Genomic DNA, 45,775 nt, shown 5'->3' with positions numbered 1-45,775 from the left:
GGCTGGGGCGGGGTCGTCGCCGTGGGCGCCGGCGCCGCGGTCCTGTCGAGCCTGCTCACCGCGGGCATCGTCACCGCCACGGACGACTCCGGCGGCACCGTGACGACGACCTCCTCGAGCCCCGCCGCCGCGGGCACCGGCAAGGCACCGGTCGACAGCGGCAACGTGACGTCCCCGAACTGGGGCGACGTCGCGGCGGCCGTCGAGCCGAGCGTCGTGTCGGTCAAGGTGCGGGCCGGGCAGAGCTCCGGCGAGGGCTCCGGCGTCATCCTCGACACGAGCGGCCGCATCCTCACGAACAACCACGTCGTCTCTGACGCCGCGAACGGCGGGACGATCCAGGTCGTCCTCTCCGACGGGCGCACGTTCGACGCCTCGATCGTCGGCCGCGACCCCGCGACGGACCTCGCGGTCATCAAGCTCGACGCGGCACCGTCCGGGCTCAAGGCCGCCACCCTCGGCGACTCGTCCGCGGTCCGCGTCGGGGACGCCGTCATGGCGCTGGGCAACCCGCTGGGTCTGTCGGACACGGTGACGACCGGCATCGTGTCCGCCGTCGACCGGCCGGTGACGACGTCGGCGTCCGAGGGCCAGAACCCGCTCGGCAGCGGCGGCGAGGCGGTCGTGACGAACGCGATCCAGACCGACGCGGCCGTCAACCCCGGCAACAGCGGCGGTGCGCTCGTCGACAGCCGCGGCCGGGTCATCGGCATCACGTCGTCGATCGCCTCGCTCGGCGCGGTGGCCGGCAGCAGCCAGTCCGGCAGCATCGGCCTCGGCTTCGCGATCCCGATCAACGCCGCCAAGGACGTCGCCGACCAGCTCGTCAAGAGCGGCACCGCCCAGCACGCCTGGATGGGCGTCTCGTTGAGCGAGGGCACGGCGACGGCGGACGGCGCGCAGCGCCAGGCCGCGATCCTGCAGTCGGTGGCCGCCGACGGCCCGTCGGCGAAGGCCGGCCTGCGGACCGGCGACGCGGTCGTCGCCATCGACGGAGAGGCCGTCAGCGGCGCCGACTCGCTCGTCGCCCAGATCCGCGAGCGCAAGCCCGGTACGACCGTCTCGCTGACCGTCGTCCGCGACGGCTCGGCGCAGAAGGTGGACGTCACCCTCGGGACGCGCCCGACCTCCGGCCAGTAGGCCGCCCGGACCCGGGCGGCGTGGGGACCTCCCGGCCCCACGCCGCCCGAGAACCCGGCCGACGCGGACCTCCCGCCGCGACGGCCGACGCAGGACCGCAGGTGCTCTCCCCGGCACCTGCGGGCAGGACCCGCCGGTGATCCCGAGCCACCGGCGGCAGCCGGCCGCGGCTCCCCTCCGGCGGCCGGTGGTGAGGCACGGTCCTCACCGGGCGCGCAGACGTGCGCGCCGAGCACGGAGCACCGCCGCGACCGCTCCCCCTGACGGCCGCGGCGGTGCTCCGTCGCTGTGTGCGGCCGCACGCGCAAGGATGGCCCCGTGACGGACCTCCTCGACGCCTGGCGGGACGCCGTCCGGTCGGCGGGTGCCACGGCCGGCGCCGCCGCGGTCGACGCCGCGGGCGCCGATCTGCTGGCCCGCTGGGCGCAGCCGCACCGCCGCCACCACGACACCGAGCACCTCACCGAGGTGCTCGCCGCCATAGACCTGCTCGTGGCCGACGCCGCCGACCCGGCCGCCGTCCGGCTCGCCGCGTGGTTCCACGACGCGGTCTACGACGGCCGGCCCGGCGACGACGAGGAGGCGAGCGCCGTCCTCGCCGAGGAGGTGCTCACACGCCTCGGGGTGCCCGACGACCGGGTGGCGCGGGCGGCCCGGCTCGTCCGGATGACCGCGGCGCACGTGCCGTCGGACGGCGACCCGGACGAGGCGGTGCTCAGCGACGCCGACCTCGCGATCCTCGCGGCCCCGGCGCCGCGCTACGCCCGGTACGCGGCCGCCGTCCGGGCCGAGTACGCCCACGTGCCGGACGACGCCTTCCGGGCCGGGCGCAGCGCCGTCCTCGCCGGGCTCGTCGCGGCGGACCGGCTCTACCGGACGGCGCCGGGCCGGCAGCGCTGGGAGGCCGCCGCCCGGGCCAACGTCGCGGCGGAGCTCGAGGCGCTGCGCGGCTGAGCACCGCCCGCCGCGGACCTGCGCCGTCAGGGCAGCAGGTACGCGTGCGCCGCCGGCCCTCCCCCAGGCAGCAGGAGCGTGCCGTCGCCGGGGTCGCCCACCGGCTCGCCGACGAGGGTCGTCACGTCACGCGCTCGCGGCACGCCGAGCGCCCGCAGCGGCAGCCGGACCGGGTCGTGGTCGCCGCGTGCCACGTGGACGAGCACCCGTTCGTCGGGGTGCTCGCGCAGGTACGTCATCGAGTCGGTACCGGCGTGCACCCAGCGCAGCCCGCCACGACGCAGTGCGACCCGCGACCGGCGCAGCCCGGTCCACGTCTCGTAGGCGGCCAGCGTCGGGGTGTCCCACGCGTCGGACCGGTCCCAGGGGAACGGAGTCCGGGAGTGCTCCCCGTCCACACCCGTGAGCCCGATCTCGTCGCCCATGAAGACCGCCGGGACGCCGGGCATCGTCATCTGCAGGGCGAGCCCGGCGAGGTGCCGGTCGCGGCCACGGCCTGCGGCGTCGACCCACCCGGACGTCCCGCCGCCGGTGACGGTCCGGAACCGCGGGGTGTCGTGGCTGTCGAGATGCGTCGTCGACGCGGCCCAGGACCGCCACGGCATCGCGGCGTGCACCTCACGCATGGTCCGGACGACAGCCCCGCCGGGGAGCACCGGGACGCCGACCGGCAACCCGAGGAAGGGCAGCCCGTGCTCGAGCCCCGGGCCGCCCGGGGCACCGCCGTTGAGCCAGGCCCAGACCGGCCGGGTGAAGCCCGCGTAGTCCATCGTGCCGTGCCAGCCGTCACCGGCCAGGTCCCCCGAGGCGTCGTGCCCGTGCTCGGCGACGACCCATGCGTCCCCGCCCGCCTCGGCCGCGGTGCGGCGCAGCGCCCGGGCCACGTCGTGCGCGAGGTCGACGGCCCCGGCGCGCCCCGTCATGTTGGCGACGTCGACCCGCCAGCCGTCGAGCCCGGCCTTGAGCCAGCGGGCGGCCACGGACGCCGGCCCGTCGTAGAGCCGCCGGGCCAGCGCCGCGGAGGCGTGGTCGAGCTTGGGCAGCGTGGGGATGTCCCACCAGGAGGCGTAGTCGTCCGGGTGGGTCCGGAACGTGTAGAACCCCGCCTCCTCGCTGCTCGCGTCGGCCTGTGCGGCGAGGAACCACTCGTGCCCCGCGCCCGTGTGGTTCGTCGTGAGGTCGCCGATGACCCGCATCCCCAGCCGGTGGACGGCGCCCACGAGCCGCTCGAACGCGGCGTCGCCGCCGAGAAGGGGGTCGACGCGGTCGAACGAGACGGCGTCGTACCGGTGGTTGGAGCGGCCCTCGAAGAACGGGGTGAGGTAGAGCAGCGTCGCACCGACCCGGCTCAGGTGGGCGAGGTGCTGGGCGACGCCGTCGAGGTCCCCGCCGTAGACCTGCTGCGCGACGTCCGGGCCGCGGTGGGTCACCGGGGCGTCCCACCCGGCCGGGACGGCCCACGGCGGCAGGTCCGCCGCCGTGGGCCCGCCGCCGGCCCGGGAGTGCGCGGCGGCGCTGCGGGCGAACCGGTCGGGGAAGACCTGGTAGACGATCTGGTCGGCCACCCAGTCGGGTGCCGGTGGGTACGTCGGCAGCCTGAAGTCGGCGCCGTCCGTGACGTCGCGGTGGTGCAGCCCCGTGCCGTTGAGCCAGGCGTACCCGCCGCCCGGGCCCGCGAGCAGGAAGCGGTAGGACGCCACCGGGTTCCACGCCGTGAGGTCCGCGCGCCACCACGTCCCCGCGTCGTCGACGCCGTCGACCACCGCGGCGCTCAGCTGCGGCTCGCCGTCCCGGACGACCCGGAGCGCGACCTGCCCGGCACCGGGGGTGCCGTCCGGTCGGTGCGGGACGCGGACGCGGACGGGCACCGTCGCGCCGAGCGGCACCTCGCCGTCCGGGACGTGGAGCACGGACCCGTCGTGGTGCGGCTCGTGGAGCAGCACGGTCAGCCCTTGACGGCGCCGACGGTGATACCGCCGACGATGTAGCGCTGCGCGACCTGGAAGAGGACGACGACCGGGACCGCGGTGATGAGCGCCCCCGCGGCGAACAGGCCGAGGTTGTTCGACCGGTCGGCGTCGATGATCCCGTAGAGGCCGATGACGACGGTCTTGGCGCTGTCGTCCCGCAGGAAGATCGACGCCATGAGGAAGTCGTTGATGACGCCGATGAACGCAAGCAGGCCGGTGACCACGAGGATCGGGCGCAGCAGAGGGAGCAGGATCCGGAAGAAGATCGTCACGTGCCCCGCGCCGTCCACCGTGGCCGCCTCGTCGAGGTCCTTGGGGACGGCGTCGAAGAAGCCCTTGATGAGCCAGACCTGGCCGAGCGCGCCCGCGGAGAGCACGAGCATGTACCCGGCGATGGTGTTGAGCCCGATGCTCGGGACGACGTCCCCGATGGTCGTGAACATCTGGTAGATCGCGACCAGTGCGAGGAACTGCGGGAACATCTGGATGAGCAGCAGGGTGAGCAGGCCGCCCCGGCGGCCGCGGAACCGCAGGCGGGAGAACGCGTAGGCCGCGAGCGAGCTGCAGAAGACCTGGAACACCGTGACGACGGTCGCGACGAGCAGGCTGTTGAGCAGCCACCGCTCGAAGGACGTCGTGGAGAACAGCTTGTCGAAGTTCTCCAGGCTGAACGCCCGCGGGATGATGCCGGTGCTCACGACGCTGCCGAGCGGGTTGAACGCCGCGGAGATGATGTACAGCACCGGGAAGAGCGAGAAGACGAGCATCGCGACGCCGACGACGTGCCGCCATCCCACCTCCCGCCACCAGCGCGCGGCGCCCATCCGTGGCTGGGCGACCGGCGAGGGCCGGCGGGTGGTCGCGGCGGCGTCCGCGACCTTCGTCAGGGTCGGCCCGGCCGCCGGGGTGCTCGAGAGCTCGCTCATGTCAGGTCCTCCAGGCGACGGGTGAGGCGGAACTGGACGGCGGCGATGATGCCGGTGAGGACGAACAGCAGGACGGACACCGCCGACGCGAAGCCGAGCTGCGCGCCACCGGCACCGAACGCGAGCCGCACCGTGTAGCTGATGAGGATGTCCGTGCCGCCCGCCGACGGGTTGTCGGGCGAGAACGGGCCGCCCTCGGTGAGCAGCGCGATGATGTTGTAGTTGTTGAAGTTGAAGGCGAACGACGCGACGAGCAGCGGCGCGACGGTGACCAGGAGCAGCGGGAAGGTGATCCGGCGGAACGCGGTGAAGCCGCTGGCGCCGTCGATGTTCGCGGCTTCCTTGAGGTCCGCCGGGACGGACTGCAGGGCACCGGTGCAGACCAGGAACATGTACGGGAAGCCCATCCAGAGGTTCGTCAGGAGGACGGCGATCCGCGCGGTCGTCGTGTTGCCGAACCAGTTGACGTCGAGCCCGGTCAGGCTGTTCAGCAGGCCGAAGTCCTTGTTGAAGAAGCCGGCCCACACGAGGATCGCGATGAAGCCGGGGATCGCGTAGGGCAGCAGGAGCAGGGTGCGGTAGATCCGCTGCCCGCGGACCCGCTCGTCGTTGAGGGTCACGGCGAGGGCCAGACCCAGCCCGAAGGTCGTGGCGACGGTGATGGTCGCGAACGCGAGCGTCCAGCCGAAGATGCCGAGGAACGAGTCCCGGATGGTGGCGTCCGTGAAGACCCGGGTGTAGTTGTCGACCCCGACGTTCGCCTTCCAGGACTGGTCGGACACCCGCCGGCCGTCCGGGCCGACGAAGTACTCGCGGTCGCCCTGCTTCGCGACCGTGTAGACGGCGCCGGTCGCGGAGTCCGTGATCGTGTCGGACGCCTCGTCGTACCGCAGCGTCGTCTCGCCCTCGAACGCGGTGCGGATGCCGAGGACCTTGATGGCGCCGCCGGGGGTCGGGACCACGACCTTCTGGATCTCGGCGTTCGCGGCGTTGAGCTGCTGCGGGGTGAGGATCGTGTAGCCGGGCGCGGCGGTCACCCGGTTCGCCGTCACGGTGACGTCGCCGCTGCCGACGGGCTCGAGGCCGTCAGGCGTGCCGCGGGACACCGTGCCGCTCGTCGGGTCGACGAGGAAGAACGTGAACGGGCCGGTCGTCAGCGAGCCGGTCGTCGCCACGGTGAGGTTGTACCGCGGCGAGTCCGGGGTCTGGGTGACCGACTGGGAGACGATGGAGGTGACCGTCTCCTCCTTGGTCGTGCGGGTGCCGTCGCCGAAGTTCGTCGTCGACGTCTGCGCCGTGAGCAGGATCGGGAACACGAGGAAGAGGAAGAGCCCGATGCTGCCGGGCAGGAGGTACTTCGCCGGCAGGAAGCGGGTCGTCGTGTAGGAGAGCAGCGCGAGTCCGGCGATGCCCCAGACGACGAGGAGGAAGCCCCAGCGGGAGCCGCCGACGAGCGTCGGGGTCATCGAGACCGCGAGCGCGAGGACGAGCCCGCGCCCTCGGCCTCGGGNACCGCGAGCGCGAGGACGAGCCCGAGGCCGAGGGCGCGGGCCAGCAGCACACCGGCCTTCGTCGTCCGGTCCCGGCTGCCGCGCGGGGGCGGGGAGGCGTCCCGGGTGCGGGACGACGGGGAGAGGGTCTGTGCCACCAGGACTCCTGATCGATCGACGTGCGACGGGAGGTGGTGTCCGTCCGGGGCGGTCACGGGCGGGCACGAGACGCGGGGAGCGCCGGAGGCCGCCGCCGCAGCGGCGGCCTCCGGTCGTGCAGTGGTGCGGTCGTGCAGTGGTGCGGTCCTGCAGTGGTGCGGTCGTGCAGTGGTGCAGTGGTGCGGATGCTCCCTGGTGCGGCGCCGGCGGAGGGTCAGCCGGCCTTGGCGATCGCGGCGTTGATCGTCTTGCCCGCGTTCGTGATCGTCTTCGTCGGGTCGGCACCGCCGACGATCGCGGCGTACGCCTTGCCGAGCGGCTCCCAGACGGCCTGCATCGCAGGGATCGCCGGCATCGGGTTGGCCGCCGCGGCGGCGTCGACGAAGGTCTTGACGTCGGGGTCGGAGCCGACCTTGGCCTGCAGGGACTTCAGCGCCGGCGGCAGCTTCGCGCCGTCGTACATCGCCTGCATGGCCTCCTCGGTGTTCGCGGCGTTGGCGACGAACTCCTGCGCGAACGCCTTGTTCTTGCCCTTGGAGGACACGAAGAAGGCCTGGACGCCGGCGAACGGCGCCGCCTTCTTCTCGCCGGCGAAGCCGGGGATCGGGGAGATCGCGTACTCGATGCCGCCCTTCTTGACGTCGGCGAGCGCCCAGGGGCCGGACACGAGGTAGGCGGCCTTGCCGCCCGCGAAGAGCGCGATGGAGTTGTCCCCGCTGATCGAGCGGCGCAGCACCTTGCTGCCCTTCTCGCCGAGCGCGCCGATCTTCTTCGCCGCCGCGATCGAGCCGGCCTTGCCGATGCCGAGGTCCTTCGGGTCGTAGTTGCCGTTGGCCTCGGTGCCGAACATGTAGCCGCCCATCGAGGTGAGCAGCGGCTCCATGTGGTACGCGTCGCCGTTGTCGCCGACCTGGAGGTTGAACGCGGACTCGACCTTCTTCGCCTTGACCGCCGCGGCCCCGGTCTTGAAAGCCTCGTCGAGGGTCTTCGGGGCGTCGGGGGCGACGGCCGTGTTGCGGTACAGGGCGAGCGCCTCGATGCCGTACGGCAGCGCGTACAGCTTGTCGTTGTAGGTCGTCGCCTCGACCGCGACGTCCGCGTAGCCCTGGACCTGCGCGGCGCTGAGCTGGAGCGGGTCGATCGTCCCGTTCTGGACGAGGTTGCCGATCCAGTCGTGGGCGCCGGTGAACACGTCCGGGCCGTTACCGGCGGCGTTGGCGGTGACGACGGCGGCCTGGAGATCGGACGAGACGACCTGGACGTCGACGGTGATGCCGTTGGCCGCCGCGAACGTGTCGGCGACGGTCTTCACGGCGGGGGCCTTGAGCTCGTCGGTCCAGATGACGAGGTCGGCGTTGCTCCGGACGGGCGGCCCGCTCGTGGTCGGCGATGCGTCGGGGGCGCTCGAGGTCGCGGCGGGCTCGCTCGAGGACGGCGCGGCGGACGATCCGGTGCTGCTGCCGCCACCGCACGCGGCGGTCAGCAGCGCGACGCCGGCCAGCGCGACGACCGCGCGGATGGGCTTGCGCATGGGGCTCCTCAAGGGTGGGATGCCGATGTCGGTAACGCCCGGTTCGCCGGAAAGGAGACGAACCGGTCGTGCAAGGAAAGGTACAAGTTGCATGCAAGTTGCGGAAGGCCCTTGCGTCGCAATTTCGTAACGTCCGCGCAACGGGGTCGACTACCCTTGCGTCATGAGAGTCCGCCTCGCCGACATCGCCTCGCGTGCAAAGGTCAGCGAGGCGACCGTGAGCCGCGTCCTCAACAACAAGCCCGGGGTCTCCGAGGCGAACCGCAAGGCGATCCTGCGGACGATGGAGATGCTCGGTTACGAGCGCCCCGAGCGAATGCGGCGGCGCAACACCGGCCTTGTCGGGCTCATCGTCCCGGAGCTGACGAACCCGATCTTCCCGCTCATCGCGCAGGTCATCGAGACCGCGCTGGCGGACAAAGGGTTCACCTCGGTGCTGTGCACCCAGACCCCGGGCGGCGTCCACGAGGACGAGTACGTGCGGATGCTCCTCGAGCGCAACGTCTCGGGGATCATCTTCGTCTCGGGGATCCACGCGAACACCGACACCGACCCGTCGCGCTACACGGCGCTGCGCGCCCGGGGGCTGCCGATCGTCCTCATCAACGGCTACCTGCCCGAGGTCGACGCCCCGTTCCTGTCGACGGACGACGCCGCCGGCATGGACCTCGCGGTCCGCCACCTCGCCGGTCTCGGCCACACCAGGATCGGCCTGACCACCGGCCCGGACCGTTACGTCCCCGTGCAGCGCAAGGTCGCCGGCTTCCAGGCCGCGTACCGCCGCCACGTCGACGCCGCCGCGACGCCCGAGCGCCTCGACGAGCTCGTCGCGACGACCGTGTTCACGGTGGAGGGCGGCGAAGAGGGCACCGACCTGCTCCTCGACCGCGGCGTCACCGCGGTCGTGTGCGGCTCGGACGTCATGGCCTTCGGCGCGATCCGCGCGGCCCGCAGGCGCGGCCTCCAGCTGCCCGCGGACCTGTCGATCGTCGGCAGCGACGGCATCCCGCTCGCGGAGTTCAGCGAACCGGCGCTCACAACGGTGCGCAGCCCGGCGGAGGACATCGCCGAGGCCGCGGCACGGGCCCTGCTCGACGAGATCGCCGGCAACCCGGCTCCCCGCGCGGAGTACATGTTCCGGCCCGAGCTCGTCGTCCGCTCCTCGACCTCGGCACCGCGCGGTGGCGCCCGGGCACCCCGCCCCACGGGCGCCACGGTGGTCGCCGTCTCCTAGTCGGCACGCAAGTCAGCGTAGTTCTTGCAGCTTCTTGCGGCCCGTCGTGACGCGGGCGTCCCTCAGCCCGTGGTGGCGGTGCCGGAGGCGAGGCCGCGGGCGCTGAACCAGTCGGCCATCGCCTGCTCGTAGCGGGCCGGGTCGACGTTCCAGCCCCGGGTGTGCTCGGCGCCCGGGACGTCGACGAAGGTCACGAGGTCGGGCCGGGCGCGGGCCAGCGCCCGGGACGGGCCGTCCGGCACGAAGGTGTCGTCCTCGCTGTGGAAGAGCAGGACGGGCACCTCGAGGTCGGCGGCCCGGGCCGGCCAGTCGAACCGGTCGAGGTCGACGTCCGCCCGGGCCTCGACGGCGCGGACGGCGACCGCGGTGACCCAGCGCGGCAGCCCGCGGTCCGACCCCTGGCGGGCGAAGGTGTCGCGCCAGTCGAGGACGGGCGAGTCGAGGACGAGACCGCGGACCGCCGGGGCGACGTCCGACCGGTCGGCGACCTGGAGCGCGATCGCACCGCCCATCGACCACCCGGCGAGGACGACGTCGCGGGCACCCCGGGCCTGCGCCCAACGGACCGCGGCGGCCGCGTCGCGCCACTCGGTGTCGCCGAGGTGGTAGCGGCCGTCGGGGCTCTCCGGGGCACCGACGTCGTTGCGGTACATCGGGACGACGACCGGCAGCCCCCTGGCGTTCCAGGCCCGCAGGTACCGCAGCGACTCCTCCCGGGTGCCGCCGCGACCGTGGACGAAGACGACCCAGGTCGTCGCCCCGGCGGCCCCCGGGACGTACCAGGTCGGCAGGTCGCCGCCGTCGCCGGGGACGGCGACCTCGCTGAACGCCAGGCCGAGCGCCGTCCTCGGGTCGCCGGTGTAGGCGAACGGGTCGACCCAGGCCGGCGTGCCGGCGCTCGGGGTCCCGGTGACGGGGGTGAAGGACCGGACGACGGAGCCGGGGTGCGCCCCGGGGGCCGCGGCCAGCACGTCGCCGACGGTCCCGTAGCCGCCGTCCCAGCGCAGCCCGTACCGGCCCGGGACCTGCGACCAGCGGTCCCGGTCGAGCTGGACGGTGCCGTCGACCGCCCGCTGGACGACGTACGGGTAGTACGGGCTGTGGTCGACCGCGAGCGCCACGCCCGAGAAGTACCAGGCGATCCCGGCGACGGCCGCGAGCAGGAGCACGACGAGCGCGGCGAGGGTCCGCACCGACCGCCGGAGGATGCGGCGTCCACGGCCGGGACGCTCGGCGGGATCGGTCACAGCGCGCATCCTGCCCTGCGCCGGGCCACCGGTCGAGAGGCACGTGCGGGACCGGGGCGGGACCGGGTGGTTCTGACCCGGTGCGTGCGGCCGGCTCCCGGGGAACGATGAGTCCGGAGCCCCGGAAGGGTCCACCCACCCAGGACCGCACGACGAGGAGCGAGACATGGGCCGCACCACGGACGGCACCGCCGGACGACCCGCACTGGACCTGCGCCAGGGCTCCCAGCGCGTGTTCGTCCATGTGCTGGCCGGCACCCTGCTCGTGTCCGTCGTGAACTTCACCCTGTGGTTCGCGGTGACCTTCTGGGTCTACCTCGAGACCCGGTCGGTCATGGCGACGGGTCTGATCGCCGGGATCTTCCTCGTGGCCACCGCCTCGACCGGGATCTGGTTCGGCAGCCTCGTGGACCACCACCGCAAGAAGCACGTCATGCAGGCGTCCGCGACCGCCTCGCTCGGGCTGTACCTCGCGAGCCTGGGGATGTACCTCAGCACACCGCAGGCCCAGTTCCGTGACCCCGCGAGCCCGGCGCTGTGGGGCTTCGTCGTCCTGCTCATGTCCGGCGTCATCGCCGGCAACCTGCGCTCGATCGCGGTGCCGACGCTCGTCACGCTGCTCGTCCCGGAACCGGTGCGGGACAGGGCCAACGGGCTCGTCGGGACGGCGTCCGGCGTCTCGTTCCTCGTGACGTCGGTGATCAGCGGGCTGCTCGTCGCCCACGACGGGATGCGTTCGGCGCTGCTGCTCGCCGTCGTCGTGACGACCGTGGCGATCGTGCACCTGGCGCGGCTGGAGGTGTCCGAGCCGCACGTCGTGCGCACCCGGGCCGGCGACGCGGGGCACGGCATCGACCTGGCCGGCACCGTGCGCCTGGTCCGCGGTGTCCCCGGCCTCCTCGCGCTCATCGGGTTCTCCTGCTTCAACAACTTCCTCGGCGGCACGTTCATGGCCCTCATGGACGCCTACGGCCTGTCCCTGGTCTCGGTGCAGGCCTGGGGGCTGCTGTGGGGCGTCCTCAGCACCGGGGTGATCGTCGGCGGTCTCGTCGTCGCGAGGGTCGGCCTGGGCAGCAGCCCGGTGCGCACCCTGCTGCTCGTCAACCTCGTGCTCTGGACGGTCACGGTGCTGTTCCCGCTCAGGTCGTCGATCGTCGTGCTGGCCGTGGCGATGATGGTCTACATGTTCCTCATGCCGTTCGCCGAGGCGGCGGAGCAGACCGTGCTGCAGCGGGTGGTGCCCTTCGAGCGCCAGGGCCGTGTGTTCGGCTTCGCCCAGAGCGTCGAGCAGGCCGCCTCCCCGCTCACCGCCTTCCTCGTCGCGCCCTTCACCGACCTCGTCGTCATCCCGTCGATGACGGACGGCGCTGCCGCACGGCTCGTCGGCGACTGGTTCGGCACCGGGGCCGACCGCGGCATCGCGCTCGTGTTCGTCGTCACCGGCGTCCTCGGCCTGGCCGTGACGCTGGCAGCCCTCGCCAGCCCTGCCTACCGCCGGCTCGCGGCGGCCTACGCCGTCTCGCACGACCGCGCGCCGCAGGACGGCGACGCCGGTCGGTTGAGCCCGACCCCGCGGGGCTGACGTCCGCGGGGCTGACGTCCGCAGGGCGCCGGGCCCGCTCGGGCCCGCTCGGCCCCCGCTCGGGTCCGTTCGGGTCCGCTCGGGTCCGGTCAGTCCGGCGCAGGGCCGGGAGGGCGTCCCGGGAGCCGGTACGCGCCGCCGGCGGCGAGGGCCGCGACCGGTCCGGCGAGCAGCGCGACCGCCTCCCGGGCAGGGACCCAGGTCGCACCTCCGGCGGGCTGCGGGGCCGGGGTGCCCAGGACGAACCGCAGGACCACCTCGTTCTCGACGACCGCGTCGGCGACCCGGGCGCCGGGCCCGACCCGGCGCAGGTAGCCGACCTGGGTGGCCGCCGTCAGCGGCGGGACGGCACCGCCGCCGACGAGGGCCACGACGAGGGCCACGACGAGGGACTGCGCCGAGGCGGTGGCGTCCTCGTCCGCGTCGTCCGGGCCCAGGGCGTGCGCCGGGAGCCGGTACCCGACGCCGTCCGGGCCGTCGGGCAGGACGAGCAGGTCGTGGCCGGCGACGACGACCGCGTGCACACCCGTGACCCGGCCGAGGGGGGGCAGGGCGGAGAGCATCGCGTCGACCCGGCCCGCGCCGTCCGGGGCGTGGCTGCTCGTGAGCACGCGCTCGCCGCGGCGCTTGGGCCGGCGCAGGCCGGAGCCCTGCAGCCGGCGCAGCAGCTCGCGGCTGCTCACCGGCAGGGCCCCGGCGGCGACCGTCACGGCGTAGCGCTCCTCGGGGACGTCGTAGTGGTCGCCCTCGAACCCGCGCTCGGGGATGCCGACGGCAGCGGCGAACTCGTGGAGCTCGCGCAGGGAGGCGTCACTGGCCAGGTGCGACCACCGGCGGCCGTGGGCGGGCCACAGCGGGGGGTCGATGAGCACGGCCATGCGGGCACTCTAGGTGCGCCGCGCGGTGCGGCCCGTGGACATCTGTCACCGCGACGCTGCGCCATCGGCTGACATCCGGTCAGGGTCGACCCGGAGCGCCCGCTGTGGACGACCGCCGCGGGGGCCGGGCCTGTGGATGACGGCGCGGGTCCGTCGCCGATCCGTGCCAGGGTCGTCGCCGGACGGCCGGGAAGCCCGGCCGCGGTCGGACGCCGCACGGCGGCGGAGGAGGAGGTCGGCGATGACGCAGTTCCAGGTGGACAGCGCCCAGGTGGCGCAGGCGAGCGCCGCGGTGCACGCGTCGGCGGCGCAGATCGGCACCGAGGTGGACCGGATGATGCGCAACCTGCTCGACCTGCAGGGCAGCTGGCGGGGCCAGGCCTCGTCGTCGTTCCAGCACGTGGTGAGCGACTGGCGGGCGACGCAGGAGCGGGTGCGGGCGGTGCTCGAGGAGATCCAGCAGGCGCTGTCGACGGCGGGGCGGCAGTACGCCGAGGCCGAGGAGTCGGCGGTGCGGATGTTCTCGCGCTGACGGCGGCCGGCGCGGGCCGGCCGCCGTCAGGTGTGGCGGGAAGAGAGCGACGGTCAGGCGACCGCGCTGTGCAGGTCCGCGGGCTGCGGGTCGGGCACGGACCAGACCATGACGAGCCGGGTGCGGCCGTCGGCGCCGGCCTGCGGCACCCAGCGGGCGACCGGACGCAGCGCCCGGGCGGTCCGTTCACTGACCGGAAGTTCCATGATGGCCATGGAGCCACCTCCTGTTCACCTGGCGTTCATCTTCGGCGACCGTAGCACGCGAAGGTGAACAGGCCGGGTGAGCCGGGCGGGTGACGTTCAGGCGACCCGGGCCGCGCGACGGTCGCGCGCCGACTCCGCGAGGGCGGCCGCACCGGCGGCGAGGGCGCCCGCGGTCACGACGAGGGAGGCGACGACGAAGGCGAGCGGGGCACCGACGCCGGTGAGCGCCTCGCCGGTCGACATCCCGCCGAGGCCGTCGTCCTGGACGGCGTCGAGGGTCCCGACCACCACGAAACCGCCGGCAGTCAGGCCCAGGAGCGTGACCGTGAGGGCCCAGTCGGTCGCGGCAGCACGGAACCCGCGGCGGTAGCCGTCCAGGGCGGCGCCCGCGACGACGGTGCCGAGCAGGACGGCGATCAGGGCGATCCCGCCGCCGATGTCGGCACCGGCGGGGCCGTCGTTGCCGCCGAGCCGCTCGAGACCGCGCAGCGCGGCGCCGAGGAGCAGGAAGAGGACGGCGACCGCACCGGCGCGCACGAGGACGCGTGCGGCGGTCGAGAGAACGGGGTGCGAGGTGCTGGGCTGCTGCGACACGTCGGGCTCCTCTCCGCGCCGGGCGCGGGGTCGACCGCCGGCCGGACGGCCGACGGTGGTGCCTCGACCTTCTCCCCGCGCGCCCGGGCGATCATGAGCACGCTTGCTCAGCCTCGCCACGGGCACCGCCCCCGGGAAATGCACGTGAGACCGGTCGGCGGTCGGGCGTAGGCTCGCTCTTTGTGCCTGGACAGCCTGACCGGTCCATATCCGCACCCGACTCCCTGACCACCACCGCGCCGGCGGGCCTCCTCGCCCCCGGTGCCGACTCCCCCGTTGCCGACTCCCACTTTGCCGACTCTCCTGCCGCCGATCCGCTGGTGTCCGATCCGCTGGTGTCCGAGCAGGCCTATCTCGCCCGTGCACGGGAGCACCTCGGCGAGATGCGCCGCCGGACGCTGTCGCTCGAGGTCCAGAGCGCCGACCGGCTCAACGGCGAGTTCCTCGCCGCCGCGCTGTGGCGCCGGGCCGCCTCCCTCGTCGACGACCCGACGACGACGCTCTTCTTCGGTCGCACCGACCACGACGACGGCGAACGCTGGTACGTCGGCCGCCGGCACGTCGCGGACCCGCACGGCGACCCGGTCGTCATCGACTGGCGCGCGGACGTCTCACGCGCCTTCTACCGCGCGAGCCGCACCGAACGCTTCGGTGTGGTCCGCCGGCGCCGGTTCGGCATCGAGGCCGGCCGGATCACCGCCTACGAGGACGAGCACCTCACCGACCCCGGCGAGCGCGAGCAGCGCAGCGAGATCCTCGCCCGCGAGATCGAGCGGCCGCGCGTCGGGCCGATGCGGGACATCGTCGCGACGATCCAGCCCGAGCAGGACGAGATCGTCCGGGCGGACGTCGGGACGACCGTGTGCGTCCAGGGCGCACCGGGCACCGGCAAGACCGCGGTCGGCCTGCACCGCGCGGCCTGGCTGCTCTACGCCTTCCGGGAGAAGCTCGGCCGGGCGGGCGTCCTCGTCGTCGGGCCGAACGCGTCGTTCCTCGACCACGTGAGCGCGGTCCTGCCCTCGCTCGGGGAGGTCGAGGTCCGGCACACCACGGTCGAGGCGATGACCGCCGTCCACGGCGCGGTCCGGGCCACGGACGAGGTCGCCGTCGCCACGCTCAAGGGCGACGCCCGGATGGCCGAGGTCGTCCGCCGGGCCGTCTGGTCGCACGTCGCGACCCCGACCGAGCCCCTCGTCCTGCCGCGCGGCTCCCGGCGCTGGCGGGTGCCGGCGTACGAGGCGGCGGAGATCGTCGCGGAGCTGACCGGCCGCGGGGTCCGGTACGCGGCGGCCCGGGACATGCTCCCCCAGCGGCTCTCGCACGCCCTGCTCCTGCAGTTCGAGGAGGCGGGCGACTCCCCCGACGACCGGGTCCAGGACGCGGTCGCCCGCAGCCGCGAGGTGAAGCGCTGGGTGGACGCGGTCTGGCCGGCGCTCACCCCGCCCCAGGTGCTGCACCGCCTGCTGTCGGACGCCGCGTTCCTCGCCGCGTGCGCGGACGGCGTCCTCGACACCGACGAGCAGGCCCTGCTCCTGCACCCGAAGCCGGCCAGGACGCCCGGGGCGTCCCGCTGGTCGCTGCAGGACGTCGTCCTGCTCGACGAGATCGCGGACGTCCTGCGCCGCACCCCCAGCCTCGGGCACGTCGTCCTCGACGAGGCGCAGGACAACTCCCCGATGCAGCTGCGCGCCGTCGGACGGCGCTGCTCGACGGGCTCGGCGACCGTCCTCGGGGACATCGCCCAGGGCACGACACCGTGGGCGACCCCGTCGTGGGACGCCTCCCTGGCCCACCTCGGCCGCACCGACGCCGTCCTGGAGATCCTCGACCGCGGCTTCCGGGTGCCCGCAGCCGTCATCGAGTACGCGGCGCGGCTGCTGCCGTTCATGGCCCCGGGGATGTCCGCACCGACGAGCGTCCGCGACGACCCCGGGAGCCTCGTCGTGACGCACGTGCCCGCGGCACGGCTGTGGCCGGCGACCGTCACGGCGGTCCGGCACGCTCTCGAGGCCGAGGGCAGCGTCGGTGTGATCGTCCCGGACGCGGCCGTCGCCCGGTGCGCGAAGACGTTGCTCGGGGCGGGGATCGAGCACCACGTCCTCGGCGACGAGGCACTGCCCGAGCCGGTCGACCTCGACGCGACGGACGGCTCCCGGGACGACGCGGACGACGGCGGGGCCGACCGCCCGCCGCCGCCCCCGCCGCGGGTCAGCGTCGTCCCCGCGACGACGGCGAAGGGCCTCGAGTACGACCGGGTCGTCGTCGTCGAGCCGACGGCGATGGCGGCCGCAGAGCCCGACGAGCGGACCGGCCTGCGCCGGCTGTACGTCGTCCTCACGCGGGCCGTCTCCGGCCTGGAGGTCGTGCACGCCGAGCCGCTCCCGGACCCCCTGGCCGTCTGACGCCCGCCGGTCCCGGGGCACGCCTCACATCCGGTCGGGCGCCTCGATCCCGAGCAGGTCGAGACCGGTCGCGAGCACCCGTCGTGTCGCGCGGCACAGCGCGAGCCGGCTCGTGCGGACGTCGTCCTCGGACCGCAGCACCGGGCAGCGCTCCCAGAACACCGACAGCGCGGTCGCGACCTCGTAGAGGTAGCCGCACAGCCGGTGCGGCTCGAGCGTCTGCGCGACCGCCTCGACGGCCGCCGGGAACCGGGTGAGCAGCAGCGCCAGCCGGACCTCCGCCGGCTCGGCGAGGAGCGTGACCCCGTGCGCGGCAAGGGCTCCGGGGTCCGCTCCCGACCGGTCGAGGACGGAGGCCGTCCGGGCGTGGGCGTACTGCAGGTAGGGGCCGGTGTCGCCGTCCGTGGCGACCAGCCGGTCGAGCGAGAAGGTGTAGTCCTTCCCGAGCCCGGACGACAGGTCGGCGTACTTCACCGCGCCGACGCCGACGGCCCGGGCCACGGCGGCCCGCTCGGCGCCGGCGAGCCGGGAGCCCTTGTCGTCCAGGAGCGCGGCGGCCGAGGCCTGCGCGGCGTCGAGCAGGTGCGTGAGCGGGACGGTCCCGCCGGCCCGCGTCCGGAACGGCGTCCCGTCCGGGCCGAGCACGGTGCCGAAGGCGAGGTGCCGGACCTCGACCCCGGCCGGCAGCCAGCCCGCCGCCCGGGCGAGCGCGAAGACGTGCGAGAAGTGAAGCCCCTGCCGGGCGTCGACCACGTAGACCAGCCGGTCGGCGCCGAGCGCCCCGACCCGGTGCCGGACCGCCGCGAGATCCGTTGCCGCGTAGCCGAACCCGCCGTCGGCCTTGCGGACGATGAGCGGCGCGAGGTCCGGCGTCCGCGGGTCGGCCCAGCACAGTGCGCCGTCGGACGCGGTGAGCAGGCCGGCGGCGTCGAGGTCGGCGACGACGCCGGGGAGCGCCTCGTTGTAGGTGCTCTCCCCCGCGACGTCGGCCCGGGTCAGCGCCGCGCCGAGCCGGGCGTACGTGGCGTCGAACGCCTCGAGGGAGACCTGGACGAGCCGCCGCCACACCGCGACCGACGCCGGGTCGCCCGACTGGAGCGCGACGACCCGGCGGCGCGCGGCGTCCGCGAAGCCCGGGTCGGCGTCGAACCGGGCCCTCGCGGCCCGGTAGAGCGCGTCGAGGCCGTCGAGGTCCGACGGGGCGTCCGGGCCGGCGGGGTCGCCGAGGACCGCCTCGAGGAGCATCCCGAACTGGGTCCCCCAGTCACCGACGTGGTTGACCCGCACGACGTCGTGCCCGGCGAAGGCGAGGACCCGGGCGACGGCGTCCCCGATGACCGTCGACCGCAGGTGCCCGACGTGCATCTGCTTGGCGACGTTCGGGGACGACAGGTCGACGACGACGCGCTGCGGGGCGGCGGCCACCGGGACGCCGAGCCGCGGGTCGGCGAGGGCGGCGGTCACCGCCGCGGCGAGCACGTCCGCGCGGACCGTGAGGTTGACGAAGCCTGCCCCCGCGAGCGTCGGCGGCTCGCAGAGGTCGTCGACGTCGAGGGCCGCGAGCAGCCGGCCTCCGGCCTCGTGCGGGGTCAGCCCCAGCGGCCGGGCGAGCCGCAGCGGCAGGCTCGTCTGGAGGTGGCCGAACTCGGGCCGGGTGGCCGGCCGCAGCTGCGGGTCGAGGTCCGGCGAGACCTCGCCGCGCGCCGCGGCCGGTCCGGCGAAGGCGGCCCGGGCGGCCGCCTCGACCCGCGCGGCGACGGCCTGCTCGATCCGGGGCACGGCGCCGGACGGAGGCGCGACGCTCGTGGGATGGTCGGTGGTGGGCTGGTGGGTGCCGGGCTGGTCGGTGGAGGGCTGGTCGGTGGTGGGCTGGTCGGTGCCGGGCTGGTCGGTGCCGGGCTGGTCGGTGCCGGGCGGATCGGTGCTGGGCATGAGAGGTCCCTCGGCGGACGGGCCGGGCTCGGCCGGCGGCTGCGGCGGCGGGGCGCACGCACGACACCTCGGCACCGCCGCGGGCCCGGTCGATCACGGTCCCGGTGCGGTCAGGAGGTCGTCGCGCTGGTGCGCCGGCACGGGAGCGCCCAGGAGGCGTGCCCGGCGGGTGGCGACGGGCACGCTGACGGTCGGTGCGTCAGCGGCCGGGTCGTCGTCGCAGGGCACGTCGTCGCGACGTGCCCGGCACGGCCGGCACGCTGCGACGGGAAGCCCGGGGCTGCGACATGGCGCCAGTATGCCCGAGCGGCGCGGACGGGCCCGCGGATATCCGCGGGCGCAGCACCGGCCGCCGCCGTAGGGTCCCGGGCGTGACCGGAGCCGCCGTCCCCGACCCTGCACCCGACCTCGTGCCCGACCCCGTGCCCGACCGCGTGCCCGACCCCGTGACCGCCGTCGGGGCCGTGCCCGGCGACGTCCGCGTCGTCGTCGGCGAGGGCGACCCGGCGCTGGACCAGCGGCTCTCCGACGAGCTCGACGCCGTGAACGCCGCCGCCACCCCCGGCGTGGCCCCTGCCCGCGAGCTCACGGTGCAGGCGCTCGGCGCGGACGGCGACCTCGCCGGCGGGCTCAGCGGCTGGACGTGGGGCGTCGCGGCCGGGATCGCCCTGACCTGGGTCCGGGCGCAGGACCGCGGCACCGGCCTCGGCGGCCGGCTGCTCGCCGAGTTCGAGGCGCAGGCCCGCGAGCGCGGCTGCACCCACGTGTTCGTCACGTCGTTCACGTTCCAGGCGCCGGGGTTCTACACCCGGCACGGGTACCGCGAGATCTTCCGCTGGGACGGCGTCCCGACGCCGGGCGCGGCCGACGTCCACCTCCGCAAGGACCTCTGAGGGCCGCGCCCTCCCGGGCGCAAGGTCAGCGCCGGCGGCGCTGCACCAGCCGCCAGGTGACGAACGCCGCGACGAGGGCGACGACGACCTGCGGCGCGAACCGGCGCAGCAGCACGGGCAGCAGCGCCGTCCCGAGGTCCAGCTCGGCAGCGGCGGCGTCCGGGGTGCCCGAGGTCGTCGGGAGCGAACGGACCGGCTGCGGCCGCGGGGCCGGCGGACGGCGGCCCTGCGTCGGTGCGGTCGCCGCCGCGAGGGTCGGCGGGCCGGCCGGCGTGCCGGCGGCGTCCGGTGCCGGCGGTGCGGCCTGGTCCGCCTCGGACGGCGCTGCGCCGTCGGCGCCGTCCGTGAGGTCCGGCGCCGCGCCGTCGGCGGTCATCTTCGCCGCGAGGGAGTCGGCGAACTGGCCGATGATCCGGCCGCCGACGTCCTGGATGACGCCGCGGCCGAACTGGGCCGGACGCCCGGTGACCTTGAGGTCGGTCTCGACGACGACCCTGGTCGAGCTCTCGCCGTCCGCCTCCATCCGGGCGTGCACGGTGGCGCCCGCGGTGCCGTTGCCGTTCTTGTCCCGGCCGGTCGCGTCGAGCACGACGGTGTGCGCCTCGTCGTCCCGCTCGAGGAAGCGCCCCTTGCCCGAGTAGCTGAGCGACACCGGGCCGAGCTTGACCTTGACGAGCCCGGCGAACTCCTCGCCGTCCGTGCCGGTCAGGGTCGCCCCCGGGAAGCACGGTGCGACGCCCTCGATGTCGAGGAGGGTCGCCCACGCCTGGTCGACGGGCGCCGGGACGGTGAACGAGTGCTCGAGCTTCACAGGGAGGTCCTCCGGGGGAACGCGCCGGGCACCGCTGCCCGGCCTCCCGACAGCATGCCCCAGCCGCGTCACGGCGCATCACGAGGGACTGCCCCCGGCAGCCCTCCGAGGTCGATCCGCGTGCACGGCGAGGGCGAACCACCTCTGAGAGGTCGTCGTCGACGGGGTGTACGGCCGACGGGCCGGGCCTCGCGAGGAGGCCCGGCCCGCCGGGACGTTCGGTCGTGCAGCTGCTCGGCAGTGCAGACGTGCGGTGCGTCAGCCGACGGCTGCGAGCACCGCCCGGCCGGTGAGGACCTTGGCGAGGTGCCGCCGGTAGTGCTCGTCGGCGCTGGCGTCGCTCATGGGGTTGGTCCCCTGGTCGGCGTTCTGCGCCGCGGCCCGGATCGCGTCCGCCGTGGCGGGCTGGCCGACGAGGGCCTGCTCGACCGCGGTGGCGCGGATCGGGACGAGGCCCATGTTCGTCAGGCCGACCTTGGCCTCGGCGATCGTGCCGCCCTCGACGCGGACGGCCGCCGCGACGCCGACGATCGACCACGTGTGCGCGACGTGGTTGAACTTCTCGTAGTGGGCGCCCCAGCCGGTGTGCTTGGGGACCCGGACCTCCACGAGGAGCTCGCCCTCGCCGATCGCCGTCGTGAACAGGTCGGTGAAGAAGTCCGACGCGCCCACCGTGCGCCGGCCCGAGGGGCCGGCGATGACGAACTCGGCACCCAGCGCGAGCGCGGGGGCCGGCATGTCCGCCGCCGGGTCCGCGTGCGCGAGGGAGCCGCCGAAGGTGCCGCGGTGGCGGACCTGCGGGTCGGCGACCGTCTGCGCCGCGAGCGACAGCAGCAGGGCGTGCTGGCGGATGAGCGGCTCGCGGGTGACGTCGTCGTGCGTCGTCATCGCGCCGATGGCGATCGCGTCGCCGTCGTCCCGGACGCCGCGGAGCTCGGCGATGCGGCCGAGGTCCACGACGAGGTCGGGAGCGTTCATCCGCAGGCGCAGCACCGGGATGAGGCTCTGCCCGCCGGCGAGCACCTTGACCTCGCGGTCACCGGCGCCGGCGATGACCTGCAGGGCCTCGTCGATGCTGGCCGGCGACTCGTAGTCGAACGCCGCGGGGATCACTGGGCACCTCCACTCTCGTTGCCGCTCCACAGCGGCGCACCGTTGCCCGGCGCCGCCTCGTGGCTGCCGTCCCTGGTGTCCTTCGCGCCGACCGACGCGTCGAACTCCTTGCCCTGGATGGCCTTCCAGACCCGCTGCGCGGTCGTCGGCATCTGGATGTCGTCGACGCCCCACGGCCGCAGCGCGTCGACGACGGCGTTGATGACCGCCGGTGTCGAGGCGATGGTGCCGGCCTCGCCGACGCCCTTGACCCCGAGGGGGTTGGAGGTCGACGCGGTCTCGGTCATGTCCGTCGTGAAGAACGGCATGTCCGCGGCCGTCGGCAGGGTGTAGTCCACGAACGTCGCGGTCGTCAGCGTGCCCGACTCGTCGTGGCGCGCCTCCTCCCACAGCGCCTGGGCGATGCCCTGGGCGAGACCGCCGTGGACCTGGCCCTCGGCGATGAGCGGGTTGACGACCGTGCCGATGTCGTCGACGCAGACGTACTTGCGGATCGTGACCTTGCCCGTCTCGGTGTCGATCTCCGTCGCGCACAGGTGGGTGCCGTGCGGGTAGGAGAAGTTCTCCGGGTCGAACGTCGCGTCGGCGTCGATGCTCGGCTCGATGCCCTCGGGGTAGTTGTGCGCCGCGAAGGTGGCGAGCGCGACCTCCTGGATCGTCACGCCCTTGTCCGTGCCCGCGACCGAGAACTTGCCCGAGTCGAACTCGATGTCCGCCACGTTGGCCTCGAGCAGGTGGGCCGCGATGGGCTTCGCCTTCTCGATGACCTTCTCGGCCGCCTTGACGATGGCGATGCCGCCGACGACGAGGGAGCGCGAGCCGTAGGTGTCGAGGCCCTTGTGCGTGATCTGGGTGTCGCCGTGGAGGATCTCGACGTCCTCGAAGGGCACGCCGAGCTGGTCGGCGACGATCTGGCTGAACGCCGTCTCGTGACCCTGCCCGTGCGCGCTCGCCCCGGTGAGCACCTCGACCTTGCCGGTCGGGAGCATCCGGATCGCCGAGTACTCCCAGCCGCCGGCCCCGTAGTTCAGGGAGCCGAGGACACGGGACGGCGCGAGGCCGCACATCTCGGTGAACGTCGAGATGCCGATGCCGAGCTGGATCGGGTCCTTGCGGGCCCGGCGCTCGGCCTGCTCACGACGCAGACCCTCGTAGTCGAAGAGCTCGACGGCGCGGCTGGTGGCCGCCTCGTAGTTGCCCGAGTCGTACGTGAGGCCGCACACCGTGGTGAACGGGAACTCCTCGTGCTTGATCCAGTTCTTCTCGCGCAGGGCGAGCGGGTCGACCCCGAGCTCGTTGGCGAGCGTGTCCATCATCCGCTCGATGGCGTAGGTCGCCTCGGGGCGGCCGGCGCCGCGGTACGCGTCGGTGAGCACCTTGTTCGTGAACACGTTGGTGCACTTGAACTCGTACGCCGGGATCTTGTAGATCGCGTTGAACATGAACGCACCGAGGACCGGCACGCCCGGCGTGACCAGGCCCAGGTAGGCACCCATGTCGGCGAGCAGGTCGACCTTGAGACCGGTGACCGTGCCGTCCTTCTTCGCGGCCATCGTGATCCGCTGGATCTGGTCGCGACCGTGGTGCGCCGACTGGATCGACTCGCTGCGGGTCTCGGTGTACTTGACCGGCTTGCCGAGCTTGCGCGCGATGAGGACGGTCGCGACCTCCTCCGGCGACAGGTGGATCTTGCCGCCGAAGCCGCCGCCGACGTCCGGCGCGATGAACCGCACCTTCGACTCGGAGATGCCCAGGACGACCGCGAGCAGGAACCGCGCGATGTGCGGCACCTGCGTCGCCGACCAGACCGTGAGCTGCTCGCCCGTCGGGTCGACGACCGTGGAGCGGGGCTCCATGAACGCCGGGACGAGCCGCTGCTGCCGGAAGGTCCGCTCGAGGACGATGCTGTCGGCGTCCGCCCGCGCCGCCTCGATGGCCTCGTCGACGTTGCCGCCGGTGCCGGCCTCGCCGGAGTTGAACACCCAGACGGCGTTGACGTTGGTGCCGAGCTCCTCGTGGACGAGCGGGGTGCCCTCCTTGATGGCCTCGTTCATGTCGAGGACGACGGGCAGGTCGTCGTAGTCGACGAGCACCTTGTCCGCGGCGTCCCGGGCCTCGGCGGCCGAGCGCGCCGCGATGACCGCGACGATCTCGCCGGCGAACTTGACCCGGCCGGCCGCGACGGCGGGCCGCCGCGGGTGCTTCATGTCCGGCGTGATCGCCCACGCGCAGGGCAGGTCGCCCTGCTCGGCGTCCAGGTCGGCACCCGTCCAGACCCCGAGCACGCCCGGGGACGCCTTGGCGTCCGCGACGTCGATCGAGGCGATCGTCCCCGACGCGACGGGGCTGCGGACCATGGCCAGGTGCGCCATGCCGGGCAGGACGATGTTGTCGGTCCACTTCGTCCGGCCGGTGATGAGGCGCGCGTCCTCCTTGCGGCGGCGGGACTGGCCGAACTCCTTGGCCCCGGTGGTCTCGTCGACCGCGGTCACGCGGCACCTCCTGCGACACCGGCGGAGACGGAACCGGCACCGGCCGCCGCCTTCACCGACTTGACGATGTTCTGGTAGCCCGTGCAGCGGCAGAGGTTGCCCTCGAGACCCTCGCGGATCTCCGCGTCGCTCGGGTCGGGGTTGTCCTTGAGCAGATCGACCGCCTGCATGATCATGCCGGGCGTGCAGTAGCCGCACTGCAGGCCGTGGTTCTCGTGGAACGCCTGCTGCACCGGGTGCAGCTCACCGTTCTGGGCGAGGCCCTCGATGGTCGTGACGTCGCTCCCGTCGACCTGGACGGCCAGCACGGAGCAGGACTTCACGCTCCGGCCGTCGAGATGAACGGTGCACGCACCACAGTTGCTGGTGTCGCATCCGACCACCGTCCCCGTCTTGCCCAGGCGCTCACGCAGGTAGTGAACGAGCAGGGTGCGGGGTTCGACGTCGTCGCTGTACGCGACGCCGTCGACGGTGACGGAGATCCTCCTGGTGCCCATGCGGCCTCCACGCCTCTCACGTCATACATCTCATGCAGGAACGAGGCGGCCGCTCGAGCGGGCCACCTCGATGTGACTCACGACGCATCCAAGGTGAATGCGGCGTCGAACACAAGGGCTGGCGGGGAGTTGCCTCCCGGCGTGTCCTCGCAGGTCACCGGCCGTATACCCGCCCGGGGGCGGCCCTCCGGCCGGCGGTCCCCCGTGAGAGCAGGCATAACGGACAACGACTCCCACGAGTGAGCCACGCCACGCGCGCACCGGAGTGTCAAGAATGTGGACACCGGGCAGCACGACCCGCTCCGCAGCACCCTCTCGGCATCGCATTCAACCGAGGGGTTGAATATCCGGCCGTGACGGCCTACGGTGTGGTCAACCGATCGGTTGAAGACCCGGTCGGTGCCGGGAACATCACGGAGGAACTCATGCCCGCGGACGCGCTCTCGCAGGTGTTCGCCGCTCTCGCCGACCCGGTGCGGCGCGACATGGTCGCCCGGCTCGCCGTCGCGGACGCCACGGTCAACGAGCTCGCCGAGCCGTACGCCATGACCGTCCAGGCGGTCTCCAAGCACGTCAAGGTGCTCCAGACCGCGGGCCTCGTGAGCCGCTCGCGGGACGCCCAGCGCCGCCCTGTCCACCTCGAGGCGGAGGTGCTCGACCTCATGACCAAGTGGATCGAGCGCTACCGCGTGCTCGCCGAGGAGCGCCACCGGCGCCTGGACGACGTCCTCGCCGACCTGCCGGACGACGTCGCACCGATGCCGCCCGCCTGACCAGTACCTGTCGTACCGACCACGCACCCGGACCACCCACGAACCGGAGGACCACCATGCCCACGAGCACCCACGACACCCGCATCGAGGTCGCGCCCGACGTGCCCCTCGTCCGCATCACCCGGGTCTTCGACGCCCCGCCGCACAAGGTGTTCCGGGCGCACACCGACCCCGACCTGCTCGTCCGCTGGCTCGGTCCGCGCGACGTGTCGATGCGCGTCGAGCACTACGACTGCCGCACCGGCGGGTCCTACCGGTACGTGCACACGACGAGCACCGGCTTCGAGGCCTGGTTCCGCGGCACGTTCCACGAGGTGCGCCCGTCCGGCCTCATCGTGCAGACCTTCACGTTCGAGGGGATGCCGGACGGCGTCGCACTGGAGAAGCTCGTCTTCACCGACCTCGGCGACGGCCGCACCGAGCTCGCCGCGACGTCCCTCGTCGACAGCTTCGCCGACCGCGACGCGTTCGTCGCGAGCGGCATGGAGGGCGGCGTCCGCGAGGGCTACGACAAGCTCGACGAGCTGCTCGCGTGACCGGCGTGGGGCGCACCGCCCGCCGGGTGGCACCGGTCTGGCTCGCCGCGACCGTCGTCGCCGCGCTCGCGACGACCGCCACCGCGTGGCTCGCCGGCGCCGCGGGGACGACGTTCGCGGTCTCCGGGAAGCAGATCCCGCTCGGCGCGTTCTGGTTCTGGACCGTCGTCGGGGCGCTCCTCGGGCTCGCCGCGGCGCTCGTGCTGCGCGAGCGCCGGCGGTTCGTCCGGCTCGCGGTCGCCGGGACGGTGCTCTCGCTCGTGCCGGCGCTGCTCGCCCCGGACGACCTCGTGAGCCGGCTCGCACTCGTCGTCGCCCACCTGGTGGCGGCCGCCGTCCTCGTGCCGGCCGTCGCGTCCCGGCTCCCCGCGGGCGCGCGGGCGGCGGCACCGTCGGTCGCGCAGGCCGCCTGACGGCGCACCGAATCCGGTCGACCCGCCGGGGCGGGAGCCGCCAGAGTTGCGGCATGGACGTGTGGACCACCGACGACCCGCAGGCCTTCCTCGACCGGGCCGCCGAGCACCTCGCGGCCGAGCCCGTCCTGACGAACGTCCTCGCGGTCGTGGCGCAGCGGTTGACCCGCGGCACCTACACCGCGGACGACCCCTGGTTCGCGACGGTCCGGCAGGACGGCGCGGTGGTCGCCACCGGGATGCTCACCGCCCCGAACGCCTACGTCGGGCCGGGGCCGGACGCCGCCGGGGACCTCCTGGCGCAGGCCCTGCTCGACGCCGGCCGCACGCCCCTGGGCGTCGTCGGGATGCGCGGGCCGGCCGCCCGCTTCGCCGGGACATGGGCGACCGCCACCGGCGGCACGGCGCGGGTGACGACCGACGAGGGGGTCCACGTGCTCGGCACCCTGCTCCCGCCGACCGGTGTCCAGGGCACGGCGCGGGTGGCCGGCCACGCCGACGAGGACCTGCTCGCCGGCTGGCTCCTCGACTTCCGCACCGAGGCGTTCGCCGACCGGGAGCCCGACCCCCGGGAGGTCTTCGTGCGGATGGCCGCCGCCGGGGTGGCCGAGCGGCGCTTCGTGCTGTGGGAGGTCGACGGCGCACCGGTCAGCCTCGCGGGGCGGTCCGGGCCGACCTTCGGGGTGGGCCGGGTCGGCCCGGTCTGGACGCCGCCCGCGCAGCGCCGGCGCGGGTACGCGGCGATGGTCACCGCCGCGGTGAGCCGGGCCCTGCTCGACGACGGCGCGGAGCAGGTCATGCTCTTCACCGACCTGGCCAACCCGACGTCGAACGGGGTCTACGCCCGGCTCGGCTACGTGCAGGTCGACGAGGCCGTCGAGTACACGTTCGACCCGACGCCCTGACGGTCAGCGCGGCGCCGTGTGGTGGATCGGCCCCTCACGCTCGCCGAGCCGGCCGCCGTCCCCGCCCCAGCGCAGGGCGATGATCTCGGCGGCGATGCTCACGGCCGTCTCCTCCGGCGTGCGGGCCCCGAGGTCGAGGCCGATCGGCGAGGAGAGTCGACCGATCTCCTCGGGCGTGAGCCCGGCCTCGACGAGCCGCTTGAGCCGGTCGTCGTGGGTGCGTCGCGAGCCCATCGCGCCGATGTAGGCCACGTCGGGCAGCCGCAGCGCGACCTCGAGCAACGGCACGTCGAACTTCGGGTCGTGGGTGAGGACGGCGAGCACCGTGCGGGAGTCGACCCGGCCCGCCTCGACCTCGGCCGCGAGATAGCGGTGCGGCCACTCGACGACGACCTCGTCGGCGTCCTTGAACCGCGACTTCGTCGCGAACACCGGGCGCGCGTCGCAGACCGTCACGTAGTAGCCGAGGAACGCCCCGACCTTCGCCACGGCGGCGGCGAAGTCGATCGCACCGAAGACGAGCATCCGCGGCTTCGGGGCGTACGCCGAGACGAAGACGCGCATGCCCTCGCCGCGGCGTTCGCCGTCCGGCCCGTACGTGAGGGTCTCGGACCGCCCGGCCGCGAGCAGGCCGCGGGCGTCGTCCACGACCGCGTCGTCCGCCCGGGTCGAGCCGAGCGAGCCGACCGAGCCGGTGAGCCCGAAGGTGCCCGTCACCTCGTCGGGGCGCACGACGATCCGGCGGCCGAGGCGGGTCGGGTCCGGGTGCTCGATGACGGTGGCGACGGCGACCGGGCGGCCGGCCCTGACGTCCTCGGCGACCGCCTCGAGCTCGGGGAAGGTCTCGCGCGACACCTTCTCGACGAAGACGTCGAGGATGCCGCCGCACGTCAGGCCGACGGCGAAGGCGTCGTCGTCGCTGATCCCGTACCGCTCGAGCACCGGCTCGCCGGACGCGACGACCTCCTGGGAGAGCTCGTAGACGGCGCCCTCGACGCAGCCGCCGGACACGCTGCCGACGGCCTCGCCGCCGGGGCCGACGAGCATCGAGGCGCCCGCGGGGCGCGGCGCGGAACGCCACGTCGCGACGACGGTCGCGACGCCGACGGTCTGGCCGTCGCGCCACCAGTCGAGCAGCTCCGGCATGACCTCACGCACGGCGCACCACCTCCACGAGCTCGGAGAACGTCGCCAGCGAGTGACCGGCGACGAAGTCGTCGCAGTACGGCAGGGCGGCGGCGATCCCGCCCTGGACCGGACGGTAGCCCGCCTTGCCCCGGTGCGGGTTCGCCCAGACGACCCGGTGCGCCAGACGGTGCATCCGCTGCATCTGCTCGCCGAGCTGGGTCGGGTCGCCGCGCTCCCAGCCGTCGCTGAAGACGACGACGACGGCGCCGCGCGCGAGGCCGCGCTGGCCCCACCGGTCGAGGAAGGCCTGGAGCACCTCGCCGAGGCGGGTGCCGCCGGACCAGTCCGGCACCTGCTCGCCGGCCCCGCGCAGCGCCGCGTCGGCGTCCCGCTGGCGCAGCGCCCGGGTGACCCGGGTGAGCCGGGTGCCGATCGTGAACGCCTCGGTCGTCCGGGGCGCGCTGCGGACCCAGACGTGGGCGAGGCGCAGCAGCGCGTCGGCGTACGGCGACATCGAGCCGCTGACGTCGAGGAGCAGGACGACGCGGCGGGGCCGGGACACCCGGCGGCGCAGCTTGATCCCGCCGGGCTCCCCGCCGCGGCGCAGCTCGTCGCGCAGGGTGCGGCGCATGTCGAGCTCGCCGCGGTGCCACGGCCGGCGCCGGACGGCGCGGCGGCGCGGCGGGACGGGCCGGATCGCGGAGAACAGCTCGGCGAGCGCCGCCTTCTCGGACGGCGTGAGCGCGGCGATGTCCCGGTGCCGCAGCACCTCCGCGCCGCTGGCCCGGGCCCGGACGACGTCCGGGTCGTCGTCCCGCTCGTCGCTCTTGCCGGACGACGTCTCGTCCTCCGGGACCATCCCCGGCGTCGGGCGCGGCGGGGCCGCCTGGCGCTGGACGACGCGCGGCACCTTGCCCGCGAACCACGACTCGAAGACCTGGTCGAAGACCGGGAAGTGGTCCGGCTCCGCGGTGAGCGTGGAGCGGCCCGCCCAGTAGACCCCGCCCGGGTCGTCGTAGCCGACGGCGGCGACCGCCGTGAGGAAGGCCTGGGTGCGGTCCTGGCTCACCGGCAGGCCGGCCGCGCGCAGCGCCCGGGCGAAGCCGACGAGGGTCGTCTCGGCCGCCTCGCGCACGGCGTCACCGGCGCCGTCGAAGGCGCTCGCAGCCGTCGCGATGGTCACGCCGTCACGGTGTCATGCCGGAGGGTGGTTCGTCATCCGGGGGCGAACGGGCGGGGCGTCGGGCGGGCCGCGCCACCGTTACTGCAGCCCAGCCGCCAGGTTCTCAGCCAGCGTCGTGAGCACGGCCTCGTCCCCGGAGCGCACGACCGTGCCCAGCGGCGGCCGCCGCCACAGGTCGCAGAGCAGGTCCGCCGCGGTGCCGCTCACCAGGGCGCCGGCCGGGCGGGCGGCCGCCGGGTCGCCGTCGGGGACGACCCGCAGGACCGGGGCGCCGGAGTACACGGTGCCGTCGGAGGGATCGGTGCCCGACCATGTCGCGAGCCCGACGAGCCAGGTGCGGCCGACGTCGGTGGCGTCGAGGCGCACGGTGGCGCCGTCGGACTCACGAGCGAGCGTGCCCCACTCCGGGAGGCCGCCGTACATGACGTGCAGGACCTCGTCGACGCCGTCCGCGGCGAGCACGGGGTCGACCGCGGTGCGCCGCCCGGCGACGAGCTCGGCGTCCACCCGGTGGACGAGCGCCTCCTGCGCCTGGCGGCGCCGGACGAACCCGACGGTCCGGTCCGCGGCCCAGGTCCACACCGGCGCCGACGGCGGCGCTGCGGCGAGCACGCGGGCGAGCCGCTCCCCCGCGGCCCGGTAGACCTCGGCGAGACCCGCCCGGTCGGCCGGGCGCTGCGGGCGTTCGTAGCCCTCGGGACTGCTCGCGGCCCGCTCGACGAGGTCGCCCCAGAAGTGCTGGACGCACGCGAGGTGCCAGAGCAGGTCGTCCGCGGACCAGTCGGGGCACGTCGGGACGGTCGCCGCCGGGTCGGCCGCGAGCACCGCGTCGAGGAAGCGCGCGGACTCGCGCCGGACGTGCTCGACGTAGTCGCTGCCGTCACCGGGGCCGCTCGGGTCGGTCGTCATGCGCAGGACCGTAGCCGCGCCCACCGACGACGCAGCCCGGCCCGCACGGGGCCGGCGACGGGTCAGACCGTGGCGCCGGTGACGTCGTGCAGGTGGTGCACGGGGTCGTGGACGAAGTACCGCGCGAACGTCTCGACGGTGAACGCGGCGCCGTCCGAGCGCCGTCCGGTGCGCTGCCAGGCGTCGGCCGGCACGGCCTCGAAGTCGGCGGCGATCCACTCGGCGGCACCGGTGAGCTCGCCGAGGACGACGACCGGGTTGGCGAGGTCGTAGCGCTCGGCGACGGCCGTCGCGTCCTGGTCCCAGTTCTCGAAGAGCGGGTCGTCCTCGTCGAGCATGAGCCGCAGACGCTTGTCGAAGAGCCGGAAGACGTCGCGGACGTGGCAGGCGTACTCCAGGGGCGACCAGACGCCCTCGGCGGGCCGCTCGGCGGCCCCGTCGGCGAGCAGCACGGCGCGCCAGGCGGTGGCGTTCTCGCGGACCAGCCGTGGGACGTCGGTGACGTCCAGCGCGCCGGCGTCGAGGCCGCACTCCGGGCAGGGCTGGTCGAGGACCCAGGTCCAGTCCTTGGTGTCCGGGGTCACCGCGGGCGGCGGTGAGTCGATGGGCGCCATGCGCGGAGGGTCCCAGCCACGGCGGGGCGAGGCAAGGACGCGCGCCGCGATGATCACCGACCGGGTCATCACCGGTGTGTCGTGGATCACATTTTCTTCACCAATGAACATTGGCATGGTTCTCGCGGGTGATGACGTTGATCGTCGGCCCGACGACCCGGCACGAGCCCGGACGCAGCGCCACCACGGATGCAGTGCGAAGGAGCACACATGGACGACGCGGGTCGACAGGCCGGGCGGGGCCGGCTCGGGCGCACCTGGGCCCGGCGTGCCGGCACCCGGCGCACCGCGGCGGGCCTCGCGGTCGCCGCGCTCGCCGCCGGCGGCACCACCGCGGTCGCCTCCCCCGCCGCCGCGGCGACCGCGGCGACGACCTGCTCCGCGACGGCCGCCCAGGTCTACGCGCCACCGTCCGGCCCGCTGACCCTGGCCCCCGGCACCGTGCTCGCCTGCCGCAAGGTCCCCGACGGGACGACGTCCTGGCGCTCCGTCACGAGCTACCAGGTCCGCTACGTGACCACCGACCGCACGGGCGCGCGGATCCCGACGACCGGCATCCTCATGGTCCCGCGGACCGTGTGGGGCCCCGGCGCGCTGCCCGTCGTCGCCTACTCCTCGACGACCGTCGGTCTCGGGACTCAGTGCGCGGCGTCCAGGCAGTTCACCGGCGGTCTCCTCGGCGGGTACGTCGACGACATCGAGATCACCGCGGTGAGCGACCTGCTCAACGACGGGGCGATCGTCGCGCTCTCGGACGGCGTCGGCTACCTCGAGGGCCGGACCCACACGTACGTCACGGGTGTCAACAACGGCCACGCCCAGCTCGACATGGCCCGCGCGGCGAGCCGGGTGCCGGGGGCCGGGGTGGCGAAGGCCCCGCGGGTCGCGCTCGCCGGCTACTCCGAGGGCGGCCACTCGACGCTGTGGGCCGCCCAGCTCGCCCGGGGCTACGCGCCGGAGCTGGACATCCGGGGCGCCGCGGCCGGCGCCGCCCCCGTCGACCTCAAGGCCACTGCGACGAACCTCAACGGCGGGCTCTACGCGGGCTTCCTCGCCGACTCCGTCGTCGGCCTCTCGACCGCCTACCCGTCGATGCCGTTCCGCTCGCTGCTCAACCCGGCGGGTGTCGAGGCCACCGACGACGTCCGGACGCAGTGCCTGGTCGGCACCCTCGCCACGTGGGCCTTCCGCAGGATCGAGACCTACAGCACCGACCACCTCACCCTCGAGCAGATCTACGCGATCAAGGGCCCGGACGGCACGTGGGGCCAGGTCATCGACGCCCAGAAGGTCGGCGTCGGGGTCGGCCGGCCGGGCTCCGGTGCGAAGTACGAGATCGGCTTCCCGGTCCTCGACTACTGGGGCTCGATCGACGACGTCATCCCACCGGCGAGCCAGGCCGCGGGCGCGAAGCGGCTGTGCGCGGCGGGGATCGCCGTCCGGCGCAAGGAGTACGCGCTCGGCGTGCACGCGACGACGATCGTCGCCGCGAGCAGCGACGTCCGCAGCTGGCTCGGCGCGCGGCTCAACGGCCTCCCGGACGCCGGCAACTGCTGACACGGCAGCCGGACGGCACGCCACCACGAGACCGGGAGCCCGGTCGGTCGCCCGGGCGGGGGGACCGGCCGGGCTTCCTCACGCCCGGCGCCCGCACCCCGGGCGTCAGCCGCCGAGCACCCGGTCGATCGACTCCCGGACACGGTCCATGTCCTCGCGGTACTTGCACACCGCGCCGAGGGTCGCCGCGGCGGTCTCGACGTCCAGCTCGCGGCGGCCGAGCTCGAGCAGGCAGCGGGCCCAGTCGAGGCTCTCGGCGACACCCGGCGGCTTGAGCAGGTCGGCCCCGATCTGGCCGGCGGCGCCGTCACGCATCCGCTGGACCGCGCTCGCGACCTGGACGGCGAGCCGCTCGGGCACCTGCGGCAGCCGGGTCCGGATGATCTCGATCTCCCGTGCCAGGCCCGGGTGGTCGACCCAGTGGTAGAGGCAGCGCCGCTTGAGCGCGTCGTGCACCTCGCGCGTGCGGTTCGAGGTGAGGACGACGAGCGGCGGCGTCTTCGCGGTGATCGTGCCGAGCTCGGGGATCGTCACCGCGTTCGTCGAGAGCACCTCGAGGAGGAAGGCCTCGAACTCGTCGTCCGCGCGGTCGACCTCGTCGACGAGCAGGACGGCGTTCGGGCTGCGCAGCGCCTTGAGAATCGGCCGGGCGAGGAGGAACCGCTCGTCGAACAGCGAGTGCTCGACGCTCTCGACGTCGAGCCGCTCCTCCGCCACCCGGGTCGCCTCGACCGCGCGCAGGTGGAGCACCTGGCGCGGGAAGTCCCAGTCGTAGAGCGCCTGCGAGGCGTCGATCCCCTCGTAGCACTGCAGGCGCACGAGCTCGGCGCCCAGGCTCACGGCGAGCGCCTCGGCGAGGGCCGTCTTGCCGGTGCCGGGCTCGCCCTCGAGCATGAGCGGCCGGTCCATCGACAGCGCCAGCCAGGCCACGGTCGCCAGCCCCGGGTCGGCGAGGTAGCCGGTCGTCGCGAGCCGCGCCGCGAGGTCGGCCGGCGACGCCGGGCGGTCGGGACTGTGCTCGTGGACGGCCGCGTCGGCGGCCCCGGTCACCTCGGCGTGCACCATGCGCCCAGCATGGCCCATCGCGACGCCGGTCAGCGAGGGGAGCCCCCCGACCGGGCCCGGGCGGCCCGGCCGGGCCACGGGCCGGGAGTGGCAGAGTGGGCCCCGTGACCGACCACGTGCTGCGCGCCGGCGACGCGGCGCTGTCCCTGAGCCCGGCCAACGGCGGGCGGATCTCCTCGCTCGTCGTCGGCGGCGGGACCGGCCCGGCCGTCGAGGTCGTCGGCCGCGGCGGCCCCGGCCTCGTCGGCTGGGGCTGCTACGCGATGGCCCCGTGGGCGGGCCGGGTGCGGCGCGGCGTCCTGGAGTGGGACGGCGAGCGGCACCAGCTGCCGCTCCTCATGCCGCCGCACGCGATCCACGGGGTGACCCTCGACCGGGCGTGGGAGGTCGTCGCCGCGGACGCGACCTCGCTGACCCTGCGCTGCGGCTTCGACAGCCGCTGGCCGTGGGCCGGGCACGCCGTCCAGCACGTGGCGCTGCGCGCCGACGGCGGCGGCCTGACCGCCCGCATCGAGATCCGCTCCGAGCGCGACCCGTTCCCGGCGTGGACCGGGTTCCACCCCTGGTTCGCCCGGCACCTCGCGTGCGGCGACCCGGTCGCCATCGACCTGCCCGTCGGCGGGATGGTCCGGCGGGACGCCGAGGGGATGCCGACGGACGACGTGCTGCCGGTGCCGCCGGGCCCGTGGGACGACGTCTTCGTCGACGTCGCGTGGCCGGTGACGCTCACGTGGCCCGGCGCGCTCGCTCTCGAGGTCAGTTCGGACGCCGCGTACGCCGTCGTCTTCACCGAGCGCGAGGCGGCCGTCTGCGTCGAGCCGCAGTCCGCCCCGCCGAACGCCGCCGAGCTCGGCCGCGCCGCGACGGTGACGCCCGACGCACCGCTCGTGCTGACGATGGACTGGAGCTGGCGGCGACTCTGACGGCGGCGGAGCCGACGTTCACGCCTCCCGCTGCCAGGTCCCGGCCCCGAGGTCGACGGCGAGCAGGTCCGGCTGGCGCAGCGTCGACCAGAACTCCGCGGCGTCCGCGGCGGCGACGACCCCCCGGGCGACCAGCCAGCACGTGATCGCCATGCCGTGGCTCGCGACGACGACCCCCGGACCGCTCCCGTCCGCTGCGGCGAGCGCCGCGGCGACCCCGGCGTCGAACCGGGCCGCGACGTCCGCCTGCGGCTCCCAGCCCGGGTGCGGCGTGCCGGCGACGTACGCCTGCCGCTCGGCGCGCCAGCCGCCGGCCCAGGTGTCGGGCGGGCGACGCACCTCGCCGAACCGCGGGTCGTGGACGACGGGCCGCGGCACGGGCCCGGCGGCGGCCGGCTCGAGGGTCTGCCAGGCCTTCGGCTCCGGGCTCGAGAAGAGCAGGGCGCCCACGGGCAGCGCCGGCGCGAGCGCCGCGGCGAGGGCCCGGCCCTCTGGCGTGAGCGGCCAGGACGGCGCGGGCGCGTCGGGGGTGGCGGCGGGCGGCGCGTGCCGGACGAGACGGATCACCGGTCCAGCCTGGCATCCCGCGGCCGGTCACCGTCGCACCCGGGGCCCGGCGTGGACCCGGCGCCGGGGACGGCCCCGAGGACGGCGTGGACGACGTCGCCGTCCGCGCCCGGCGCGGGCGGCAGGGGCGCCGCGGCCGCCGCCCGGGACCCCAGGTCCGCGAGCCCGACCCGTTGCGAGACATAGGCGTCCAGCGCCCGCCGCCGGCGGTCCGCGGCCGCCGGGCCGACGTCCGCGTCGGTGGTGACATCCGGCGGCCCGAGCCGGACGCCGGTCCGCGCGAGCGCCGCGAGCCGCTGCCGGACGGGCGCCCACGCCCGGTAGGGCGCGTCGACGTGGACGGCCCACGGGGCGGGGCCCGCGCCCCCGGTGCGCAGGACGCGCAGCCAGGCGGCCGCCGTCCAGCGGTGGTCCCGGTGGAAGAGCCCGAGCGGCACGAGCACCCGCGCGGCCCGGACCTCGGCGACGACCCGGGCGAGCGCCGCCGCGACGTCGTCGACGGCCGGCGGCGGCCCGTACTGCGCGTCGACGAACCCCAGGCGGACCGGCCGGGCGGCCAGGACGGCGAGCGCCGCGTCGTCCTCGGCGTGCCGGGCACCCACGACGTCGTCCCCGGGCGCGAAACCGCAGCGCACGTCCCAGGCCGTCTCCCCCGGCCGCGCGGGCGCGTCCGGACCGGGCCGGCCCGCGAAGACGGTGCAGACGACCGATCCCGGCGCCGCGGCGAGCAACCGGCCGCACGACAGCACCGCGTCGTCGAGGTGGGCGCCGACGACGAGCAGCGGCACGGCGTCGCCGGTCATGCGCCGGCCTTCATGCGCCGTCCGCGGGGGCCCGCAGCCCGGCCGGCAGCGCGAGCCCGCGCAGGTGCCCGGAGAACCCCTCCGGGGCGCGGCCGCGCGCGCGGGCCGAGGTCCGGACCGCCGCGTGCCCGGTGGCGACGACGTGGGCACCACCCGCGACGAGCGCGTCGACGAGCACGACGTCCTCGTGGCAGGCGAGAGCGGGGAACCCGCCCGCAGCGAGGTACGCCGAGCCGCGGACGCCGAGGTTCGCGCCGTGCACGTGCGCGTGCACGTCGCCGCCCCGGTACCCGGCGGCGTAGCCGGCCCGGTAGGCGGCCGCGACCCCGGCCGGCCAGCCCGCCCAGCCGGTCACGGCGACGGTGCCCCGGACGGCGTCCGCGCCGCGGTCGGCGAGCCGCGCGTGGTGGGTCAGCCAGTCGAACGGGACGGCGCTGTCGGCGTCGGTGCACGCGAGCCAGACCTCGTCCGGCGGGACGGCGGCACGGCCGGCGAGGTCGAGGGCCCGCGCGCAACCGGCGGCCCGCGCGGCCCCGACGCGGCGCCAGTCGCCGCGGACGACGACCACCCCGGGGCGCCCGGCGCACAACGCCTGCGAGCCGTCCGTGCACGCGTCGAGGACGACGACCACCCCGGCGGCGATCCCGGCCGCCCGGGCCGTCGTGACCGCACGGTCGAGGGCGTCGAGGCAGCGGCCGAGCCGCTCGGCCTCGTCGTGCGCGGGGACCACTGCCCACATCTGCCGGAGGGGCCCGGTCACGCCACCGCCCCGGGCACACCGGTCCGGACGGCGACCGACAGGCCGCGGCTGCCGGCCGGCGCCCTGAGCAGGACGTCGAGCCGCAGGTCGTCCTCGACGAGCGCGCTGACGAGCGCGAGGTCGGGCCGCTCCCGCAGGACCGCGTGGACGGCGTCCCCGGACGTCACGTGGTCCGGGGCCGGGTGCCGCCAGTGCACGGCCGCGAGCGTGCCGCCCGGGGCGAGGCCGGCCACGGCCACGTCGAGCAGCGCGGACCAGCCGGCCGCGTCGGTGTAGTAGCCGACCTCGGACAGGACCGCGAGGTCGTACCCGCCGGCCGGCCACTCCTGCGGGACGACCCCGGTGCGGACCTCGACACCCGGCAGTCCCCGGGTCGCGGCCCGGGCGGCGTCCGCGGCGACGGTGCTGCGCTCGACGGCGACGACCTCGTCGCAGCGGGCGGCGAGCGCGACGGTGAGGGCACCGGACCCGCAGCCCGGCTCGACCGCACGCCGGTAGCGCGGCTCGGGCAGGGCCGCGAGGAGCAGGCCGCGCTTGCGGACCTCGTACCAGCGGCCGGCGGGCCACGGATCGGGACCGGCCGCGTAGACGGCCTCGAAGTACTCCGGGGGCGTCGCGCTCACGACGCCGGCCCGGTCGCACCGTCGGCGAGGAGGGTCCCGAGCACCTCGAGGTCCCGCTCGGCGTGGCTCTGGCGCAGGTAGACCGTGAGGTCCTCGACCCGGCGGGCGTGCCCTGCGTCCAGGCACAGCGGCGCGGCCCCGAGGGCCCGGCCCACCCGGTCGAGCACCGTCGTCGCTGCCTGCTCGACGACGGCCCGCGCACGCCGCGCGACGACCTCGGCCGTGGCCCGGTCGTGCGGGGCGGCGTCGACGTCGGCCGCCGCCGCCGCGAGCACCGCGCCCGCCGCGTGCACCGCCGCGGCCGCGGCCCCGAGGTGCGCCAGGCCGTGCGGGTCGAGCCGCCCGGACGCCGCCCGGGCCGCGAGCGGCGCGAGGACGGCGTCCGCCCCGCCGAGCCAGCACGCCGCGACCCCGACACCGCCGTGCCAGAAGCCCGCCCGGTCGAGGTAGGCGCGTGGCCCGCCGACGGGCACCGCGGGCGCCTCGTCGAGGTCCACGGACCAGGTCTGCGTCTGCACCATCCCGGCCGCGGCCCAGCCGCCGGGCACCGGGCGGGTCCGGTCGCGGTCGGCGAGCGGGACGGCGAACATCCGCCGGCCGTCGTCGGCGTTCGCCGTGACGAGCGCGTGCGTCGACGCGACCGCGCCCGAGCACCACGGCTTGCGTCCGCGCAGCGTCCAGCCCTCCGGGCCGGGGGTCGCGGTGACGCCCGGCCCCGGCGGCTCGGCGGCCCAGACCGCCCAGACCTGCCCCGGCAGCACCTCGCTGCCCCCGAGCTCCGCGAGGATCGCCGCTGCGTCGAGGTGCGCCTCGACGAGCCGGCCGGCGGCGACGTCCCAGCGGGCCAGCGCGCGCAGCAGCGCCCAGCGCGCGGCGGTGCGCCCCGAGGCGGGCAGCGGGACGTCGGCGAGCTCCGGCCGGGCGAGGACGGCCCGGACCGCGGCGGCGACCTCGGCGGGGTCGCGCCCCGGCGGGTCACCGAGCCCGGCCGTGAGCCCGGCGGGGCCGGACGCAGGGGCAGGCGGGACGTCGGCGAGGACGTCGGCAGGAACATCTGCAGGCACATCTGCAGGGACGTCTGCACGCAGGCTCATACCGGCATGTAATGCGCATTCCGCGGAGCACGCCTTTCCGGACGGCGCGGCCGTTGCGGCAGACCCGCAGTCCTGGCGGCTGTCAGCGCGCTCGCACCGCGCTCCCAGCGGTCTCCCAGGCAGCAGGCGTTGCGTCGGGCCCGAACCACCGAGGGTCCGAGGAGGCGCCATGCCCGTCGTCGAGAAGCCTGTGCCCGCCCGCACCGCCCACCCCGGTCCCGGGCCCGGGCGGGCGGCCGCACCCGCACGCACGGACGTGGCCGCCGACCTGCGCTGGCGGGTGGTCCTCGCCGACGACCACTCGATGGTCCGGGTCGGCCTGCGGGCGCTGCTCGAGGGCGACCCGCGCTGCGCGGTCGTCGGGGAGGCCGCGTCGGCGGCGGCCCTGCGGGCCCTCGTGGCGACCCAGGTCCCCGACCTCGTCGTCCTCGACCTCACGCTCGGCCGGGACAACGGCCTGGACTGCCTGCCGGACCTGCTCGCCGCGCCGGCGGCGCCGCGGGTCGTCGTCCTCACGATGCACGACGACCCTGCCGTGGCCCGCGCGGCGCTGCACGCGGGCGCCCAGGGCTACGTGCTCAAGGAGGCCGCGCCCGAGGAGCTCCTGCGGGCCGTCGAGACGGTGATGTCCGGGCGGACGTACCTGCTCCCCGAGCTCGGCGCCCGGATCGCCGGCGCCCGCCCGTCGGCCGCCGACCGGCTCAGCCCGCGCGAGCGCGACGTCCTGCGGCTGCTCGCGGCGGGGCACACGAACGGCGAGATCGCCGCCGAGCTCTACGTCAGCCTGCGGACCGTCGAGGCGCACCGGGCGAGCCTGCGGACCCGGCTCGACGCCCCGACCCGGGCCGGGCTCGTCGACGCCGCGCACCGGCTCGGCCTCGCATGACCCGGGACCCCCGGCGCGCCCTCGCGCGCGTCGGCGTCGCACTGCTGGGCCTCGCCGCCGCGACGGAGCTCGCCGACACCGCGCCCCGGGCGCAGACCTGGGTCGGCGCCGCGGCCGGCGCGGCGCTGCTGCTCGCGGTGGTCGCCCCCGCGCGGGACGACGGCCCGGACGGGCTCGCCCGCCGGGCCCGGCTGCTCGTCGGCGCCGGGGCCGCCGCGCTGCTCAGCGTCGTCGGGCTCTGGCAGGCCACCGAGCGGGCCGAGCCGCGGGTGCTGCTCCTGCTGGGGCCGGCCCTGCTCCTGCTGCTCACGGCCGGGCTCGCCCTGCGCGAGGCGGGCCGGGCCGCCGACGGGCTGCGGACGGCCCGGCTGCGCGCCCGGCTCGAGGGCGAGGAGGCCGAGCGGCGGCGCTGGGCCCGCGAGCTGCACGACGAGACGCTCCAGGACCTCGCCGCCGTCGAGGTCACCCTCGGCCGGCTCGAGCAGCGCTGCCTGCGCGCCGACGCCGGCCCGGGCGCCGCGGCGCTCGCCGAGGACCTCGCCGACGTGCGGGGCGCCGTCCGGGACCGGATCGGGGCCCTGCGGCACCTCATCACCCAGATGCGGCCGCTGGCGCTCGACCTGCTCGGGCCGGGCCCGGCGCTCGAGGACCTCGTGCGGCGGGCGGCCGAGGTCGGCGACCTCACCGGCCGGTGCGACGTCCGGGAGCTGCCCGCACTGCGCCCGGAGGCCGCGCTCGGGGTCTACCGGGTCGTCCAGGAGGCCGTGACGAACGCCGTCCGGCACAGCGGCGGGACCGCCGTCGCGGTGCGGGCGCAGGTCCGCGGGCGGCGGCTGCACGTGCTCGTCACGGACGACGGTTCGGGCACCCCGGCGGGCGTCACCGGAGGCGTCACCGGGGAGCTCGCCGCAGGCGCCGGGACGGCGGACTGCCACGACGGGTCGGGCCTCGGCGTCCCGGGGATGACCGAACGGGCCCGCGCGCTCGGCGGCCGGGTGACATGGACGCCCGCTCCCGGCGGCGGCACCGTCGTCGACCTCGACCTCCCGCTCGCGGACGTCGGCGTGCCCGCGGGAGCCGGCCGGGACCGTCAGCCGGCGGGCGTCCTCGCCAGGTAGGCCGCGGGGTCGGCGATGACGGTGCGGACGACGGACAGCGCCGCGCCGCGGACGGCCGCCTCGCCGCCGAGCCCGGAGACGAGGACGCGCGGCGGCTCCCAGGGCGCGGCGAGCACCCGGCGCGCGAGCTCGCGCTCGACCGGGCCGCGCAACCACGGCGACAGCGGCGCGTAGATCCCGCCGAGGACGACCGTGCCGACGTCGACGAGGTTGAGGATCGCCGAGATCCCCCGCCCCAGAACGGTTCCCGCCGCCTCCACCGCCTCCACGGCGTCCGGCCGGCCGGCCGCGGCCCGGGCGACGAGCTCGCCGAGCGGGCCCTCCGGACGGCCGATCGCCGTCCCCGGCTCGCTCGCGAGCCCGGCCCGGCGCAGGATCGCCTCCTGGCCGGCGAGCCGTTCCAGGCAGCCGCTCGAGCCGCAGGCGCAGTCCGGGCCGTCGGCGACCGTGAGGTGGCCGATCTCGCCGCTGAAGCCGCGCCGGCCGGTGAGCGGCCGGCCGTCGAGGACGAGCCCGGCCCCGACGCCGATCTCGCCGGAGACGTGGACGAAGGTGTCGAGCCGGCCGCCGGCCCCGTCGTCGTGCCCGCCGCACCACAGCTCGGCGAGGGCGCCGAGGTCGGCCTCGTTGCCCAGGCGCAGGTCCGGGTGCGCGCCGCCGGGCGACGCCGCGGTGAGCGCGGCACCGGCGAGCCGGCGCAGGTGCGCGAGGACGTCGACGTCCCGCCAGCCGAGGTTCGGGGCGAGCCGGAGCACCTGGTCGGCGGAGTCCACGAGGCCGGGAACGGCGACCGCGACCCCCGCGACCGGGACGCCCGCCTCGCGCGCGCCGTCCGCCGCCCGGCGCAGCAGCCCGGCGGCACGGGCCAGGACGGCCTCGACGTCGACGCCGCGCAGGTCGCCGGTGACGACCTCGCGGCCGACGACCGACCCGGCGAGCCCGACCGTGCACGTCGCGAGGTAGTCGACGTTGACCTCGAGCCCGATCCCGACCGGACCCCGCGCCCCGAGCCCGAGGGACTGCCCCGGCCGGCCGACGGCGCCGGCGTCGAGACCGCGCTCGTCGAGCAGCCGGGCCGCGACGAGGGTGTCGACGAGACTGGAGACCGTGGCCTTCGTCAGACCGGTCGCCGCCGCGATCCGGGCCCGGGTCGCCGGCCCGCGGTCGGCGACCTCCCCGAGCACGAGCGCGAGGTTGTGCTCGCGCAGCGACGTCTGCCGCGCGGGCGACGTGCGGGGGGCCGACATGGCGCCACCCTAGTTGGTTCACGTTCTGAATGAACACCTGTCTGCGATGACCGCTCGGCGCAGAACGGACAACGAGGGATTGCGGGCCGTCCGATCGGCAGGTATGTTCAACCACTGAACGAAACCCCCGACGGAGGAACCGATGACGCTGACCCCGACCCCGGACGACAAGTTCACCTTCGGCCTGTGGACCGTGGGCTGGGTGGCCCGCGACCCCTTCGGCGACGCGACCCGGGCGCCGCTCGACGCCGTCGAGGCCGTCCACCGCCTCGCCGACCTCGGCGCCTACGGCGTCACGTTCCACGACGACGACCTCGTGCCGTTCGGCTCCGACGCGGCCGAGCGCGACAAGCGGATCGAGGCCTTCAAGGCCGCGCTCGACGCGACCGGCATGAAGGCCCCCATGCTCACGACGAACCTGTTCACCCACCCGGTGTTCAAGGACGGCGGCTTCACGAGCAACCGGCGCGACGTGCGCCGCTTCGCGCTGCGCAAGGTCATGCGCAACCTCGACCTCGCCGCCGAGCTCGGTGCCGAGACGTACGTCTTCTGGGGCGGCCGCGAGGGCGCCGAGACCGACTCCGCGAAGGACGTGCGGGTCGCGCTCGACCGCTACCGCGAGGGTCTCGACACGCTCGCGACGTACGTCAAGGACAAGGGCTACAACCTCCGCTTCGCCCTGGAGCCCAAGCCGAACGAGCCGCGCGGCGACATCCTGCTGCCGACGATCGGGCACGCGCTGGCGTTCATCAACAGCCTCGAGAACTCCGAGATGGTCGGGCTCAACCCCGAGGTCGGGCACGAGCAGATGGCCGGGATGAACTTCGTCCACGGCATCGCGCAGGCCCTGTGGCACGACAAGCTCTTCCACATCGACCTCAACGGCCAGCACGGCCCGAAGTACGACCAGGACCTCGTCTTCGGTCACGGCGACCTGCTCTCGGCGTTCTTCCTCGTCGACCTGCTCGAGAACGGCGGCCCGGGGAACACCCCGGCGTACACCGGCCCGCGGCACTTCGACTACAAGCCGCTGCGCACCGAGGACTACGACGGCGTCTGGGCGTCGGCGGCGTCCAACATGCGCACCTACCTGCTCCTCAAGGAGCGCGCGAAGGCGTTCCGCGCCGACCCCGAGGTGCAGGCCGCCATCGAGGCCGCCCGGATCCCGGAGCTCGCGTCCCCGACGCTCGCGGCCGGCGAGACCTACGCCGACCTGCTCACGGACCGCTCCGCGTTCGAGGACTTCGACGCGGACGCCGTGGGCGCCAAGGGCATCGGCTACGTCCAGCTCGACCAGCTCGCCCTCGAGCACGTCCTCGGCGCCCGCTGACGCGGACGTCGCACCGACCGGTGGCACAGGCGCGGCCGGCGCCTGTGCCACCGTCTGCTCTCCCCACCGGCTCCCCGCCCGAACCGTCGGAAGGACACGAGTGATGGCGCTCGTCGCCGGGGTCGACTCCTCGACCCAGTCGTGCAAGGTCGTCGTCCGGGACGCCGCGACCGGCGCCCTCGTCCGGGAGGGCCGGGCGGCCCACCCCGACGGCACCGAGGTGCACCCGGACCACTGGCGCACCGCGCTCGCCGAGGCGGTCGCCGCGGCCGGCGGGCTCGACGACGTCGCGGCCGTCGCGGTCGGCGGTCAGCAGCACGGAATGGTCACCCTCGACGAGGCGGGCGAGGTCGTCCGCCCGGCCCTGCTGTGGAACGACACCCGCTCCGCGCCGCAGGCCGAGCGGCTCACCGCCGAGCACGGCGGGGCGAAGGTCTGGGCGGACGCCGTCGGGCTCGTCCCGGTCGCGTCGTTCACCGTGACCAAGCTCGCCTGGCTCGCCGAGAACGAGCCGGACGCCGCCGCCCGGGTCGCGGGCGTCTGCCTGCCGCACGACTGGCTCACGTGGCTGCTCCTCGGCGGCGGCCCGTCGAGCGGCACCGGCGGGTCGCTCGGCCTCGACGGCCTCGTCACCGACCGCGGCGACGCCTCCGGCACCGGTTACTTCTCGGCCGCGACGGGCGAGTACCGCCGCGACCTGCTCGCGGCGGCCCTCGGCCACGACGCCGCACTCCCCCGCGTACTCGGCCCGGCGCAGAGCGCCGGGACGACGGCCTGGGCGGGGCTGTCGACCGGGGCGGTCGTCGGCCCCGGTACCGGCGACAACATGGCCGCCGCGCTCGGCGTGGGCGCCCGCCCCGGTGACGTCATCGTCTCGGTCGGCACCTCGGGGGTCGTCTCCGCGGTCGCCGAGGTCCCGGCGTCCGACGAGACGGGGACCGTCGCCGGCTTCGCCGACGCGACCGGCCGCTACCTGCCGCTCGTCTGCACGCTCAACGCCGCCCGGGTGCTCGACGCGACCGCGAAGGTGCTGGGGGTCTCGCTCGACGAGCTGTCCGCACTGGCGCTCGCCGCGCCGTCCGGTGCCGGCGGCCTCGCGCTGGTGCCGTACCTCGAGGGCGAGCGGACGCCGAACCGGCCCGACGCGACCGGTGCCCTGCACGGCCTGCGCCTGGAGACCATGACCCCGGCGCACCTGGCCCGCGCGGCCGTGGAGGGGCTGCTCTGCGGCCTCGCCGACGGCCTCGACGCCCTCGAGGCGCAGGGCGCCCGGATCGAGCGGGTCCTCCTCGTCGGCGGCGGCGCCCGGTCCGCCGCGCTGCGCGCGATCGCCCCCGCCGTGCTCGGCCGGCCCGTCCTCGTGCCGCCGCCCGGCGAGTACGTCGCGGACGGCGCCGCCCGGCAGGCGGCCTGGGTGCTCGATGGCGGTGCCGAGCCGCCCGCCTGGGAGGTCACCGGCACCGCGACCTTCGAGGCCGACCCGGACCCGGCGGTCCGGGCCCGCTACGCACAGGTCCAGGAGATGACGGCGGCCCGGCCGTAGGTCAGACCGGGCGCACCGCGGCGACCGCGAGCCGCAGCACGTCGAGCCCGGGCCACGGCCGGTCGGGCACCGGCACGTCGACGGGTCCGGCGACGTACCCGCGCACGCCGACCCCGGCCCGGGCGGCGACCGCGAGCGCGTCGAGATGCTCCAGGAGGTCGGCGACCCGGTCCAGGTCGTCGGCGTCCTCGTGCGCGCCGGCGACCGTCGTGACGAGGAACGGCGGTGCCGCCGGGTGCTCGCGACGGATCCGGGCGAGCAGCTCGGGCAGCCCGCGCGGGGCGGCGCCCGCGTAGTGCACGCCGAGCCGGTCGAGCGGCTCGGGGCCGGCGAGGAGCGCACCGACCCGGCGTTCGTCGTCCGGGCCGCCGGAGAGCGCGACCGTCACCCCGAACCGGTGGTCGGCCGGCGCCTGGGCCCGCATGGCGGCGTGCCCGAGGCCGTGCGCGAGGAGCAGGTTCGCCTCGTGGTCGGCGGCCGGGCCGTCCGGGACCACGAGCGTCGTCCAGGTGACGACGCGGTCGGCGAGCAGGGCGTGCACGGTCGCGGCGTGGTCGACGAAGCGCAGGGCCGTCTCCCGGGACGCCCAGCCGCCGGCGTCCCGCAGCGGGACCGGTAGGGCGGCGTCGTCGGCGTGCAGCGTCGGCCAGGGGGTCACACCGAGCGCCAGCAGGTCGTCGACCCTGCGGTCGAGCCGGGCCAGGGCATCGGGGTCCGCAGCGTCCGCGGGGTCCGGCAGCACGCTCGCCCACGGCACGGGGAAGGCGAGGACGTCGACCCCGGCGCGCCCCAGCAGTGCGACCTCGTCGGCGGCACCCCCGCCGGCGGCCCGGCGCCCGGCCCGACCGGCCCGCCCCGGCGCGCGCCGCGCCGTGGGGTCGGCCGTGACGCCGATCGCCCAGGTGAAACCGTCGGCGAGACCGGACAGGTCCAGGCGCCCGACGGCATCGGCGACACGACGGTCGTCCTGCGTGCCCCCGGCCGCCGCCACAGCGTCGATCACGCCCTGAACCTAACCGTTCGGCGACGGACGGTGACCCGAGACGTCCGGACGTGGTCGCACGGTCACACGACGTGCCGACGGAATCCTCCGCCCACCCCCTTGCGCTGTGACTTTACAGAACCTACATTTCTGTAAACCTGCCAATGGTTGTCGGCGAGATCACATCTCCGGCCGCCTCCAGTCCGCCCGTCCGCCGTCCGCCCGCCCGCCGG

General features: G+C 75.5%; 42 protein-coding genes. 17 read left to right on the top strand and 25 right to left on the bottom strand.

Features of this window, described 5'->3' with window-relative positions:
* A partial coding sequence (locus tag ECOMGDLI_RS09755) for a S1C family serine protease (RefSeq protein ID WP_233153388.1) occupies window positions 1-1,140 on the top strand: 1,140 nt, incomplete at its 5' end.
* Between the two features lie 318 nt (window positions 1,141-1,458).
* Window positions 1,459-2,094 (top strand): metal-dependent phosphohydrolase, encoded by a 636-nt coding sequence (locus tag ECOMGDLI_RS09750; protein WP_088316503.1) that lies wholly within the window; start codon window positions 1,459-1,461, stop codon window positions 2,092-2,094.
* Between the two features lie 26 nt (window positions 2,095-2,120).
* Here ECOMGDLI_RS09750 and ECOMGDLI_RS09745 read toward each other — a convergent pair whose 3' ends face one another.
* The 4 genes from ECOMGDLI_RS09745 to ECOMGDLI_RS09730 all read right to left on the bottom strand — a co-directional run bounded on the left by ECOMGDLI_RS09745 (window position 2,121) and on the right by ECOMGDLI_RS09730 (window position 8,170).
* The gene (locus tag ECOMGDLI_RS09745; RefSeq protein ID WP_158220957.1) at window positions 2,121-4,037 is read right to left on the bottom strand and encodes a glycoside hydrolase family 13 protein; all 1,917 of its coding nucleotides are present in this window, start codon (window positions 4,035-4,037) and stop codon (window positions 2,121-2,123) included.
* Between the two features lie 2 nt (window positions 4,038-4,039).
* Window positions 4,040-4,990, bottom strand: coding sequence for a sugar ABC transporter permease (locus tag ECOMGDLI_RS09740; RefSeq protein WP_088316501.1), 951 nt, complete (start codon window positions 4,988-4,990; stop codon window positions 4,040-4,042).
* The gene (locus ECOMGDLI_RS36760) at window positions 4,987-6,456 is read right to left on the bottom strand and encodes an ABC transporter permease subunit (RefSeq protein WP_143447614.1); all 1,470 of its coding nucleotides are present in this window, start codon (window positions 6,454-6,456) and stop codon (window positions 4,987-4,989) included. Before ECOMGDLI_RS36760 ends, ECOMGDLI_RS09740 begins: the two co-directional genes overlap by 4 nt.
* A gap of 397 nt (window positions 6,457-6,853) precedes the next feature.
* The gene (locus tag ECOMGDLI_RS09730) at window positions 6,854-8,170 is read right to left on the bottom strand and encodes an extracellular solute-binding protein (RefSeq protein ID WP_088316499.1); all 1,317 of its coding nucleotides are present in this window, start codon (window positions 8,168-8,170) and stop codon (window positions 6,854-6,856) included.
* 163 nt (window positions 8,171-8,333) lie between these two features.
* Between ECOMGDLI_RS09730 and ECOMGDLI_RS09725 the strand changes: the two genes are divergently transcribed.
* Window positions 8,334-9,404, top strand: coding sequence for a LacI family DNA-binding transcriptional regulator (locus ECOMGDLI_RS09725; protein ID WP_088316497.1), 1,071 nt, complete (start codon window positions 8,334-8,336; stop codon window positions 9,402-9,404).
* A gap of 62 nt (window positions 9,405-9,466) precedes the next feature.
* On the opposite strand, the gene ECOMGDLI_RS09720 is transcribed toward ECOMGDLI_RS09725, so the two are convergent.
* Entirely contained in the window at window positions 9,467-10,597 is a 1,131-nt protein-coding gene (locus tag ECOMGDLI_RS09720; protein WP_143447611.1) for an alpha/beta hydrolase, read from the bottom strand.
* Window positions 10,598-10,817: 220 nt separating this feature from the next.
* Here ECOMGDLI_RS09720 and ECOMGDLI_RS09715 point away from each other — a divergent pair, with 220 nt between their 5' ends.
* Window positions 10,818-12,233, top strand: coding sequence for an MFS transporter (locus ECOMGDLI_RS09715; protein WP_088316493.1), 1,416 nt, complete (start codon window positions 10,818-10,820; stop codon window positions 12,231-12,233).
* An 89-nt stretch (window positions 12,234-12,322) separates the two neighbouring features.
* On the opposite strand, the gene ECOMGDLI_RS35330 is transcribed toward ECOMGDLI_RS09715, so the two are convergent.
* Window positions 12,323-13,111, bottom strand: coding sequence for a DUF4031 domain-containing protein (locus ECOMGDLI_RS35330; RefSeq protein WP_088316491.1), 789 nt, complete (start codon window positions 13,109-13,111; stop codon window positions 12,323-12,325).
* Between the two features lie 241 nt (window positions 13,112-13,352).
* Here ECOMGDLI_RS35330 and ECOMGDLI_RS09705 point away from each other — a divergent pair, with 241 nt between their 5' ends.
* Window positions 13,353-13,643, top strand: coding sequence for a WXG100 family type VII secretion target (locus ECOMGDLI_RS09705; protein WP_088289524.1), 291 nt, complete (start codon window positions 13,353-13,355; stop codon window positions 13,641-13,643).
* 53 nt (window positions 13,644-13,696) lie between these two features.
* Here the strand turns inward: ECOMGDLI_RS09705 and ECOMGDLI_RS34535 are convergent, their stop codons facing one another.
* Entirely contained in the window at window positions 13,697-13,858 is a 162-nt protein-coding gene (locus tag ECOMGDLI_RS34535; protein ID WP_158220956.1) for a hypothetical protein, read from the bottom strand.
* Window positions 13,859-13,945: 87 nt separating this feature from the next.
* Window positions 13,946-14,443 (bottom strand): hypothetical protein, encoded by a 498-nt coding sequence (locus ECOMGDLI_RS09700; protein WP_088316489.1) that lies wholly within the window; start codon window positions 14,441-14,443, stop codon window positions 13,946-13,948.
* 320 nt (window positions 14,444-14,763) lie between these two features.
* On the opposite strand from ECOMGDLI_RS09700, the gene ECOMGDLI_RS09695 reads away from it, so the two are divergent.
* Window positions 14,764-16,845, top strand: coding sequence for an AAA family ATPase (locus tag ECOMGDLI_RS09695; RefSeq protein WP_088316487.1), 2,082 nt, complete (start codon window positions 14,764-14,766; stop codon window positions 16,843-16,845).
* 24 nt (window positions 16,846-16,869) lie between these two features.
* Here ECOMGDLI_RS09695 and argS read toward each other — a convergent pair whose 3' ends face one another.
* Window positions 16,870-18,777, bottom strand: a complete 1,908-nt coding sequence (gene argS / locus ECOMGDLI_RS09690) for an arginine--tRNA ligase (protein ID WP_198954733.1) — start codon at window positions 18,775-18,777, stop codon at window positions 16,870-16,872.
* Window positions 18,778-19,148: 371 nt separating this feature from the next.
* On the opposite strand from argS, the gene ECOMGDLI_RS09685 reads away from it, so the two are divergent.
* Window positions 19,149-19,670, top strand: a complete 522-nt coding sequence (locus ECOMGDLI_RS09685; RefSeq protein WP_198954732.1) for a GNAT family N-acetyltransferase — start codon at window positions 19,149-19,151, stop codon at window positions 19,668-19,670.
* Window positions 19,671-19,695: 25 nt separating this feature from the next.
* On the opposite strand, the gene ECOMGDLI_RS09680 is transcribed toward ECOMGDLI_RS09685, so the two are convergent.
* The 4 genes from ECOMGDLI_RS09680 to ECOMGDLI_RS09665 form a co-directional block, all read right to left on the bottom strand.
* Entirely contained in the window at window positions 19,696-20,481 is a 786-nt protein-coding gene (locus ECOMGDLI_RS09680) for an SRPBCC family protein (RefSeq protein ID WP_088316485.1), read from the bottom strand.
* A gap of 258 nt (window positions 20,482-20,739) precedes the next feature.
* Window positions 20,740-21,594, bottom strand: coding sequence for a xanthine dehydrogenase family protein subunit M (locus tag ECOMGDLI_RS09675; RefSeq protein ID WP_088316483.1), 855 nt, complete (start codon window positions 21,592-21,594; stop codon window positions 20,740-20,742).
* Window positions 21,591-24,086: a xanthine dehydrogenase family protein molybdopterin-binding subunit gene (locus ECOMGDLI_RS09670; RefSeq protein ID WP_088316481.1), complete on the bottom strand. Its 2,496-nt coding sequence runs from the start codon at window positions 24,084-24,086 to the stop codon at window positions 21,591-21,593. The genes ECOMGDLI_RS09675 and ECOMGDLI_RS09670 overlap by 4 nt, the downstream gene beginning before the upstream one ends.
* Window positions 24,083-24,583, bottom strand: coding sequence for a (2Fe-2S)-binding protein (locus tag ECOMGDLI_RS09665; RefSeq protein ID WP_088316479.1), 501 nt, complete (start codon window positions 24,581-24,583; stop codon window positions 24,083-24,085). Before ECOMGDLI_RS09665 ends, ECOMGDLI_RS09670 begins: the two co-directional genes overlap by 4 nt.
* A 425-nt stretch (window positions 24,584-25,008) precedes the next feature.
* On the opposite strand from ECOMGDLI_RS09665, the gene ECOMGDLI_RS09660 reads away from it, so the two are divergent.
* From ECOMGDLI_RS09660 to ECOMGDLI_RS09645, 4 genes are read left to right on the top strand one after another with little or no spacing between them, the layout of a single operon-like run.
* On the top strand, window positions 25,009-25,356 hold the full coding sequence (locus tag ECOMGDLI_RS09660; RefSeq protein WP_088316518.1) for a helix-turn-helix transcriptional regulator: 348 nt from the start codon (window positions 25,009-25,011) through the stop codon (window positions 25,354-25,356).
* Window positions 25,357-25,412: 56 nt separating this feature from the next.
* A complete protein-coding gene (locus ECOMGDLI_RS09655; RefSeq protein ID WP_088316477.1) occupies window positions 25,413-25,892 on the top strand; it encodes an SRPBCC family protein in 480 nt (159 codons plus the stop codon).
* Window positions 25,889-26,305, top strand: coding sequence for a DUF6069 family protein (locus ECOMGDLI_RS09650; protein ID WP_088316475.1), 417 nt, complete (start codon window positions 25,889-25,891; stop codon window positions 26,303-26,305). Before ECOMGDLI_RS09655 ends, ECOMGDLI_RS09650 begins: the two co-directional genes overlap by 4 nt.
* A gap of 53 nt (window positions 26,306-26,358) precedes the next feature.
* Window positions 26,359-27,210, top strand: coding sequence for a GNAT family N-acetyltransferase (locus ECOMGDLI_RS09645; protein WP_088316472.1), 852 nt, complete (start codon window positions 26,359-26,361; stop codon window positions 27,208-27,210).
* A gap of 3 nt (window positions 27,211-27,213) precedes the next feature.
* Here ECOMGDLI_RS09645 and ECOMGDLI_RS09640 read toward each other — a convergent pair whose 3' ends face one another.
* The 4 genes from ECOMGDLI_RS09640 to ECOMGDLI_RS09625 form a co-directional block, all read right to left on the bottom strand.
* Complete coding sequence (locus ECOMGDLI_RS09640; protein ID WP_198954731.1) at window positions 27,214-28,368, bottom strand: XdhC family protein; 1,155 nt, start codon at window positions 28,366-28,368, stop codon at window positions 27,214-27,216.
* Window positions 28,361-29,521 carry a VWA domain-containing protein gene (locus ECOMGDLI_RS09635; RefSeq protein WP_198954730.1) on the bottom strand — a complete coding sequence of 387 codons (1,161 nt, stop codon included), beginning with the start codon at window positions 29,519-29,521 and terminating at the stop codon, window positions 28,361-28,363. The genes ECOMGDLI_RS09640 and ECOMGDLI_RS09635 overlap by 8 nt, the downstream gene beginning before the upstream one ends.
* 78 nt (window positions 29,522-29,599) lie before the next feature.
* Window positions 29,600-30,430, bottom strand: coding sequence for a maleylpyruvate isomerase N-terminal domain-containing protein (locus ECOMGDLI_RS09630; protein WP_088316471.1), 831 nt, complete (start codon window positions 30,428-30,430; stop codon window positions 29,600-29,602).
* A 62-nt stretch (window positions 30,431-30,492) separates the two neighbouring features.
* Window positions 30,493-31,044 carry a DinB family protein gene (locus ECOMGDLI_RS09625; protein WP_088316511.1) on the bottom strand — a complete coding sequence of 184 codons (552 nt, stop codon included), beginning with the start codon at window positions 31,042-31,044 and terminating at the stop codon, window positions 30,493-30,495.
* A 210-nt stretch (window positions 31,045-31,254) separates the two neighbouring features.
* On the opposite strand from ECOMGDLI_RS09625, the gene ECOMGDLI_RS09620 reads away from it, so the two are divergent.
* Complete coding sequence (locus ECOMGDLI_RS09620; RefSeq protein ID WP_088316469.1) at window positions 31,255-32,601, top strand: lipase family protein; 1,347 nt, start codon at window positions 31,255-31,257, stop codon at window positions 32,599-32,601.
* Window positions 32,602-32,706: 105 nt separating this feature from the next.
* Here ECOMGDLI_RS09620 and ECOMGDLI_RS09615 read toward each other — a convergent pair whose 3' ends face one another.
* Window positions 32,707-33,666 carry a MoxR family ATPase gene (locus tag ECOMGDLI_RS09615; RefSeq protein WP_088316467.1) on the bottom strand — a complete coding sequence of 320 codons (960 nt, stop codon included), beginning with the start codon at window positions 33,664-33,666 and terminating at the stop codon, window positions 32,707-32,709.
* Between the two features lie 104 nt (window positions 33,667-33,770).
* Here ECOMGDLI_RS09615 and ECOMGDLI_RS09610 point away from each other — a divergent pair, with 104 nt between their 5' ends.
* The gene (locus ECOMGDLI_RS09610) at window positions 33,771-34,589 is read left to right on the top strand and encodes an aldose 1-epimerase (protein WP_143447610.1); all 819 of its coding nucleotides are present in this window, start codon (window positions 33,771-33,773) and stop codon (window positions 34,587-34,589) included.
* An 18-nt stretch (window positions 34,590-34,607) separates the two neighbouring features.
* Here the strand turns inward: ECOMGDLI_RS09610 and ECOMGDLI_RS09605 are convergent, their stop codons facing one another.
* From ECOMGDLI_RS09605 to ECOMGDLI_RS09585, 5 genes are read right to left on the bottom strand one after another with little or no spacing between them, the layout of a single operon-like run.
* Window positions 34,608-35,156, bottom strand: a complete 549-nt coding sequence (locus ECOMGDLI_RS09605; protein ID WP_088316462.1) for a histidine phosphatase family protein — start codon at window positions 35,154-35,156, stop codon at window positions 34,608-34,610.
* On the bottom strand, window positions 35,153-35,959 hold the full coding sequence (locus ECOMGDLI_RS09600) for a PIG-L family deacetylase (protein WP_088316460.1): 807 nt from the start codon (window positions 35,957-35,959) through the stop codon (window positions 35,153-35,155). Before ECOMGDLI_RS09600 ends, ECOMGDLI_RS09605 begins: the two co-directional genes overlap by 4 nt.
* Before the next feature lie 10 nt (window positions 35,960-35,969).
* Window positions 35,970-36,719 carry a glycosyltransferase family 2 protein gene (locus ECOMGDLI_RS09595; RefSeq protein WP_198954729.1) on the bottom strand — a complete coding sequence of 250 codons (750 nt, stop codon included), beginning with the start codon at window positions 36,717-36,719 and terminating at the stop codon, window positions 35,970-35,972.
* On the bottom strand, window positions 36,716-37,342 hold the full coding sequence (locus ECOMGDLI_RS09590) for a bifunctional 2-polyprenyl-6-hydroxyphenol methylase/3-demethylubiquinol 3-O-methyltransferase UbiG (protein WP_088316458.1): 627 nt from the start codon (window positions 37,340-37,342) through the stop codon (window positions 36,716-36,718). The genes ECOMGDLI_RS09595 and ECOMGDLI_RS09590 overlap by 4 nt, the downstream gene beginning before the upstream one ends.
* On the bottom strand, window positions 37,339-38,436 hold the full coding sequence (locus ECOMGDLI_RS09585) for an acyl-CoA dehydrogenase (RefSeq protein WP_198954728.1): 1,098 nt from the start codon (window positions 38,434-38,436) through the stop codon (window positions 37,339-37,341). The genes ECOMGDLI_RS09590 and ECOMGDLI_RS09585 overlap by 4 nt, the downstream gene beginning before the upstream one ends.
* A gap of 169 nt (window positions 38,437-38,605) precedes the next feature.
* On the opposite strand from ECOMGDLI_RS09585, the gene ECOMGDLI_RS09580 reads away from it, so the two are divergent.
* Window positions 38,606-39,322: a response regulator transcription factor gene (locus tag ECOMGDLI_RS09580; RefSeq protein WP_088316456.1), complete on the top strand. Its 717-nt coding sequence runs from the start codon at window positions 38,606-38,608 to the stop codon at window positions 39,320-39,322.
* The gene (locus ECOMGDLI_RS09575) at window positions 39,319-40,440 is read left to right on the top strand and encodes a sensor histidine kinase (RefSeq protein WP_088316454.1); all 1,122 of its coding nucleotides are present in this window, start codon (window positions 39,319-39,321) and stop codon (window positions 40,438-40,440) included. The genes ECOMGDLI_RS09580 and ECOMGDLI_RS09575 overlap by 4 nt, the downstream gene beginning before the upstream one ends.
* Here ECOMGDLI_RS09575 and ECOMGDLI_RS09570 read toward each other — a convergent pair.
* Window positions 40,413-41,687: an ROK family protein gene (locus ECOMGDLI_RS09570; RefSeq protein WP_088316452.1), complete on the bottom strand. Its 1,275-nt coding sequence runs from the start codon at window positions 41,685-41,687 to the stop codon at window positions 40,413-40,415. The two genes, ECOMGDLI_RS09575 and ECOMGDLI_RS09570, sit on opposite strands and share 28 nt — an antisense overlap.
* A gap of 142 nt (window positions 41,688-41,829) precedes the next feature.
* Here ECOMGDLI_RS09570 and xylA point away from each other — a divergent pair, with 142 nt between their 5' ends.
* On the top strand, window positions 41,830-43,017 hold the full coding sequence (gene xylA, locus ECOMGDLI_RS09565; protein WP_088290876.1) for a xylose isomerase: 1,188 nt from the start codon (window positions 41,830-41,832) through the stop codon (window positions 43,015-43,017).
* Window positions 43,018-43,120: 103 nt separating this feature from the next.
* Window positions 43,121-44,560, top strand: coding sequence for a xylulokinase (xylB, locus tag ECOMGDLI_RS09560; RefSeq protein ID WP_088316450.1), 1,440 nt, complete (start codon window positions 43,121-43,123; stop codon window positions 44,558-44,560).
* 1 nt (window position 44,561) lies between these two features.
* Here the strand turns inward: xylB and ECOMGDLI_RS09555 are convergent, their stop codons facing one another.
* The gene (locus ECOMGDLI_RS09555) at window positions 44,562-45,563 is read right to left on the bottom strand and encodes a family 1 glycosylhydrolase (protein ID WP_088316448.1); all 1,002 of its coding nucleotides are present in this window, start codon (window positions 45,561-45,563) and stop codon (window positions 44,562-44,564) included.
* Window positions 45,564-45,775: the final 212 nt, after the last annotated feature.

Origin of the sequence: Kineosporia sp. R_H_3 (assembly GCF_002198675.1) — a bacterium.
Lineage (GTDB): Bacteria > Actinomycetota > Actinomycetes > Actinomycetales > Kineosporiaceae > R-H-3.
The sequence above is the reverse complement of the archived record's forward strand: the minus strand, read 5'-3'. Positions and strand labels throughout refer to the sequence as shown.

Coding starts and splice junctions, on each gene's coding strand:
- ECOMGDLI_RS09740 (WP_088316501.1), bottom strand. CDS start 4,990: ATGAGCGAGCTCTCGAGCACCCCGGCGGCCGGGCCGACCCTGACGAAG.
- ECOMGDLI_RS36760 (WP_143447614.1), bottom strand. CDS start 6,456: ATGACCCCGACGCTCGTCGGCGGCTCCCGCTGGGGCTTCCTCCTCGTC.
- ECOMGDLI_RS09730 (WP_088316499.1), bottom strand. CDS start 8,170: ATGCGCAAGCCCATCCGCGCGGTCGTCGCGCTGGCCGGCGTCGCGCTG.
- ECOMGDLI_RS09725 (WP_088316497.1), top strand. CDS start 8,334: ATGAGAGTCCGCCTCGCCGACATCGCCTCGCGTGCAAAGGTCAGCGAG.
- ECOMGDLI_RS09715 (WP_088316493.1), top strand. CDS start 10,818: ATGGGCCGCACCACGGACGGCACCGCCGGACGACCCGCACTGGACCTG.
- ECOMGDLI_RS35330 (WP_088316491.1), bottom strand. CDS start 13,111: ATGGCCGTGCTCATCGACCCCCCGCTGTGGCCCGCCCACGGCCGCCGG.
- ECOMGDLI_RS09705 (WP_088289524.1), top strand. CDS start 13,353: ATGACGCAGTTCCAGGTGGACAGCGCCCAGGTGGCGCAGGCGAGCGCC.
- ECOMGDLI_RS34535 (WP_158220956.1), bottom strand. CDS start 13,858: ATGGCCATCATGGAACTTCCGGTCAGTGAACGGACCGCCCGGGCGCTG.
- argS (WP_198954733.1), bottom strand. CDS start 18,777: ATGCCCAGCACCGATCCGCCCGGCACCGACCAGCCCGGCACCGACCAG.
- ECOMGDLI_RS09665 (WP_088316479.1), bottom strand. CDS start 24,583: ATGGGCACCAGGAGGATCTCCGTCACCGTCGACGGCGTCGCGTACAGC.
- ECOMGDLI_RS09660 (WP_088316518.1), top strand. CDS start 25,009: ATGCCCGCGGACGCGCTCTCGCAGGTGTTCGCCGCTCTCGCCGACCCG.
- ECOMGDLI_RS09655 (WP_088316477.1), top strand. CDS start 25,413: ATGCCCACGAGCACCCACGACACCCGCATCGAGGTCGCGCCCGACGTG.
- ECOMGDLI_RS09645 (WP_088316472.1), top strand. CDS start 26,359: ATGGACGTGTGGACCACCGACGACCCGCAGGCCTTCCTCGACCGGGCC.
- ECOMGDLI_RS09630 (WP_088316471.1), bottom strand. CDS start 30,430: ATGACGACCGACCCGAGCGGCCCCGGTGACGGCAGCGACTACGTCGAG.
- ECOMGDLI_RS09625 (WP_088316511.1), bottom strand. CDS start 31,044: ATGGCGCCCATCGACTCACCGCCGCCCGCGGTGACCCCGGACACCAAG.
- ECOMGDLI_RS09620 (WP_088316469.1), top strand. CDS start 31,255: ATGGACGACGCGGGTCGACAGGCCGGGCGGGGCCGGCTCGGGCGCACC.
- ECOMGDLI_RS09615 (WP_088316467.1), bottom strand. CDS start 33,666: ATGGTGCACGCCGAGGTGACCGGGGCCGCCGACGCGGCCGTCCACGAG.
- ECOMGDLI_RS09600 (WP_088316460.1), bottom strand. CDS start 35,959: ATGACCGGCGACGCCGTGCCGCTGCTCGTCGTCGGCGCCCACCTCGAC.
- ECOMGDLI_RS09585 (WP_198954728.1), bottom strand. CDS start 38,436: ATGAGCCTGCGTGCAGACGTCCCTGCAGATGTGCCTGCAGATGTTCCT.
- ECOMGDLI_RS09580 (WP_088316456.1), top strand. CDS start 38,606: ATGCCCGTCGTCGAGAAGCCTGTGCCCGCCCGCACCGCCCACCCCGGT.
- ECOMGDLI_RS09575 (WP_088316454.1), top strand. CDS start 39,319: ATGACCCGGGACCCCCGGCGCGCCCTCGCGCGCGTCGGCGTCGCACTG.
- ECOMGDLI_RS09570 (WP_088316452.1), bottom strand. CDS start 41,687: ATGTCGGCCCCCCGCACGTCGCCCGCGCGGCAGACGTCGCTGCGCGAG.
- xylA (WP_088290876.1), top strand. CDS start 41,830: ATGACGCTGACCCCGACCCCGGACGACAAGTTCACCTTCGGCCTGTGG.
- xylB (WP_088316450.1), top strand. CDS start 43,121: ATGGCGCTCGTCGCCGGGGTCGACTCCTCGACCCAGTCGTGCAAGGTC.